Genomic DNA, 57671 nt, shown 5'->3' with positions numbered 1-57671 from the left:
GGATTGAGTTCAGCCACCCCCTCAACCGCTCGCGGACATCGGCGGGGCTTTCGCCGTTGGGGGGGCGGAAGTCCCAGCCCCACTGTTCGAGGTCGCGGTAGCCGCTGGCGGGGTCGGCGCGCAGGTCGCGGCCATGCATGCCCTCCCAGGCGCCCCAGTCCATCTCGATCAGGCGCGGGTCGGTGTGGACGGGGCGGCTCTTGCCGAGGATGGTGGCGGTCTCCATGGCGCGGGAGAGCGGGCTGGCGTGCAGGGCGGCGTCGCGCCAGTCCGGCGGAAGGGTCAGGGCGGCGAGCTGTTCGCGGCTTTCCGGGGCCAGCGGGATGTCGGTGCGGCCCTGGATGCGGCCCTCGCGGTTCCAGGCGGTGATGCCGTGGCGCAGGAAAGCGAGGCGGATCATGGCATCCGTCCAAGGGGCAGTCCGGTCAGCAGGCCGCGCAGGCGGTCGGCGGCCGCGGTCAGGGCGTGGTGGGCCTCGACATGGGCGCGGGCGCCGCGGCCAAGCGCGCGCAGGGCCGGCGGATCGGCCAGCAGGGCGGCGAGCGCGGCGGCGAACTCCTCCGGGGCCGGGCCGGTCAGCCGGCCGCCGATGCCGTCGCGGATGACGGTGCCGGTGCCGGCATTGTCGATGGCGAGCACCGGCAAGCCCTGGGCCTGCGCCTCCAGATAGACCATGCCGAAGGCCTCGTTCAGGCCGGGCCAGACCAGCAGGTCGGCGGCGCGGTAATGGGCGGCGAGTTCCGCGGGGGCGCAGGCGCCCAGGAGCCGCACGCGCGGGCCGAAGGGGGTGAACAGGGCCGACACTTCCGCCGCCGCAGGACCGTCGCCGACGATGTCGAGCGTCCAGGGCCGGGCGGCGAGGAGGCCAAGGGATTCGGCCAGCAGGCGGTAGGAGGCCAGCTTGTCGCCCGGCCGCATCATGGCGACGGTCAGAAGCCGGGGCGGCGTGGTCGGCTTTCGGGCCTCCGGGGCCGGCGGCAGGTCGAGGAAGGGGGGCAGCATCGCCACCCGCTGGCCGGGCGGGCCGTAGGCCTCCACCGCCTGACGGTCGCGGGCGCTGACGCAGAGGACAAGGGCGGCGGCCTCGATGGCGGTCTCGGCGGCGGCGGCGAAGCCGGCCCACGGGCCGGTCAGCCGCTTGCGGGCGCGGGTCGCCTCCACCACGACGTAGGGGATGCCGAGCGTGCGTGCGATGTGCGGCCCGATCAGGTCGGGGGCCTTGTAATAGACATGGTAGCTCAGCCACAGCGACGGGCGCCGCTCCGGTTCGGTGGCGTAGAGGGACAGCAGGCGCTCGCATTCGGCGCCGGCGGCGGCCCGGAGATGCGTCTGGACCGCGGCATCGCCAGCGCCGTCATAGACACGCAGGCTGCTCGCCACCTCCGCCGGGCCGGTCGCCTCCAGCGCGCGCAGGATCAGCCGCGCCATCTGGCGGTCGCCGGAGGGAACCGGGTGGTCGACCGGCTTCAGTGGAGCGTAGAAGGCGATGCACGGCTGGGATGGGCGCGGCAGGGATGGGGCGCTCACGCCGCGGCCTCCTCCAGCCGGCGGACGAGGCGGTCGATGCCGGCGGTCATGCCGAACTCGGCGCGCAGGCGGTCATGGGCGGCCCCGCCCAGCCGCAGGCGCAGCGCCGGGTCGCTGGCCAGCCGTTCCAGCGCGGCGGCGATGGCGGGCGGGGTGCCGTCGGTCAGCAGGCCATGGGTGCCGTCGGCGATGAATTCGGGAATCGCCGACACCGCGGTCGACAGGATGGCGAGGCGCTGGCTCGCCGCCTCCATCAGCACGTTGGGCAGGCCGTCGCGGTCGCCGTCGCCCGCCACCACGCTGGTCAGCACGAACAGGTCGGCATGGCGCAGCGCCTCGATCACCGCCGCCTGGTCCTGCGCGCCGCGCCAGTCGATGCGGTCCGACAGGCCGAGCCGCTCGGCCTGGGCGCGCAGGGCCTGCTTCAGCTCGCCGGAGCCGATATGGACCAGCCGCCAATGCAGGCCGTCCGGCAGCATCGCCAGGGCGTCGAGCAGCCGGTCGTAGCCCTTCTTCTCCACCAGCCGGCCGACCGACAGGATCTTCACCGCGCGCTCGGGGGTTGAGCCGTCGCGCGGCGGGGTGGTCGCCTCGCGGTCCGGCGGGGCGGGGAAGCGGGAAAGGTCGAGGCCGTGATAGACGAGGTCGATGCGCGCGGGATCCGCGGCCAGCCCGCGCAGATGCGCCGCCCCCACCGCGGTGCAGGTGACGCCGAAGCGGGCGTCGGCCAGCTTCTCGCGCTTCTCCCACTCCGGCGTGGTCCAGATGTCCTTGGCGTGGGCGGAAAAGCCCCAGCCGATGCCGCGGATCGCCGCGGCATAGCGCCCGACCGAGGCCGGGGTGTGCAGGAAATGGACGTAGACGAAGGGGACATCCGCCGGCAGCTCCGCCGCCAGCACCAGCGCCTGACCGAAGCGGCGGCCCCGGTTGGCGGTGCGGTCGCGCATCAGGTCGCGCAGCCAGCCCAGCGCCGTGCGGGCCAGCCCGGCCGGATGGCGGACCAGCAGCCGGCCGAGTGCGCGCAGCACCCGCCGCGGCTCGTCACGCAGATATTCCGGCAGGTAATGGACCGGCGCGGCGATGCGGTCGTGCAGGGCGTGGCGTCGGCCGTCGGTGGGGTGGCGCAGCGACCAGATCGCCAGATCGACGCCGCGCTCCTGCAGGGCCAGGATCTCCTGCGCGATGAAGGTTTCCGACAGGCGGGGGTATCCCTTCACCACCACCGCAACTTTGATCGGCACGCCAGACAGCACAGGGCCGTCCTTCACCAAGTCAGACGTCATGCGCGCTTGCCCATCGCCGCGCGGGACAGACGTTGCGCCGCGCGCCGGATCGGGGTGACAGGGGTGGCGCAGGCGACCGCCGACTCCGTTTCCAGCACCTCGAGCGTCAACTCGACGATGCGGTCCAGCCCGCCGAGCAGGCCGGGCAGCGGGCTTGCCGAGGGCGGCGGCTGGGCGGGCAGCGCCCGGATGGCGTCGGCCATCGCCCGCGGGTCGCTGCCGTCGCGGTCGCTGTCGAGCGTGCGCAGCAGGCCCAACGCCTCCGCCGCCTCCGCCCGGATGCGCTGTTCCAGCCGCGGGCGGGTGCGCGGTGCCAGCACCGACGGCTTGTCGAAGGACAGGATCTCGCAGAAGGTGTTGTAGCCGCCCATCGCCACCACGCCGATGGCGCCGGCATAGAGGTCTTCCATGCGGGAATGGAAGTTGATGGTCTCCACCCTGCCCTTCAGCCGGCGGATGCGGGCGGCGAATTCCTGGCGGCGGGCATCCTCCAGGAAGGGGCCGTAGACGATCAGGGCGTTGGGGGCGAGATCCGGATCGCTCTCATAGGCGGCGATGGTCCAGTCGACCAGGGCCGCCCCGTCGCCGCCGCCGCCGGGCGTCACCAGCACATAGGGCGCCGCAATCAGCGGATCCCCGGCCTGGGCGGCGCTGCCGCCATCCGTCGGTTCCCGCCGCAGATAGCCGGTGTAGCGCACCCGCGCCGCCACCTCCGGCGGCAGCTCCAGGCCGTCGAGCGGCCGGTAGACCTCCGGCAGGCCGTAGATCCAGAGCTGGTCGTAATAGCGCTCGATGGCGGCGACCGCCTCCTTGCGCTCCCATTCCGGTTGCAGCGCCTCGGGCGCGTCCAGCACGTCGCGCAGGCCCAGCACCACGCGGGTGTTGCCGCCGGCCCGCATCTCCTCCAGCGCCGGCAGGAATTCGCCGTGCAGGCCGGTCGGCTCCTTGTCGACGATGGCGAGCGTCGGGCGGAAGGCGCGGGCGGTGGCGCGGATGATCTCCGCCCGGATGGCGGCTGTCTCCTCGATCGGCAGGCCGAGGTTGCGGGCGGTGTAGCCGCCGTCCGGCTGCTTCACCACGCCCGGCAGGCGCACATGGTCGACCCGCTCCGGAAAATCGAAGCGGCCGGCGACGGGCGAGCCGGTGAGGATCAGCGCCGAGGCGTCGGGAAAGGCCGACACCAGGGCCTGGGCGATGGTCCGCGACCGCCGCAGATGGCCCAGGCCGAAGGTGTCGTGGCTGTAGAGCAGGATGCGCGGCGGCGTCCGGTCGGGATGGAGGGACCGAAGGGATGGCTGTGGCTGGTGCATACTCGGACACTCCGCTTCAGCAATGCTTCGGAACCGAAAATCCGTTGCGGGACAGATCGTCGTTCTGGTCAGGGAACCGGTTCGGCCGCCGGCGGTTGCGGTTTTGTCCAGGCGCCAGCGGCAACGCTCCAGCCTGGATTAAACCCCTCACATGGATTGTGCTGCGCATCAATATGGCTTCCGACCGGTGGCGACAACCTGCCTACACCGTGTGATATATGAGCAACGGTCGTGCCGGGCGGGCATGGCGCCAGCCATGATGCCGGCATGTCGGACGGCTCAATCGCCATGATAGGGATCCAGGGCGTCACGCAGTCCATCACCGAAGAAGTTGAAGGACAAGACTACCAGGATCACCGGCAGCATCGGCAATGACACCCATGGATAGGTTTCCACGGCCATCAGGTTCTGGGCGTCGTTCAGCATCACCCCCCAGCTGGTCGCCGGCGGGCGCAGGCCGAGCCCCAGAAAGGACAGTGCCGTCTCGCCCAGGATCATCGCCGGGATCGACAGGGTGGCGCTGGCCAGCAGATGGCTGGCGAAGTTGGGCAGCAGGTGGCGGCGGATGATCCGCGCCGGGCTGGCGCCCATCAGCTCCGCCGCCATGACGAAATCCTCCTCGCGCAACGCCAGGAAGCGGGAGCGAACGGCGCGGGCCAGCGACGGCCAGTCCAGCAGGCCGAGGATGACGGAGATGCAGAGGAACACCGTCACCGGGCTCCATTGCGCCGGCACCGCGGCGGACAGCGCCAGCCACAGCGGCAGTTCCGGCAGGGATTTCAGGATCTCAGACAGGCGCTGCACCCCGGCGTCGATCCAGCCGCCGAAATAGCCGGCCATGCCGCCCAGCGTGACGCCGATGGCGAAGGATACGGCGATGCCCAGCAGCCCGACGGTCAGCGACAGCTGCGCCCCGATGGCCAGCCGCGACAACATGTCCCGCCCCAGCCGGTCGGTGCCGAGCAGATGCAGCGTCGCCCCCGGCGGCGGGCAGACCAGCCGCATCCGCATCTCCACCAGCCCGAGGAAGCGGTAGGGCGCGCCGGGGCAGAAGAACTCCAGCGGCATCGGCCGGCTTTCGTCGGCCTCGTAGCGCCAGCGATAGTCCTTCAGGTCGGGCCGTCCGGCGGTCGGGTAGACGAAGGGGCCGATGAACCGCCCCTCGTGGAACAGGTGGATGCCCTGCGGCGGGGCGTAGAGATGCTCCACGTCGCGTTCGTTGGCGCCGTAGGGAACCAGGAAATCGACGAAGGGCAGGCTGAGATAGGACAGCCCGAGGAACAGCGCCCCCAGCACCGCCAGCCGGTGGCGCAGGAAGCGCCGCAGCATCAGCCGCGCGGTCGAGGCGCCCGGATCGAAGCGGGTCGCCGGACCGTCCGGCGCCGCCGGATCGGGATAGGGCCGGCTGTCGACGTAATGGTCCCAGCCGCCTTTCACGTCTCCGCCTTCCATGCTCCGGTCCTTCATGACTGGGCCTTCCTTCCCTTGCCCAGCCGGATGCGGGGATCGAGCAGCGCCAGCGCGATGTCGGAGATCAGCATGCCGACCAGCACCAGCAGCGAGATGAACATCAGGATGAAGCCGGACAGGAAGATGTCCTGCGCCCGAAGCGCCCCCAGCAGGGCCGGCCCGATGGTGGGCAGGCTGAGCACGACCGAGATCAGCACCGAGCCCGACACCAGCGACGGCAGCAGCGACCCGATGTCGGAGACGAAGGGGTTCAGCGCCATGCGCAGCGGATAGCGGGTCAGCCGGCGCAGCGGCGGCACGCCCTTGGCCTTGGCGGTGACGACATAGGGCTTGCCCAGCTCGTCCAGCAGGTTGGCGCGCAGGCGCCGCACCATGGCGGCGGTGCCCGACAGGCCGATGACGATGGTGGGGACGATCAGGTGCTCCAGCACCGAGCCGATCTTGCCCCAGCTCATCGGCTGGTTCTCGTACTCGGCGTCCAGCAGACCGCCGATCGGCAGGCCCAGCCATTTCTGGCCGTAATAGAGCAGGATCAGCGCCAGCAGGAAGTTGGGCGTCGCCAGCCCGATATAGCCGACGGTGGCGGCGAGATAATCGACCCAGCTGTTGGCGCGGATCGCCGCCAGCGCCCCCAGCGGGAAGGAGACCAGATAGACGAACAGCACGGCGGCGAGGTTGAGGATGACGGTGAACCACAGGGTTTCGCCCACCACCTCCGCCACCGGCTTGTTGAACTCGAACGACCAGCCGAGGTCGCCCTGCAGCAGGCCGTTGAAGCCGTTCGGCCCCGGCCAGACGCCGATCCAGACCAGATATTGTTCGGGCAGCGGGCGGTCCAGCGCGTATTCGCGGCGCAGGAATTCGGCCTTGGCGAGGCCGGCCTCCTGGCCGGTGGCCCGCAGTTCCGCGATCTGGTTGGACAGGTAATCGCCGGGCGGCAGGTTGATGACGATGAAGATCAGCATCGACACCGCGATCAGGGTCGGGATCATCACCAGCAGCCGGCGCAGGATGAAACGCAGCATGGCGGTCAATCCTCCCTGCGGTGGAGGCCGGCCGGCTCCGGGTCGGCCGGGCGGGCGTCGGCGAAATAGAACTCGTCGGGCCGGTAGATGCCGAGATAGGCGCCGGGATCCCACAGCCACAGCCCCTTGTCAGGCACGTTGCGCAGGCGGTTGGCGACGGCGATCGGCTGGGGCGTCTTCGACACCACGCCGATGGCGAAGATCTGGTCGGCATGGATGTCGAGCATCGCCGACCACAGGGCGCGCCGTTCGGTCTCGTCGGTGGTGTGGCGCCAGCGGCGGGCGAAGTCCATCAGCTCCTGCGGGATGGGCATGTCGATGGGCTCGCCCGCACTGCCGGAGGTCTGGTAATATTGCCCCCATTTCGGCCAGCTGAAATTCTCCTGGGTCATCGGCGCCAGCTCCTCCGGGCTGCTGTCGGGATCGGGGACGCCGTTGTCCCAGCCGCCCCACACCGCCATCATGGTCTGGCCGGCATAGACGCGGTTGCGCAGCACGTCGCGGTCCACCGTGCGCACCAGCAGCCGGACGCCGATGTCGCGCCAGGTCTCCGCGATGATCTGCAGCGCGTCGGCCACCTCCGGCTTCTCGCCCGAGGATTCGACGATCACCTCCAGCGGGCGGCCGTCGGGCAGGTCGCGGTACGCCTCGCCGCGCTTGCGCTTCAGCCCGATCTCGTCCAGCAGCGCCGCCGCCCGTTTGGGGTCGTAGCCGGTCCACACGCCGGTGCGTTCCGGCTTGTAGAGCGGGCTTCCCGGCAGCACGTCCACGCCGCTTTCCCGCGCCAGCCCGAAGAAGAGCGAGCGGTTGACGATCCGCCGGTCGATCCCCATCGACAGGGCGCGGCGGAAGCGGGCGTCGCGCAGCAGGCCGCGCCAGACCGGGTCGTTGTAGTTCAGGTTGGGGTAGAGCGCGATCTCCGCCGCCTTGCCCTCCGGCCACAGCAGGGTGCGGTAGTTGCCGGCCGCCTCCCCCGCCACCAGCACCGGCACCTGGGAGAAGGTCAGCCCCTCCGCCTGGAGGTCGGCCTTGCCGGTGGCGACCTGCGCCGGGATCAGCCCGGCCGCCATCACCGTCACGTCCAGCCCGTCGGCGTAGGGCAGCTGCATGCCGCGGGTGTCGAAGCGGTGGTAATAGGGGTTGCGCTGGAACAGCAGATGGCTGCCGGTGCCCTTCGACATCGCCATCCAGGGCTGGAGGGTCGGTTCGTCCGGATTCTCCATGCGGAACATGTCGTCGCGGGCATTGTGCAGGGCCGCCCAGTTGCGGACCTTGTACTTGGCGATCAGCGGCGCCAGCTCCGCCTCGCCGGTGTAGCGGGCGTGGAAGCGCTTCAGGTAATGGGCCGGCCGGTAGATGAAGGGCGGCCGGGCGGCGGCGAGCGCGGGCAGGAAATAGGGGTTCGGCTCCTCCCAGCGGAAGCGGGCGGTGACCGCGTCGGGAAAGCTGACCTGGGGCGGCTTGCCGTCCACCAGCATGAAGCGCGGCGGGCCGGAGGGCGAGAGCATGGGGTTGTTGGCGATGTCCTCCCACCAATAGCGGATGTCGTCGCTGGTGAAGGGGGCGCCGTCGGACCAGCGGTGGCCGGCGCGCAAGCTCAGGGTGAAGTCGCGGCCGTCGACGACGGTCACGTCCTTCAGGATGTCGGGGACCAGCTCGCGCTTCTCGTTGTAGCCGACCAGCCGGGCATAGCCGTAGAGCACGGCGATGCGGCTGTTGCGCCGCTGGGTGATGAAGCTGCGGATCCAGCCGCCGGAACGGCCGAGGTCGCGGCCCTTCGCCGTCGGATCGACGATGAGCGGCTCCTCCGGCATGCGCTGGCTGACGGGGGGGATGAGGCCGTAGACGACCTGATCGCGCAGCAGCGCCGGCTCCTGCGGGGTGAAGGCGGCGGCGGGGCTGGCGAGGAGGAGGGTGAGGAGGANAAGGGGCCCATGCGAAGCATGGGAAGGGTGAGGGGGTAGGCACGAAGCCATGCGGTTCAGGAGTCTTGGGATACCCCTCACCCACCCCGCCGCAAAGCGGCGGGGCCCCCCCCTCTCCCGGGGCGGGAGAGGGCGCTTATCGTGCAGGACGCCTGGAACCGTCTTCATGCCGCCCGCCTCGCGAAATGGCCCCTGACGAAATGGCCGGGGGCGGCTTCCACCAGGGGCGGCGGGGCGCCGTCGGGGGTGGGGCGGAAGGCTTCCGGCCACAGGTCGGGGGCGCCGGCGCCGAGCGCCACGGTGGCGACGTCGATCGGGCGGCTGACGTCCGGTTCGGGCGAGGCGGCGATCAGCGCGCGGGTGTAGGGATGCAGCGGGGCGGAGAACAGGACGGCCGGCGGCGCCTGCTCCATCACCCGGCCGGCGCGCATCACCGCCACCCGGTCGGCCAGCCGCGCCACCACCGCCAGATCGTGCGAGATGAACATCAGGCTGAGGCCGAGCCGCCGCTTGATCGATTCCAGCAGGTCGAGAACCTGCGCCTGAACCGACACGTCGAGCGCCGAGGTCGGCTCGTCGCAGATCAGCAGCTGCGGATCGAGGGCGAGCGCGCGGGCGATGCCGATGCGCTGGCGCTGGCCGCCCGAGAAGGCATGCGGATAGCGGTTGGCCCAGGCGGGATCGAGCCCGACCTGCGCCATCAGCGCCCGCACCCGCTCGCGCCGTTCGCCGCGGTCGCAGACGCCATGGATCGCCAGCGGCTCCGCGATGATCTCGCCGACGCTCATGCGGGGACTGAGGGAGGCATAGGGGTCCTGGAACACCATCTGGGCACGGCGGCGGTAGGCGGTCAGCTCCGGCCCCGCGGCGGACAGGAGGTCGAGCGGCTGTTCCCCGGCTGACGGGCGGAACAGCAGGCGGCCGCCGGGGTCCGGCCGTTCCGCCAGCATCGCAAGCCGCGCCATCGTCGTCTTGCCCGATCCTGACTCGCCGACGATGGCCAGCGTCTCCCCGCGGCGCACCGACAGGTCGATGCCATCCAGCGCCCGCACGCGGGCGGAGCCGCGCTCATAGGTCTTGCCGACGCCGTGGAACTCCAGGATGGCGTCCTCCGCGCCCGTGGCGGGAAGGGCGCAGGTCATCTCGGGAATCGAGGGGGCGGCGGCCATCAGCTTCCGGGTATAGCCGTGCAGCGGCCGGCCCAGCACATCGGCGCAGCAGCCGGATTCCATCACCCGGCCGGCGCGCATCACCACCACGGCATCGGCCATGTTGGCGACCACCCCCAGATCGTGGGTGACCAGCAGCACCGCCATGCCGGTCTCGGCCTGCAGCTCCTTGATCAGCGCCAGCACCTGGGCCTGCAGGGTGACGTCCAGCGCCGTGGTCGGCTCGTCGGCGATCAGCAGCTGCGGGCGCGCCACCATCGCCATGGCGATCATCGCCCGCTGGCGCAGGCCGCCCGACAGCTGGAACGGGTAGGAGTGGAAGGCGCGCAGCGGATCGGGGAAGCCGACCCGCTCGAACATGGCGAGGCACTGGTCGCGGGCGCTCCGGCGGTTGCAGTGGCCATGCAGTTGCAGAACCTCCATCGTCTGGTCGCCGATGCTGTGGAGCGGCGACAGCGCGCTCATCGGTTCCTGGAAGATCATCGAGATGCGGCTGCCGCGGATGTCGCGCAGGCCGGAGCGCGAGACCCGCAGCAGGTCGACCGCCTCCGGCCCATGGCCGAACAGGATGGAGCCGCCGGCCACCTCCGCGCCGCGCGGCAGGATGTGCAGGATGCTGCGGCAGGTCAGCGTCTTGCCGGACCCCGATTCGCCGACCAGCGCCACGCTCTGCCCCGCCCCGACCGAGAAGCCGACGCCGTCGACGACCGGACGGTCGACCGGCGCAGTGCGGAAACGGATCGTCAGACCCTCCACCTTCAGCATCGTCGCGTCTCCAGGAGGAATGCCCTCTCCCGCCCCGGGAGAGGGGNTCCGCATTGGTCCCTTCCCTCTCCCGGGGCGGGAGAGGGACTTGAGCATCCGAGGGCGTCGGGGTGGGCCCCGAGCCGGCCGGTCCCTCGCTGGTCAGGCGCTTGCCGATCTGCTGGATCACCCGCATCGGCAGGTCCGGCACCGACGGCAGAAGCCGCAGCATCGCCGCGCCGTCGAGCCGCAGCAGACGCAGGTCGGTGCGCGCCCGGATGGTGGAGAAGCGGCGGACGCCGGCCAGAAGCTCCACCTCACCCATCACTTCCGGCGGCTTGATGTCGGCGATGTGCAGCGGCGGCTGGTTGTCGGGCATCAGCCGCACCATCTCCGCCTCGCCGTCCGCCAGGACGAAGACGAACTCCGACGGCTCGCCGCTGCGGAAGATGAAGTCGCCGGCCGACACCGTCCGCCATTCCGACATCGTGAGCATCCTGCGCAGCACCGTTTCCGGCAGGTCGGAAAAGACGGGGGAGCGCGACAGCAGCCGCAGGGCGGGCTCGTCGGTGCCCTCCCCGTCGCCGGGCATGCTGTCCTCCTGCTGGTCGCCGCCGTTCTGGCCGCGCCGGACCAGCCGGCCATCCTCCAGGTCGTAGAGCGCGTCGAAGGCCGGATTGTCGGCGATCCGCTCCTCCAGCACGATCAGCGTCATCTCCGGCAGCAGCTCCTTCATGCGCAGGAAGATGCGCATCCGTTCGTCCGGGTCGTAGCTGTTCAGCGCCTGATAGATCACGAAGATGTCGGGCTTCTTCATCAGCCCCCGCGTCAACTGGATCCGCTGCCGCACGCTGATCGGCAGCAGCGAACCGCCGATGCCGACCTCGCCCAGGACCACCAGGATCAGCACGAAGGCGCGCGCGTCGGTCCGCTCCAGCGCCTCGTCCACCAAGGACCGCAACTGGGTGATCGCGCGGGGATCCTCGGTGGTGATGCGGCCGAACAGCAGATTGTCCATCACGTTCAGACGCGGGTGATAGAGATCCTGGTCGAAGACGGCGACCTTGTCGCGCAGCTCCTGCGGCATGTCGTCCAGCAGGCGGCGGCGGATCGCCATGATCGCCTCGCGTTCCGGCGGCGGGGCGAAGTCCATGCCGTCGCGCTTGGGCACGATCATCAGGAACATGGTGGCGAACAGCAGCGTGTCGGCCTCCTGGTGGCGGCGCTGGGGCCGCTCGGACCGGCGCTTCAGGCGGGTGACCGCCTCCACCAGCTCCTCGAACAGGGCGTCGTCGATGTGCGGGTAGCGCATGATCATGACGTCGCCGTCGGCGCTGTCGCGATAGACGCCGACCACCCGCATGGCGAAGCGGCGGCCGATGCGCACGGCGGAGTCCCACAGCCCATGAGCCTCCATCAGGGCGCGGATGGCAGGGTCGCAGACCATGCGGGCGACGGTCAGCCGCTTGCCGTCCGGCAGGCCGAACAGCAGGTTCTCGGCAAGGCTGCCATAGGGGTTGAAGCGGTCGCGCTCGAAGCGGGCCAGCAGCGTGTCCATGCCGCGTTCGGTGATGGCGTCGCGCAGCCAGTGGCGGGCGCGCAGCAGCGGCTCGGCGACGAAGGGATAGTCGTCGGGGTCGAACACCTCGCGCAGGCCGCGCTGGTAGACGGCGTTCTCGCCGCCGGTGGCCGCCAGACACTGCATGAACCAGGGCCGCAGGCTGGCCCAGTCGGTCGCGCCGATCATGGCGAAGTCGGTCCAGATGCCTTCCATGCTGTCGGTGGAGTTGCCGGACGCCTCGGCCTCCACGATCTCGCGCCGGCGGGCCGGGCTCATCGTCTCATGATCGTCGGGCGGCGGGCGGTGGCGCAGCCCATAGGTGATGTTCTGCATCATGCTGCCGGTGAACATGCGCGGTTCCGGGCTGGCATAGGCCATGCGGCGCCCCAGCAGGTCGAGCGGCAGCTGGTCCAGCGTCTGGTCGCCGATGGTGATCCGGCCGGAGGTCGGCGGCGACAGCCGCACCAGCACCTCGGCCAGACGGCGCAGCGCCAGCGCGTTGGTGCCGGCGATGCCGACCAGTGCGCCCGGCGGCACCTCCAGCGACAGCCGTTGCAGCATGCGGTCGCCGTATTCGTTGGCCCAGGTCACCGCTTCCAGCCGCATCGGGGCCTTCAGGTCGGTGGGCGTGGCGGGCGTCGTCGGGGCCCATTCGAACAGGAAGGGCGGGGAGAACTGGTCGGCGATCTGCTCGTACTTGATCTGGGCGTCGATCATGTTCTGGTAATAGTCGAGCAGCTCCTTCCAGGGGGCGGTCAGATCCTTGAAGGCCGACAGCGCCGCCACCAGCGCGCCGATGGTCAGGTCGCCCTGCAGGACCAGATAGCCGCCGATGGAGAACAGGAAGAAGGGCGTGATCTGGTTGATGAAGTTGTTCAGGAACTTGACGAAATACTTTCGCTTGTAGATTTCAAGCCTGATCCAGTAGATGCTGCCGAGATACTGCGAGAATTGGGCCAGTACGTAGCGGATGGTGCCGTTGACGCGGATCTCGCGGACATTTTCCACGCTTTCGCCGATGCGTTCGGACAGTTGCCGGACCTTGCGCACCCGCTCCTTCCCCAGCATCTTCACTTTGATCTGCAATTTGGGGATGATGTAGGCCTGCACCGGGATCAGCGCGATCGACACCAGCCCGATGGTCGGCTGCTGGATGAACAGGAACAGCAGGATCGTCAGCATCGTGCCGCCCTGGTAGAGCGGCTGGGCGAAGGAATCGCCGATGAAGCCGGCCAGCGGTTCGGTTTCCGACGTGACGGTGGAGATCAGCTCTCCCTGGCTGACCTTGGAGAAATGCGGCAGCGGGAAGCGCAGCATGCGGTCGAGCAGCATGAAGCGCAGGCGCCGCACCTGCCGTTCGCCGACCACCCCCTTGAAGGTGTTGATGCGCATCTTGAAGGCGCCGTTGGCGAGCACCAGCGCCAGGAAGGCGAAGCACAGCACCAGCAGGTAGGTCACCGGCCCCATGGCGACGCCCAGGATCTCGCGCACCGGCTGGGGATCGGACAGGGCCCGGTTGATGATGATCTTCGGCAGTTCCAGCGATGCGTAGAGCACCGGGAAGGATGCGATGGTCAACAGGGCGAGCAGGATCTGCTGTCGGCCGCTGTGCTTCCAAATGAACTGAAAAATATTGCGGTCCATCAATGGCCTTCAGCGTCGCAACCGTCGTCCGCCCGAAGGGAGCCCGGCATCGGTGCCGGGTTCCCTTGGGGCGGAAGGGTCTGAAGATTGGCGTCGGGCGAGCCGTTTTCCACTGCCGGAACTGCGCCTTTCCCCCGCATGCCTGCCCCCTGCATGGGCGCCGCGCCGCTCAGCCTTCCACCCGCCAGGCATGATAGGGCCAGCGCTCGTCCGCCGGCAGGGGAAGCGGGGTCCAGTCGGGGCGCTCCAGCGGACGGTCGGACAGCACGACGCCGCCCGGCAGCATCAGCCCGTCGATCAGCGGGGCCAGCCAGGCCGCCTGTGCGGCGTCATGGTTGCGGTCGGTGCTGCCGAAATCGGCATGGGCCAGCCGGGCGCAGCGGCCGAACCGGTCCGCCGCCGCCGGCATCGTCTCTTTGAAATCGCCGATGAACAGGCGGTCCTCATCCGGCGTCAGCTCCGGCGGCACGCGGACCCACATGTCGAAGACCAGGATGTCGCGCGGCGGGAACAGGTGGCGCAGATGGTCGAAGGTACGGCCCTTGCCGAGCCCCACCTCCAGCACCATGCCGTCGCGGCCGGCGACGGCATGCTCGGCCCAGGCCAGCGCGTTGCGCTGCACGGTCAGCCGGTCGATCATGCGGTCGAGCAGCGACCGGGATTCCATCTCTTTGCCCATAGCGGCCCCCATCGGCCCCTCCCCTGCGCTCCACGGATCGGCACGGGCGCAGTGTGAAAGGCCGCGCGCACGCCGTCGAGACAAATTGTCTCTTGGTCGGAGCCGGCGGTGGCTTCCACCCTGCCCGCCTATGGATGGTTCGGGTCGAAGTGCTTCGCCAGCCCCTGCCAGCAGCGGTAATAATCCTGCTGAAGCTCGGCAGTTTCCAGTGCATGCCGTGTCGGACGGATCACGGCGCGCGTTTCGACCATGAAGGCCATGGTGTCGCCGACCCGCTGCGGCCGGCTGGTGTCGGCGGCGGTGGCCTTGGCGAAGGTCTCCGCATCCGGGCCGTGGCCGCTCATGCAGTTGTGCAAGCTCGCCCCGCCGGGCAGGAATCCTTCCTCCTTGGCGTCGTAGACGCCATGGATCAGGCCCATGAATTCGCTGGCGACGTTGCGGTGGAACCAGGGCGGACGGAAGCTGTCCTCCTGCACCAGCCAGCGCGGCGGGAAGATGACGAAGTCGATGCTGTCGACGCCGGGGGTGTCGCTGGGCGATTGCAGCACCAGGAAGATCGACGGGTCCGGGTGGTCGAAGCTGATCGAGCCGATGGTGTTGAAGCGGCGCAGGTCGTATTTGCAGGGCGCATGGTTGCCGTGCCAGGCCACCACGTCCAGCGGCGAGTGGCCGATGGGGGCGCTCCACAGATGGCCGTCGAACTTCGCCACCAGCTCGAAGGCGCCCTCGACATCCTCATACCAGGCGTCGGGTGTCAGGAAGTCGCGCGGGTTGGCCAGCCCGTTGGAGCCGATGGGGCCGAGGTCCGGCAGGCGGAAGGGCGCGCCGAAATTCTCGCAGACATAGCCGCGCGCCGTGCCGTCCGGCAGCTCGACGCGGAAGCGCAGGCCGCGGGGGATCAGCGCGATCTCCTGCGGTTCGACCTCCAGCGCGCCCAGCTCGGTGAACAGGCGCAGGCGTCCCTGCTGCGGCACGATCAGCAGCTCGCCGTCGGCATCGTAGAAGAAGCGCCCTTCCATCGACCGGTTGGCGGCATAGAGATGGATGCCGCAGCCGGCCTGCGCCTGGGGGCCGCCGTTGCCGCCCATGGTGGTCAGCCCGGCGACGAAGTCGGTGGCCATGTCCGGCATCGGCGGCGGGTTCCAGCGCAGCTGCGTCGGCGGAGCCGGCACCTCGTCGAAGCGGCTGGTCAGCCGGCCGGACTCCATCGGCCGGAACGGCTCGTGCACCACCGCCGGACGGATGCGGTAGAGCCAGGAGCGGCGGTTGTGGGCGCGGGGCGCGGTGAAGGCGGTTCCGCTGATCTGTTCGGCATAGAGGCCATAGGGCGGGCGCTGCGGCGAGTTGCGGCCGACGGGCAGCGCGCCCGGCAGCGCTTCCGTCGCGAACTCGTTGCCGAAGCCGGACTGATAGGTGAAGGCGGAGGGCGTCATGCGGGCTGCTCCCTTATCCGGGGGATGCGGCCGGCAACAGGGCCGGGCGCGACCATTTGTCGCTCATATAGTTTCTTTTGAAACTATGCGCNCCACCGAAGGTGGGGGAGGGATGGGGAGGGGGCATCCGCAGCAACACCTCCCCTCCCCCGCCTCAATTCATCCGGCGATCCGGCAGGTCCAGCAGGAAGTCGCCGCCCTCGTCATAGCCGGCGGTGCGGATCACGCCGTATTGCGGGGTCTGCGGCGCCTCGCTGGTCACATCCTGGCGGACTTCCTGGTAGAGCGCATAGCCGTTGCTGTCCTTCGGCAGCGCCAGAACCCGCTTTTTCAGCGCGGTGGCGAAGGGGGAGTTCACCTCGCCGTCGGCCACCGGCTCGTCGCCGCCCGACGACAGCGCCATCACCGAGCGGCGCTGGCGGATCTCCTGCTCGTTGGCGATGCGGCTGGCGTCGACCTTCTGTTCCTTGGTGAAGGCGCCGGAATAGCAGCTGTCCGACACCAGCATCACATGCTTGGCCGGCATGCGGCTGAGGAAACGGCCGATGTCGTTGTTCGACACCCAGTTGCGGGCGCTGGTCGTCTCCGCATCGGCCGGCAGCCAATAGCCGGCGCCGGTTTCCGCCAGTTCATAGCCATGGCCGGCATAATAGACCATCACCTGATCCTGTTCGCCGACCTCACGGCCGAGCCTGCGCAGCGCCTCGCCGATCTGGGCCTTGGTCGGGTTGCGCAGCACCCGCGTTTCGAAGCCGAGATGGTCGTTCAGCGCCTGCCCCACCGCCTTGATGTCGGCGTCCGGCGTGGCCAGCGCGGGAATGCCGGTGTCGCGGTAGCTGTCGACCGCGATCATCAGCGCGATCTTGCGCGGCTTCGGCGGGGCTGCCGGATCGGGCGCGGCGGCAGCGGCGGCATCGATGGCGATGCGCTGCTCGGTCGTCTTGCCCGTCTCGTCGGTCATGGTCAGCGTGGCTTCGGTCTGCCCCGGCTCCACCGGGATGCTGGTGCGGAACTGTCCCTGTTCGTCGATGAAGACCCAGCGGCCGTTCACCCGAGCCTCGGCCAGATTGGCGCTGTCGGCGACGACGCCGCGCAGGGTCATGGTGCCGCCGCGGGTGCGGCCGCCGCGCGCCTGCTGCAGGCTGGGCGGTGCCGCGGAGGCGTTCGGCCGGCCGAACATGTCCGCCGCCGCCGGGTTCGCCACCAGCTGGCGCAGCGCGCCGGAGAAGGCCTGGGTGCGCTGTTCGCGCTCCACCCGCTGCACCATGGCGAGGTAGGTGCGGGCAACCTGCGGCGGCAGGTTGGCCTGGGTCACCGCGGCGCGCACCTGGGCATAGCCGCCCGGCTGGCCCGCCGCGCTGGTCTGCAGGATGCCGCCGACGCGCACCGCCACCGGATCGCTGCTGGAGGTCAGGCCGCCGATCAGGGTGGCGACCGGAACGCTGGCCAGCACGGCGCGCTGTTCCGGCAGCGACAGGCCGCCGGTCGAAAGATCCGTCACCGCCTGCACCATGCCGCCGCTCCCGGCCGCCTGAATCAGCGTGCCTGCCGCCGCCTGGACCTGGGGCGAGGAGAGCAGCTGCGGACCGGGCTGTGACAGGGTGGCGCCGGAGGCATAGGCCTGGGTCGCTTCCGCCGTGAAGGAAACCGACCGGCCCGAGGCCAGAACCACCGTCGCCGGACCGGCCGGTGGCGGTGGCGGCGGAGACGTCGGGCCGTTGCCGGACGACGAACTGCCTCCCGCCGCCTGGGTGCCCTGCCCTTCCCCGCTTTGGGTGGCCGTGTTCCCTGTGGCCGGGGCCTGCTCCAGAGACGACAGGAAGGTCTGCGGCGTGGCTGCGCCGGTCGCCGGAGCCGTCACGACGGACGTCGTGGTGCCGGCGACGGTGGTGGTCGCGGAGGATGTTGCGGCGGCCGTCGCGGTTGTCGGCGTCGCCGCGATCTGCGCCACCGTCTGCAGAACCGTCTGGACGGAACTGTTGCTGACCGCGGCGGTCTGGCTGCCGGAGGACGAACCGTCGGAAGCAGCGGTTCCCGTCGATCCGGTTCCGCTGCCCGACGTATCGGTGCCGGACGTTCCCGTTCCCCCCGTCCCTGTTCCCGAGCTGTCCGTTCCCGTGGACGGCGTGTCGGTTCCGCTTCCGTTTCCGCTGTCGGTTCCGCTGTCGGTTCCGGGTGTGGTCGGCGTGGTCGGGACTTCCGGCACGGTTGGCGTCACCGGCGTCACCGGCGGCGGCGGCGGCGGAGGAGGAGGTGGTGGTGGTGGTGGTGGTGGTNGCGGTGGCGGTGGCGGTGGTGGCGGCGGCGGAGGCGGCGGAGGAGGAGGCGGCGGAGGCGGCGGGGCCGGCGTGCTGCTGATCGTCACATTGCCGTTTTCGTAGCGGTCCAATGCCATCTCGCCGGTGCCGGCGGTGCCCTGCAGCAGTGCGTCGCCGGCGCTGGCCGTGATGCTGATGGTGTCATTGGCTCCCGCATCCAGCCCGATCCCGGCAACCTCGGACAGGGAGGCCGATGCGCCGGCTTTGCCGGTGATGGAGAGTCCACCGGACGAGGCGATCTCCACCGACCCCCTGATTGCGACTCCCCAGGCTTCGTTGGCATCGACCTCGCTGGCGTCGCCGTCGATCGTGATGGCATTGGCGGCGGATGACGTCGATCGGATGACCGCACCGGTCAGGCCGCTGCTCTCTGGAGTGATCGCCACCCCGGCATTCCAGCCTTCGTAGGAAACGGCTTTGCCGCGGATGGCAATGGTTCCCGCACCGGAGTCGATGGTCGAAGCGCCGATGATCGACACGCCGTGCCCTTCGCCCGCACTGTCGGCGCCCTCGCCACGGATGGAAATGTTGCCGCCGTTGGACTCCATCCTGCTGCCGAGGATCGTCACGCCGGCAGGATTTTGCGAATTGCCTTTGGCGGCCTCCTGGGTGGGATCGCTGCCGCCGCCCAGGGTGATGGCGCCGCCGGACGTCGAGATGGTGCTGGAGGTCAGGCTGATCGCTCCCCGCGAAGCACCGGAGCTTCTGCTGGCGATGGTGACGGCCGACCCGTGCGTTTCGATGCTGCTGTCGGTCAGGGAGGTTCTGCCTGCCGATCTGAGCGTCACCGCGCCGCCGGCGGCAAGCTCCGCGTCCTCGCTCAGAAGCAGGTTTCCGCCGGATTCGACGGTGATGGCGCCGGCATCGGTGGAAAGTTCCGCACCGCTCAGGACGATGTCCCCGTCGGACGTGTCCCCGGCCACGATGCGGATCGCCCCGTTGCCGGCAGTGGCGACGCGGGCGGTGCCTTCGATGCGCACGGCGTCGCTGCCGAGGGAGCTTTCGCCGCCGCCTTCGGTGCCGGTGATGGCGATGGCGCCGCCGCCCGTCACCACCGCGGAGTCGGACAGCAGGACGCCGACGTTGTCGCCGCTGAGGATGCCGTTGCCGCCCTTGCCGGTCAGCGTGATCGAGCCGGCCGTGCTTTCCAGGCGGCTGTTGTAGAGCGCGATGCCGTGGTTCTCTCCCCCGTTGTTTTCGCCGCCGGCCCCGTTGATGAGGATCGAGCCGGTCCCGGTGGTGACGGTTGCATAGCGCAAGCGCACGCCAATCCGCTCGGACTCCGGAGTGTAGCCGCCGGACAGGCCGGTGGCTGGCTTCGTCGTCGGGTCGGAGCCGCCGCCGACGATGAAGCTGCCGCCATTGGTCGAGATGGTTAAGGGCTTCCCCGAGTTCTCCCCGGTCACCCTCACGACACCGTTCCCGTCGCCGGTCGCGGCATTCAGCGTCACGTTCAGGGCGCCGCCGATGGAGGTGATGCTGTCGGTGATGAAGATGTTGCGGTGGGCCACCAGCGTCAGGGACGCGTCGCCGCCGGACGATTTGGCGATGGCTTGGGAAATGGTGATGTCGCCGTCCTCGCTGCCGCTGCTCTCGGTCTGTAGGGTGACGTTGGTGCCGGCATTCAGCGATGTCTGAATGGTTTCGGCGGTGATGGTCCCGCCGCTCGCCGCCACCGTGATGTTGGTCGGGTCGAGCAGCCAGGACCCGCCCTTCCCCGCCGCCGCCCCGGCATCGACCCGGCCGCGCACCTGCAGCGACAGCTTGCCGGACGTCTCGACGAAGCCGCCGTCGCCGCCCGCCGCCCCGCCGCGGGCGGAGATGGCGCCGTCGAAGCGGGTGGTCCCGTCCGCCCACACCACGACCTTGCCGCCCTTGCCGCTGCCGGTGGCATCGGCGGCGATGGTCGCCCCCTGCGCCACCACGGTTTCGGTGGACGGCGGCACCGGCTTGCGCGCCGGGCGGATGGTGTAGCCGGCCAGCGTGGCGGCGGATGCCTTGCCGCCCTGCACGTCGCCGCCGACCAGAACCTCCCCGCCCCCGGCGGCGCCCGACGCATCGATGCGCGCCGTGGCCGCCAGCACCGTGCGGTTGCCCGACACGGCGACGGAGCCGCCAATCTGGCCGGCACCGCTGCCGCTGGCGTCCAGCGTGCCCGACACCTCAACCTCGCCGCCGTCGCCGAGCAGGACGATGTCGCCGCCCTGCTGTTCCACCCGCCGGGCCTGGACGGTGCCGGACATGTTGACGACGCGGTCGACCAGCCCCTTGGCGGCCGATGCCGTCATCTGCACCCGGCCGCCGTCGGCGAAGATCCGGCCGCTGTTGCTGACCAGCGCCTCGACCGGCTTGCCGTCGGCGCCGACGGGGCGCGCGTCGGTTTTGGCGTCGGATTGGGAGTCGAGGGCGATGTTGATCTTCTGGTCGCCGAACAGGTCGACGACGAAGCGCCGGCCGGACGCCAGCGTCACTTCGCCCAGCCGGGCCTGGATGGTGCCGCGGTTGGCGACGCCGGGCGCGACCAGCGCCGCCAGCCCGGCCTCAGCGACGGTGATGGTGCCGTCATTCTCCACGGTGGCGGTGGAGCCGGCCCGCCCCTCGAAGCTGTGGCGGCCGGCCATGAAGTCTTCGTTGCGGATGTCGTGGGTGGTGGCGAGCAGCCCGCCGACATCGACGCGGGCGTTCGGCCCGAACAGGATGCCGTTGGGGTTGACGAGCCAGACCTGTCCGTTGGCGGTCAGCCGCCCCATGATGGCGGACGGGTCGGGGCCGGTGACGCGGTTGAGCGTGATGGAGTTGGCGTCTGGCTGTCGGAAGTCGGTGTGCTCGCCCTCCCGGATGCCGAAGCGCTGCCAGTCGATCACCGCCTTCGAGGTGGATTGGATGACGTCGAGCCGGCCGGGGGCTGTGGATTGGATGATGGCGCTGCCATCGACGACCACGCCGCCTTCGGGGTTGGCGAGCGCGGGCAGGGTGGACAGGCCGAGAGCGGCCACGGCGGCGATGACCGCCGGACGCGCGGTCCCCGCCAATGCGGTGGTGCGGCAAAGGGTTTGCCTCAGTCCGGCTCCGACATGGCCCTTCCGGGCGCTTGCGGCTTGTCCCAACGATCCGTCCTTCACACCCGATCCCCGCATCACCGATCCGTTCCCCAGCCCGCTCTCCGCCCTACCCCGCTGAGTGCGGGACGGCGATACCCTGTCCGGTTTCGTGGAACGCCGGACATTTTAGCGATACCGGACCGATGGGAAAATGCCCAAAGTGGTGACAGGATGTTTCGTTGCCGCAATGCGATTGGGGGCCTGTGTCGCAGCGGAAGCGTTACCGGTAACGGAATTGGACTGGAAAGCCTTACCGGTAATGGATTTTCGGTACAGAAAACCCCTATTCCCATGGTCCAGGTGCCGCCTTTGCCCTTTCGAGCCGCTGGCCGATCCGCTAATAAGAAGGCCATCCAGAAGACGGGCACGCGATGCAGGGGGAAGAGATGGCCGATCCGACCGCCGTCGCCACACGGAAAACTGCGGGCAAGCCGGCAGGTAAATCGACCGGCAGGCAGGCAGGCCAGAGCGCCGCCGATCCGGTACAGAAGGCTGTGCGGAAGCCCGCCCGCTGGGTGGTCTACAGCGCGCCGAAGGGGGGCACCGGAAAGACCACCAGCTGCAAGAACACCGCGGTGGCCGCGGCCAAGGACGGCATGCGGGTGGCGACGCTGGATTTCGATCCGCAGCGCACGCTGGGCCAATGGCATGAGCTGCGCCGCCCGCACGACGTCGCCGCCATCGATCATTACGAAGGCACGCTGGAGGAGATCGACGCGGCGCTGTCCCAGATCGACCCTGCCCGCTACGACGTGATCTTCATCGACACGCCGCCGTCGGTGGAGCTCTATCCCGAGGCGACCAAGATCCTGCTGCGCCGTGCCGACCTCGTTCTGGTGCCGACCGGGGTGGGACGGTTCGACAAGATGAGCGTCATTCCCTGGATGGAGTTCCTGCGCGACTATGGCCGCCCCGCCGCCTTCCTGCTGAACCGGGTCAAGCGACGGTCGGTCAGCCTGCGCGAAGCGAAGCTGGAGCTGGGCCGGGTCGGCCGGCTGGTGCCGCACGAGGTGCCGGACATCGAGGACATGCACCGGGTCGACGACATCGGCTGCTCCATCGTCGATGTCGGCGCGGTGAACGGCGCCGACGAATGCCTGGGCGCCTGGTACTTCATCCGGCACGAGCTGGGGATCTGAACCCGAGGGATTTGAATATGGCCAATGTGAAATCCTTCATGAAGAAGGTGGCGGAGCAGGGCAAGGCCGCTCCCCAGCCGGCTGCCCAGCCCACTGCGCCGGCTCGGACCACGGCGGTGGCGCCGTCGAAGGCCGACCGCCGGGCGTCGGACATCAGCGACGCCATCGTGCCCTGCCACACCCGGCAGGAATTCGCGCAGGAAATCCGGTATCACTGGAACCGCAGCCGCAAGGAATTCCTGTCGATCGGCCGCTATCTGAACCGCGCCAAGGAGATCCTGCCGCACGGCGAGTTCGAGGCGATGATCGAGAGCGACATGCCGTTTTCGGTCGAGACCGCCTTCCGCTTCCGCGCGGTGGCGGAGGCGGTGGACACCGGGCGTCTGTCGCTGGACGTGCTGCCGGGGGCGGAAAGCGTCGCCTACCAGATCGTCACCATGACGCCGGACGAGCTGGAGCGCGCGAAGGCCCAGGGGCTGATCCGTCCCGACGTGACCCGCCGCCAGCTGATCGACTTCAAGCGCTCGCTGCGGCCGCCGAAGGACGTGACGCCGAACGACCGGCGCCGCCAGCTTCTGGCCGAATATGCCCGGCTGCGCACCCGCATGGCGGAGGTCCGCGATGAGCTGCGCCGCGACCACGGCATCGACCCGGAGCATGACCATGGCCGGCCGGGGCGCACCGGCGTCACCATCGACGTGGAAGCGGAGGATGTCGGCACCGAAGCGGACGAGGCGTCGTAAGGCGGCCTCAGTTCCGGTGCGAGCTGTGGGAACCGGGCGCACCGCCGCCGTCGCCCCGGCGCGGTGAGGTTCCGCCGCCCAGCAGGTCGGTCAGCGCGCGGAAATCGCGCTGGAAGTTGCTGAAGAAGTCGCCGCCCCCGCCGCCGGTGCGGGAAAGCCGCGCGGCCGACGTGCCCATCGCGTGGCTTTCGCTGTGGCTGGAATTGCGGCTGGATGTGCGGCTGCGCCGTTCCGGAATCTTCGGCTTGCGCGGCGGTGTCAGGGCAGGCAGGGGAGGGGAGTCGGGCAGGGAGGCGATTTCCGGCGCGCGGGCGAAGGCATCGCCGCACAGGCCATGGTCGGCCGCTTGCTCCAGCCGGTCCGGATCCAGAAGCCAGCAATCGAAGGCGTCGGTCTGGGGCTTTGCCGGCGCCTGAACCGTTGCCGGGAGTGGCGCCGGAGCGGGGGAGGGCAGGGGGGCGTCGGCCTCCGGCGCGGACAGCAGCGGTTCCGCGGCGGCCGGCAGCGCCGCAGCCGCGACAAGGACGGCGAGTGCCGCCGCCACGGTCCTTGCCATCGCCGATCCGCTGCAGTTCTTCGTCCGGCCCTCGCCCGGCATCGCCCGTCCTTTCGGTCTTCGCAGTCGTCAGGAACGCTGCGTTCCTCACCAGATAAACGCAACAGGCGGGCGCTTCGTCCACGCGAAATGGGGGCGTTAGCCGGAAGATGCGGTACTCCTTCGGGGCAGGCTCTTTCGGTGCGCCCAACCCAGCCGGGTGCGGCGTTGTCGCAGCGGCGGGTTGGCGCTCTTGTCAGGGGGGCGGGTTGATGGGACAGTTCGGCCCCTGAGTCACCAGAGAGAACGGACGGCGGCGCCGGCGGACATGGCCGATTTCAACTGGAACGACCTGCGATTCTTCCTGGCGGTGGCCCGCGCCGGCACGCTGACCACGGCGGCCCAGCGCCTGCGGGCCGACCACACCACGGTCAGCCGCCGCATTTCGGCGCTGGAGGATGCGCTGCGCGTCACCCTGTTCGAACGGCGGCCCAGCGGATTCACGCTGACGCCGCAGGGCGAGCGGCTGAAGCAGACTGCCGAGGTGATGGAGAGTGCCGCCTTCCTCGCCCAGGGCATGGTGGCCGACGGCGATCTGGCGCTTGCCGGCGCGGTGCGCATCGGGGCGCCCGACGGATTCGGCAGCTGTTTCCTGGCGCCGCGCATCGGTGCCTTGTGCGAACGCCACCCGGAGCTGGAGGTGCAGCTGGTCGCCATGCCGCGCGTCTTCAGCCTGTCGAAGCGCGAGGCCGACATTGCCATCAGCCTGTCGCGTCCGCAGGAAGGGCGGCTCTATGCGCGGAAGCTGACCGATTACCGGCTGGGGCTGTACGGCACCGCCGCCTATCTGGACAGCCGGCCAGCGATCAGCAGCCGCGCCGACCTGCGCGGCCAGTCCTTCATCGGCTACATCGACGACCTGATCTTCGCCCCCGAGTTGGACTATGTCGAAACGATCGGGGAGGTGGTGCCGCGGATCAAGAGCAGCAGCCTCGTCGCCCAGCTGAAGGCGACGCTGGCGGGGGCGGGGCTGTGCATGCTGCCGGCCTTCATCGCCCAGAGCGAACCGGACCTCGTGCCGGTGTTGCCTGATGAGCTGACGATCACCCGCTCCTTCTGGCTGATCGTCCACGAGGATCTGCGGTCGCTGGCGCGGATATCCATGACCGCGGACTACATCGCCGATCTGGTCCGGCGGGAGCAGGCGCTGTTCCTGCCCCCGTCGGCCATTTGATTTTCCGGGGTCTGACTTACCCTTCGCCGCGCAGCATGCGGATGATGCCGGAGAAGTCGGTGCCGCCCTCTCCTTGCGCGTTCATCATGGCGTAGAGCTGCGCCGCCGCCGCACCCAGCGGGGTGGGGGCGCCGGCGCCCTGCGCCGCTTCCTGGGCCAGCTTCAGGTCCTTCAGCATCAGCGCCGCCGCGAAACCGGGCTGGTAATCGCGGTTGGCCGGGCTGGCGGGGACCGGGCCGGGGACCGGGCAATAGCTGGTCAGAGACCAGCACTGGCCCGACGAGGTGGAGGACACGTCGAACAGCGCCTGATGCGACAGGCCGAGCTTCTCCGCGAGCACGAAGGCCTCGCAGACGCCGATCATCGAGATGCCGAGGATCATGTTGTTGCAGATCTTCGCCGCCTGACCGGCGCCGGCGCCGCCGCAATGGACGATCTTCTTGCCCATCGCTTCCAGGATCGGACGGGCGCGCTCGAAGGCGTCCGCCTCGCCGCCGGCCATGAAGGTCAGCGTGCCGGCCGCAGCCCCGCCGACGCCGCCCGACACCGGCGCGTCGAGCGAGGCGGCGCCATGCTCCGCCGCCTGGGCATGCGCCTTGCGGGCGGACTCCACGTCGATGGTCGAACAGTCGATCAGCAGGGCGCCGGGGCGGGCGACCGGCGCGATGTCGCCATAGACGCCCAGCACATGTTTGCCGCCCGGCAGCATGGTGACGACCACCTCCGCCGCCGCGGCGATGGCGGCGGGGGACTCGCCGATGGTGACGCCGGCCGCCTTGGCCGCCTCGATGGCGGCGGGCACGAGGTCGTAGCCCACCACCTGATGCCCCGCCTTCACGAGGTTCGCGGCCATCGGGCCGCCCATGTTGCCCAATCCGATGAAACCGATCACCGCCATCGTCGCGTCTCCCGTTGCTTTGGTTTTTTGGGTTTGGTTTTTATGGTTCGCTTTACGCCATCCGCCCGATCTCGCTGCGCGAGACGATCAGGCGCATGATCTCGTTGGTGCCTTCCAGGATCTGGTGGACCCGCAGGTCGCGGACGATCTTCTCCACGCCGTAGTCCGCCAGATAGCCGTAGCCGCCGAACAGCTGGAGCGCGTTGTTCGCCACCTCGAAGCCGGTGTCGGTGGCGAAGCGCTTCGCCATGGCGCACAGCCGCGTCGCATCTTTGCTCTTCGCATCCAGCGCCGAGGCGGCGCGGTGGACGAAGGTGCGGGCGGCCTCAAGCTCCGTCGCCATGTCGGCGATGCGGAATTGCAGCGCCTGGAAGCGGTCGAGCGTCTGGCCGAAGGCCTTGCGCTCCGACATGTAGGTCAGCGCCTTGTCCAGCGCCGCCTGGGCGCCGCCGATCGAGCAGGCGGCGATGTTGATGCGGCCGCCGTCAAGACCCTTCATGGCGAACTTGAAGCCCATCCCTTCCTGCCCCAAGAGGGCGGAGGCGGGGATGCGGGCATCCTCCAGGATGACGGCGCGGGTCGGCTGGGCGTTCCAGCCCATCTTGTGCTCGTTGGCGCCGAAGGACAGGCCGGGGGTGTCCTTGGGCACCAGGAAGGCGCTGATGCCGCCGGGGCCGTCCTCGCCGGTGCGGGCCATGACGAGGTAGAGGTCGGAGCTGCCGGCGCCGGAAATGAACTGCTTGGCGCCGTTGAGGACGTAAGAGTCGCCGTCGCGCACCGCCCTGGTCCGCAGCGCCGCGGCGTCGGAACCGGCGTTGGCCTCGGTCAGGCAATAGCTGGCGAGCCAGTCCATGGTGCAGAGCTTCGGCAGCCACTGGGCCTTCTGTTCGGCGTTGCCGAAATTGTCCACCATCCCCGCCACCATGTTGTGGATGGAGATGTAGGAGGCGATGGTCGGGCAGCCCTGGCTCAACGCTTCGAAGATCACCACGGCGTCGAAGCGGCTGAGCGCCGAGCCGCCATGGTCTTCGGACACATAGATGCCGCCCATGCCGAGCGCGCCGGCGGCGCGCAGCGTGTCGATGGGGAAATGCTTCTTCTGGTCCCACTCGACGGCGTTGGGCGCCAGCTCGTCGCGGGCGAAGGACAGCGCCATGTCGCGGATGGCGACCTGGTCTTCGGTCAGTTCAAAGGACATGCGTCACCTCCCTCCAAATCACCCCCACCCCGTGGGCGAGCTTCGCTCGCCCACGGGGTGGGGAGATACTTTACCTCATCACTCCATGGTCGGAATGACGAAGCTGGCGCCTTCCTTGACGCCCGAGGGCCAGCGGGAGGTGACGGTCTTGGTCTTGGTGTAGAAGCGCACCGCGTCGGGGCCGTGCTGGTTCAGGTCGCCGAAGCCCGAGCGCTTCCAGCCGCCGAAGGTGTAGTAGGCGAGCGGAACCGGGATCGGCACGTTGATGCCGACCATGCCGACATCGACACGGCTCGCGAAGTCGCGGGCGGCATCGCCGTCGCGGGTGAAGATGGCGACGCCGTTGCCGTATTCGTGATCATTCGGCAGGGCCAGCGCCTCTTCGTAAGAGTCGGCACGGACGACGGAGAGGACCGGGCCGAAGATCTCCTCCTTGTAGATGCGCATGTCCGGCTTCACCTCGTCGAACAGGCAGCCGCCCATGTAGAAGCCGTTCTCATAGCCCTGCATCGTGAAGCCGCGGCCGTCGACCGCCAGCTTGGCGCCTTCCTTGACGCCGAGATCGACGTAGGACTTCACCCGCGCCAGATGCTCGGCCGTCACCAGCGGGCCGAAATCGGCGCTGCTGTCGGTGGACGGGCCGACCTTCAGGCTCTCAACCCGCGGGATCAGGCGGTCCATCAGGGCGTCGGCGGTCTTCTTGCCGACCGGCACGACGACGGAGATCGCCATGCAGCGCTCGCCCGCCGCACCGAAGCCGGCGCCGATCAGCGCGTCGGTCGCCTGGTCGAGGTCGGCGTCCGGCATCACCAGCGCGTGGTTCTTGGCGCCGCCGAAGCACTGGACGCGCTTACCGGCAGCACAGCCGCGGTTGTAGATGTATTCGGCGATCGGGGTGGAGCCGACGAAGCCCACCGCCTTGATGTCGCGGTCGTCGAGGATGGCGTCCACCGCCACCTTGTCGCCATGGACGACATTCAGGATGCCCGCAGGCAGGCCGGCTTCCAACATCAGTTCGGCCAGCTTGACCGGCACACCCGGCGTGCGCTCCGACGGCTTCAGGATGAAGGCGTTGCCGCAGGCGATGGCCGGGGCGAACTTCCACATCGGTATCATGGCGGGGAAGTTGAACGGCGTGATGCCGGCGACGACGCCCAGCGGCTGGCGCATCGAATAGATGTCGATGCCGGGGCCGGCGCCGTCGGTGAACTCACCCTTCAGCAGGTGCGGGATGCCGCAGGCGAACTCCACCACCTCAAGACCGCGCTGGATGTCGCCCTTGGCGTCGACGATGGTCTTGCCATGCTCCAGCGACAGCAGCAGCGCCAGCTCGTCATAGTCGCGCTGGACCAGATCGAGGAAGCGCATCAGCACGCGGGCGCGGCGCTGCGGGTTGGTGGCGGCCCAGCCGCGCTGCGCCTCCTTGGCGTTCTCCACCGCGGCGCGCATCTCCTCCACGCTCGCCAGCGGCACGCGGGCGCGCACCTCGCCGGTCATCGGGGAGTAGACGTCGGCGAACCGCCCCGACGTTCCGGCAACCAGCTTGCCGCCGATCAGGTGCTGAAGTTCGGTGGTCATCCTATTGTCCTCCCATGGGATTGTTTGTCACCATGTGGACCTGAGCGGCCTCGCGGATCGACCCGAAACTTTGCGCAACCGTTGTGCAGGAATGCGGCAAGGGTCCCGGCGGCGGGCCGGGACCGCTGCGGCATGGGATCAGTCCTGCTTCTCCCCGCTCGCCTTCTCCCCGCTCATGGCCGCGGCGGCGAGGGCCTGCGCCTCCGTCTCGGCCTTCATCCCGGCCTCGCGGCGTTCGCTGTAGCGGCTGGTCAGATACGCGTCGCGGTCGCGCACCAGCAGGGTGAACTTGACCAGCTCCTCCATCACGTCCACCACGCGGTCGTAATAGGGCGACGGCTTCATCCGCCCGGCCTCGTCGAACTCCTGATAGGCCTTGGCGACGGAGGACTGGTTGGGAATGGTCACCATCCGCATCCAGCGCCCCAGCACCCGCATGGCGTTGACCGCGTTGAAGGATTGCGAGCCGCCGGACACCTGCATCACCGCCAGCGTCCGCCCCTGCGTCGGCCGGATGGCGCCGCTTTCCAGCGGCAGCCAGTCGATCTGGCACTTCAGGATGCCGGTGAGGGTGCCGTGCCGTTCCGGGCTGACCCACACCTGGCCTTCCGACCATTGCGACAGGGCGCGCAGCTCCGCCACCTTGGGGTGGTCGGCCGGCACGCTGTCGGGCAGCGGCAGGCCGGTGGGGTCGAAGATACGGGTTTCCGCCCCCATGCGGCGGAGCAGCCGGGCGGCTTCCTCGGCCAGGAAGCGGCTGTAGGAGCGCTCCCGCAGCGAGCCGTAGAGCAGCAGGATGCGCGGCGGGTGGGTCGAAAGCTGGGCGGGCGTCAGCTTCGCGAGGTCGGGCGCATCCAGATAGGGCTCGTCCAGGCTCGGGAAGGAGTCCTGTTCGCCGTGTTGGATATCATGCATGGGGGCGTCCCTCGTACCAGGGCTTGGTCGCCTTGACGATCTTCACCACCGACAGCATCACCGGCACCTCGACCAGCACGCCGACCACGGTGGCGAGCGCCGCGCCGGAGCCGAGCCCGAACAGGCTGATGGCGGCGGCGACCGCCAGCTCGAAGAAGTTGGAGGCGCCGATCAGCGCCGCCGGCGCCGCCACGCACCACGCCACCCCGAAGCGGCGCGACAGCCAATAGGCCAGCCCGGCGTTGAAATAGACCTGGATCAGGATCGGCACCGCCAGCAGCAGGATGACCAGCGGCTGGGCCAGGATCTGCTCGCCCTGGAAGCCGAACAGCAGCACCAGCGTGGTCAGCAGCGCCACCAGCGACACCGGCTGGATCAGGTCGAGAACGCGCTTCAACGCGGCCTCCCCGCCGGTGGCCAGCAGGCTGCGGCGCCAGAGCTGGGCGGCGACAACGGGGATGACGATGTAGAGCAGCACCGACAGCAGAAGCGTGTCCCACGGCACGGTGATCGACGCCACGCCCAGCAGCAGCCCGACCAGCGGCGCGAAGGCGAAGACCATGATGATGTCGTTCAGCGCCACCTGGCTCAGGGTGTAGTGCGGCTCGCCCTCGCACAGGTTCGACCAGACGAAGACCATGGCGGTGCAGGGGGCGGCGGCCAGCAGGATCAGCCCGGCGATGTAGGAGGAAATCTGGTCCTGCGGCAGCAGCGGGGCGAACAGGTTGCCGATGAACAGCGTGCCCAGCAGAGCCATCGAGAAGGGCTTGACCGCCCAGTTGATGAACAGCGTCACGCCGACGCCGCGCCAATGCTCGCTGACCCGCCCCAGCGCGCCGAGGTCGATCTTCAGCAGCATCGGCACGATCATCAGCCAGATCAGCACCGCCACCGGCAGGTTGACCTTGGCGACCTCCGCCGCGGCGATGGCCTGGAAGACGCCGGGCACCAGATGGCCGAGCGCGATGCCGGCGACGATGCACAGGGCGACCCAGACGCTGAGATAGCGCTCGAAGAGCCCCATGACGGGGCGGGCCGCCGGGGCGGCGTGGATGTCGGTTGTCATGATCGGTCGTCCGTCAGGGGGCTTTGCCGACGCGCTGGCCGGCGGCATCGACGACCTGCTCGCCGTCTTCCTTGGCGAAGGCGCCGCGCTGGGCATCGGGGAGGATGTCGAGAACCGCCTCGGACGGGCGGCACAGCCGCACGCCCTGCGGCGTCACCACGATCGGCCGGTTGATCAGGATCGGGTGGGCCATCATCGCGTCGAGCAGCCGGTCGTCGCCGAGCGCCGGGTCGCCGAGTCCGAGTTCGGCAAAGGGCGTGCCCTTCTCGCGCAGCACGGCGCGCACCGGAACGCCCATGCGGCGGATCAGCTCGGCCAGCTCGTCGCGGGTCGGCGGCGTCTTCAGATATTCGATCACCGTCGGCTCGACGCCGCTGTTGCGGATCAGCGCCAGCGTGTTGCGCGAGGTGCCGCAGGCCGGGTTGTGGTAGATGGTGACGGGAGTCATCGCGCCGCCTCCGTGGCGGCGGACGCCGTCCCCATGTCGTCCAGCCTGCGCTTCAGCGCCAGACGGTCGAGCGAGGCGATGGGCAGGCTGACGAAGGCCTGGATGCGGCGCTGAATCTGTCCGAACACCGTGGCGGTGAAGGCGGCCTTCTCCGCGTCGGTGCCCTGGGCGCTGGACGGGTCGGGGAAGCCCCAATGGGCGGTCATCGGCTGGCCGGGCCAGACCGGGCAGACCTCGCCGGCGGCATTGTCGCAGACGGTGAAGACGAAATCCATGTGCGGGGCGTCCGCCGCCGCGAACTCGTCCCAGGTCTTGGAGCGGAGCTCCGCGGTCGGGAAGCCCAGCCGCACCAGCAGGTCATGGACATGGGGGTTGATGCGGCCGGAGGGCTGGCTGCCGGCGCTGAAGCCGCGGAAGCGGCCGCTTCCGCCCTTTTGGCCATCCCGGTTCAGCAGGCATTCCGCCATGACGCTGCGGGCGCTGTTGTGGGTGCACAGGAACAGGACATTGTAGACGCGGTCGGTCATCGCAGGGTCGCCTTGTCCATGCCGCGGCGCGCGCGGCGGTTGGGGTCGGGGGCTCAGGCCTCGTGGTCGCATCCGTCGGGACCGCAAGGGACGGCCAGGGTCAGGTCGGTGGAGCAGAGTTCCGGGCGGCCCTGGCAGCAATCCTCCATCAGGAAGGCGATCAGCCGGCGGGTGCCCTCGTAATCGGACGCGTAGAAGATCTGCCGCTGCACCCGCCGGGAGCGGAGCAGGCCGGCGCGTTCCAGCGTCGCCAGATGATGGGACAGGGTGGAGGCGGGAACCCCCACCTGCTGGGCGAGGTCGCCGGCCGTCAGCCCGTTCGGCCCCACCGTGATCAGCAGGCGGAACACGGCAAGGCGGGTTTCCTGGGCGAGGGCGGCGAAGGCGTTGGTGGCTGCTTTCATTTCCATGATTCGACGATAGTCGAATTATATGGGCCGCGCAAGTGACGGTCGTGTGAAAGCCGTGGCCGTGCTCGGGGGGGGGGGCCGCTTGGGGAACACCCGAACGTGCGGGAAGACTTGCGGCGCTGCGGCGCTTATAGTGCGCCCTCGCTTTCGGGCCGGACAAACCGGTCCGGGAGATGGGGATTGCCGCAGAACGGCGAAGCGGAAAAAACATGACCAGTCACGAAGATGTCTTCGACACGCCGCAGGCTCGGCAGCCGACCATTCTGTCGGTCTACAACCAGAAGGGCGGCGTCGGCAAAACGACCACCTCGGTCAATCTGGCTTTGACGCTGGCCGCCCTGGGCAAGAGCGTCGTCCTGATCGATTTCGACCCGCAGAGCAGCGCCACCAGCAATTTCCTGCTGCGCGACAAGGCGAAGGTCGGCATCAACGACCTGCTGCGGCAGGAGACCTTCGTCGAGGACGCCATCACCCCGACCGCCTTCGACGGGCTGTCGATGATCGTCGGCGCGCGCAAGCTCTATTCGCTGGAGCATGCGCTGGACAGCCGCGGCGGGTCGCAGCGCGGCCTGCGCAAGGCTCTGCATTTCTCGCGCAATCCGCCGGATTACGTCGTCATCGACTGTCCGCCGGCTCTCGGCCATCTGGCCGCAGGCGCGCTGGCGGCGTCGGACCGGCTGGTGGTTCCGGTGTTCCCCGGCCGTTATGCGCTGGACGGGCTGCGGCGCACCCTGCAGGTGGTGGAGCATATCCAGAACGGGCTGAACCCCAACCTGTCGCTGGCCGGCATCCTGATGATGTCGATCACCAACGACGAGGTGGGGCGCGAGTCGATGACCCAGCTGCGCACCGAATTCCCCGACCTGATGTTCCGCACCGCCTTCCCCTATGACGTGGATGTGGTGAAGGCGACATACCGCCGCATGCCGGCGGCGATCTTCACGCCGGAGGGGCGGACCACCGCCCGCTTCGCGGCGCTGGCCTGGGAGATCGTCCATGGCCGCGGCAGCACGCCCGACGACGCCCAGCTGAAGCCGGCGCTGGAGCGCATCCAGGCGTGGCACGAGGCGACCGACACCTCCTACAGCGCGCGGCGCGCCTCCTCCATCGACGAGGCGGACGAGCCGTCGGGCGGGGGCAGCGGCGCCCGGCAGGCCGAGCGCGCCCGGTCCGGCCGCGGCGGGATGGGTGCGGGGCTTGTCGGGCTGGTCATCGGGCTGATCGCCGGCTTTGCGCTCGGCGCGGTCGTCGGGCAGCCGGTTCTCGGCAAGCTGCTGGCGGGTCTGGGGGGGTAGGATTTCCCCTCTCCCAGGGCGGGAGAGGGCGCTCGCGCGTCTTGCCTGAGCGACCGGCCGTCCCAGACTCCGCATCAAGCATTCCGGGTCCTGGCAGACCCCACATTCAAGAAGAGGCCGTCATGCTTCCTGTCGATGCCGTGCTGCGCAAGGTGGACGAGTCCTTCGAGGAGTCGGTCGGCCGGCTCTGCGAGCTTCTGCGCATTCCCTCGGTCAGCACCGACCCCGCCTATGCCGGCGAGGTCCGCCGTGCCGCCCGATGGTGCGCCGACAGGCTGAAGGCGATGGGCTTCAGCGTCACCCTCCACGATACTCCCGGCCACCCCATCCTGGTCGCCCATCATCCTGGGCCAGGGCCGGGACCGGCGGGGGCGGAGACGCCGCATGTGCTCTATTACGGCCATTACGACGTCCAGCCCGCCGACCCGATGGAGCTGTGGACCAGCCCGCCCTTCGAGCCGGCGATCGTCGAGGCCGAGCGCGGACGCCGCGTCGTCGCGCGCGGCGCCGCCGACGACAAGGGCCAGACCATGACCTTCATGGAAGCCTTCGAGGCCTGGCACGCCGTCCACGGCTCCATCCCCATCCGCGCCACCGTTCTGCTGGAGGGCGAGGAGGAGACCGGCAGCCCGTCGCTGCCGCGCTTCCTGAAGGAGCATGCGGCGGAGCTGCAGGCCGATTTCTGCCTCGTCACCGACACCAACGCCTGGGACGTGGACACCCCGGCGATCACCACCCGGCTGCGCGGGCTGCTCTATCTGGAGGCCACCGTCACCGGGCCGAGCCACGACCTGCATTCCGGCCTGTTCGGCGGGGCGGTGCCCAACCCGCTGAATGTGCTGACCGGCATCCTCGGCCAGATCCACGATGCCGACGGGCGGGTGCGCTTCGACGGCTTCTATGAGGGCGTGCGCGAGCTGCCGGATGACCTGCTGGCCCAGATCCGCGGGCTTCCGCTGGACGAGGCGCAGTTCCTGGGCGCGCTCGGCCTGACCCGCAGCCATGGCGAGGCGGGGCGGACCCTGCTGGAGCGCATCTGGACCCGGCCGACCTGCGACATCAACGGTGTCTGGGGCGGCTATACCGGCGAGGGATCGAAGACGGTCATCCCGGCCAAGGCGTCCTGCAAGCTGAGCTGCCGTCTGGTGCCCGGCCAGGACCCGGCGGCCGTCGAGGCGTCGGTCCGGCGCTTCTTCGAGGAGCGGCTGCCGGCCGACTGCACGGTCGGCTTCCGCAGCTTCAGCTCCTCCCCCGGCATCGAGGTGCCGACCGATACGCCCTGGATGCAGGCGGTGCGCGGCGGGCTGAAGGAAGCGACGGGACGCGACGGCGTGCTGATCGGCGGTGGCGGCTCGATTCCCATCGTCGGCTGGTTCCGCGAGCATCTGGGGCTCGACACCATCCTGGTCGGCTTCGGGCTGGACGACGACCGCATCCATTCGCCGAACGAGAAGTTCGAGCTGAAATGCCTGCGCAACGGCATCCGCAGCCATGCGGCCATTTTGGGGCGTCTGGCGGCCGGGCAGGCTGGCCGGGGCTGAGCCGCCCCCGCGAACGCCGGCACGGGGCGGCCTAACGGCCGCCGCGCGCCTTGATGTTGGTGGCGTTCATCTCGTCCAGGATCAGGCCGCGCGACGGCGCCGATCCGGTTTCGCCATAGCGCTGCACCTGGACCGACGGGCCGAGCTGCCTGGCGATGGCGTCGGCGATGGTGTCGCGGCGCCGGGCATCGGTCATGCCGGAGGTGCGGTCCTGCAGCGAGGTCCAGTCGACGCCCGTGGCGATGCCGTTGGTCATCAGGGTCTGGCCGTCCCGCCACACCGCGGCGACCACCCGCCCGCCCTCGCGAAACACCGTGTGCGCCTGGACCGCGCGGTTTCTGCGGGTGATCTCCGGATCGACCGCATCCGGGTCGCTGGACGTCTTCATCTGCTGTTGGAAGGCGGTGTCGTTGGCGCGGACCTGCGCCGTCAGGTCGGCGGACGCCCTGACGGCGCCGACCGGGGCGAAGACTGTTCCGCCGGTCAGCCGATAGGCATTCACCGGCGAGGGGCCGGAGGCGGCGATGCTGGTCATGGTGAGCTCCTTCCGGTTGCGGGCAACCTGGGATCAGCAATCTCCATGCCATCGCTCACGGTGACGGGACAGGCGCATCCCCCCGGAATCGCGGTGGATGGGGGGTGCATCCGGGCACGAAGCGCCCACCCGGCGCGGTCGGAGATTCCCCATGAAAAATATGCCGATGGAGGCGAAGTATCCGGCCGGCTTCGGGCCGGGCGGTGGCCGAACGGGTACGGCGCAAGGTGGAGCCGCTGGAAACGGCCTGCGATATCCCGGCAGGCCGTTTCCAGTCTGGACTCAGCCCGCCTCGGCGGCGGAGGAGGCGCTCCACAGGTTGATGCCGGCGTCGGCGACGGCGTGGGTGTCGATCTCCGCCAGCTCCTCCGGCGAGAAGGACAGGTTTTTCAGCGCATCCAGCGAGTTGTCGAGCTGCTCCACATTGCGGGCGCCGATCAGGGCGGAGGTCACGCGCGGGTCACGCAGCACCCAGGCGACGGCCATCTGCGCCAGCGTCTGGCCGCGCCGCTGGGCAATGGCGTCCAGCGCCCGGATGCGCTCCAGATTCTCCGGCGACAGGAAATGCGCCCGCAGCGTCCCGCCCTTGGCGGCGCGGGCATCGGACGGCATTTCACCTTGCGACTGGCCGCCCAGATACTTGTTGGTCAGCATGCCCTGGGCCATCGGCGAGAAGGCGATGCAGCCCATGCCGAGATCGTCCAGCGTGTCGAGCAACCCGCCTTCAACCCAGCGGTTCAGCATGGAGTAGGAGGGCTGGTGGATCAGGCAGGGAGTGCCGAGGTCCTTCAGGATCGCGGCCGCCCGCCGCGTCATCTCCGGCGAGTAGGAGGAGATGCCGACATAGAGCGCCTTGCCCTGGCGGACGATGTGGTCGAGCGCGCTCATCGTCTCCTCCAGCGGCGTGCGGGGATCGACGCGGTGCGAATAGAAGATGTCGACATAGTCGAGGCCCATCCGCGTCAGGCTCTGGTCCAGGCTGGAGACCAGATATTTGCGGGAGCCCCAGTTGCCGTAGGGGCCGGGCCACATCTCATAGCCGGCCTTGGTCGAGATCACCATCTGGTCGCGGTAGGGGCGGAAATCGGTGGCGAGGATGCGGCCGAAATTCTCCTCCGCCGAGCCCGGCGGCGGGCCGTAATTGTTGGCGAGGTCGAAATGGGTGACGCCGCGGTCGAAGGCCCGGCGCAGCACGGCGCGCCCGGTGGCGAACACGTCGGTGCCGCCGAAATTCTGCCACAGCCCCAGCGAGATGGCCGGCAGGTCGAGCCCGCTGCGGCCGGTGCGGCGATAGCTCATCCCCTCGTATCGCTGCTCGGCGGCAAGGTAGGGCGGCTGCATGGCGTTCTCCCGATGTGAGTCAAAGTGATATATCAGAATAGGGCTCCGGTGGGACGCCGCGCAATGGCCCTGCCGGTCATATCACTTCGGGTCATGCCGCTCCGGGTCAAATCGCTTCGGGAAAGCCGGCCGGCGACGCGCAGATCTCCCGGACGCAGCCGCGCAGCCAGCGATGGGCCGGGTCGGCGTCCAGCCGGGGGTGCCACAGCAGGGAAACGGTGACTTCCGGGGCGGGGAAGGGCAGGGCGAAACTGTGGAGGCCGCTGCGCAGGCCGGCGGTGTGGCGCTCGGGCACGCTGACGATCAGGTCGGTGCCGCGCACCAGCGCCAGCGCCGCGGCGAATCCGCCGACGGTCGCGACGACGCTGCGCCGCAGTCCCAGCCGCTCCAGCGCCTCGTCCACCAGCCCGCGGTCGTCGCCGCGCCGCGACACCAGCACATGGCGGCCGGCGGCGAAGCGGGCGGCGGTGATCCCGCCTTTGCACAACGGGTGTCCGGGGCGGACGACGCCGATGAAGCGGTCGTGGAACAGCGCCTGGACCCGCAGCTCCGGTCCGCTGTCCTGGACGACGACCCCGGTTTCCAGATCGACCGAGCCGTCGCGCAAGGGGCCGGCGTCCTTGTCCGGTTTCGACAGGAAGCGGATGCGGACGCCGGGCGCCTCGCCCGCGACGCGGGTGAGCAGGGCGGCGCCGTAGCTCTCCACGAAGCCGTCGCTGGTCCGCAGGGTGAAGGTCCGGGTGAGCCGGCCGAGGTCGAGGTTCTCGGCCGGGCGCAGTGCCGCCTCCGCCTCCTGCACCAGCAGGCGCACGCGGTCGCGCAGGTCGAGTGCGCGCGGCGTGGGGACGAGGCCTCGCCCGGCCCGGACCAGCAGCGGGTCGCCGGTCGCCGCGCGCAGCCGGGCCAGAGCCCGGCTCATCGCCGACGGGCTGAGCCGCAGCCGCCGCGCCGCGCCGACGACGCTGCCCTCCGCCAGCAGGGCGTCGAGGGTGATGAGCATGTTCAGGTCGGGTGCGGTCATGCGCCGGATCGTACCATGATCTGCCCCGATGGCGGCTGCCCGGACATGGCGTTCCATGCACGAATACAGTGCGGATGCTGCGCGTTCCGCCATGCCGCTCCGCGTCCTAGCCTTGGCGCCTGACCTGGAGATGGAGGAGTGTCATGAGGCAAGCGGTTGCGCAGGGCGATGCGGGCGCGGAGGAGGCGGGTGGGACGGTGCGGTGGGGCCTGGCTGGGCTGGCGCTGGCGATGCTGCTGTCCTCGCTCGGCATCAGCATCGCCAATGTCGGCCTGCCGGCGCTGGCGGCGGCGTTCGAGGTGCCGTTCCGCGAGGTGCAGTGGGTGGTGCTGGCCTATCTGCTGGCGATCACCACGCTGATCGTCGGTGTCGGGCGGCTGGGGGACATCGTCGGGCGGCGGCGCCTGCTGCTGGCGGGAATCGCGCTGTTCACCGCGGCGTCGGCGGTGGCCGCCGCGGCGTCCGGCCTGTGGATGCTGGTCGCGGCAAGGGCGGTGCAGGGGCTGGGGGCGGCGGCGATGATGGCGCTCGCCACCGCCTTCGTCGGCGATACGGTGCCCAAGGCGCGGATCGGCCGGGCGATGGGGCTGATGGGGACCATGTCGGCGATCGGCACCGCGCTCGGCCCGACGCTGGGCGGCACGCTGATCGCAGCGTTCGGCTGGCCGGCGATCTTCCTCGCCACCGTGCCGCCGGGCGTGGCGGCCTTCCTGCTGGTGCGGCATGGCCTGCCGGCCGACCGGGGGGCGGCGGACGGACAGCGCGGGCGCTTCGACGGTCCGGGCACGCTGATCCTCGCCCTGACGCTGGCGGCCTATGCGCTGGCGATGACCGGCGGGTTCGGTTTGCCCGCGCCGGTCCTGTTGCTGGCGGCGGCGGGCGGCGCGGGGCTGTTCCTGGCGGTGGAGGCGCGGACGGAATCGCCGTTGCTGCGGCTGGAGTTGCTGCGCGACCGGGCGCTGTGCGGGCGGCTGGCGATGACCATGCTGGTGGCGACGGTGATGATGGCAACGCTGGTGGTTGGGCCTTTCCACCTCTCCCGCGCCCTGGGGCTGGAGGCGGCGATGGTCGGTCTGGTCATGTCGGCCGGACCGGTGGTGTCGGCCCTGACCGGGGTTCCGGCGGGCCGGCTGGTCGACCGGTTCGGGTCCGCGGGCATGACGGGCCTGGGGCTGACCCTGGTGACGGCCGGATGCCTGCTGTTGGCGCTGCTGTCGGCGACGCCGGGCGTGGCCGGCTATGTCGGTCCGCTTGTCATGGTCACGACCGGCTATGCGCAGTTCCAGGCCGCCAACAACACCGCGGTGATGTCGAAGCTGGAGGCGGACCGGCGCGGCCTGATTTCGGGGCTGCTCAACCTCTCGCGCAATCTGGGGCTCGTCACCGGCGCGTCGGCGATGGGGATGGTGTTCGCGCTGGGGGTGGGGACGGACGCCGCCGCCGCCGTGCCGGACGCCGTCGCGGCGGGCACCCGCATGACCTTCGCCGTCGGGGCCGCGCTGGCTGCCGTGGCGCTTGCCATCGCCTGGGGAACGGCTCGGCAAGCGCCCCCTGCAGCGCCTCCTGCAACGCCCCTTGCCGCGCCTCATGGCGAGACAATGCAGCCATGACAATCCTGCCATTGCAGTGACGCTTGTCCCACAAACCATCGGGGCGGGGGAGCCATTCCAGGCGGATCGTTGAAATTCCTTATATCACAAGGATTTTCTCCGGTCTGTCGGTGGCGGAATCGCCCCTGTGGCGGAAAAGATACATCCGATATCGGAAATGTAATGGTGACAATGTTCCGTTTGACCCCGGCGATTACGTCTTCATAATCCTGATTGTCTCGATTGTTCGAGCGATGTGCGCCAGATTATGGAGGCTCCGATGCGCCACACCGACGTGACCCGCAGTTCCGGCATTTACACGGCAGTCCCGGCCGCCGACCGCGTCACCCGTGTCGCCTCGCGGACCTTCCAGCGGATGCTCGACCTGTTGTTTTCCGCGCTGGAGCGGCGCAAACAACGCTATACGCTGATGCACCTCGACGACCATCAGCTGAAGGACATCGGTCTCAGCCGGTCCCAGGTGGAACAGGAAGTGACGAAGCCGTTCTGGCGGGGATGAGACGATGGCCGACAAATCCGTTCACGGCGACGCCATGCGGATCGACTACGCGGTCGAACCGGAGTTGAGCGCGGATGCGTTCATCGACGTTCTGGAACGCTCCGGGCTGGCGGAACGCCGGCCCGTGGGCGACCGCCCGCGGGTGGAGGCGATGCTGCGCAACGCCGGCCTGATCGTCACCGCAAGGGACCAGGGCCGGCTGGTCGGCGTCGCCCGCTCGATCACCGACTTCGTCTTTTGCTGCTACCTGTCCGATCTCGCCGTCGACCGCGCCCTGCAGGGGCGCGGCATCGGCAAGGAGCTGATGCGCCGCACCCGCGACGCGATGGGGCCGGGCACGATGTGCCTGCTGCTGTCCGCACCCAAGGCCGTCAGCTTCTATGAGCAGGCCGGGCTGACACGGCACGAGCAGGCCTTCCTGTTCACCGATCTGGAATAAGCCTCCGGAACAAGATACCGGGGAGGGGGAGCACCGCCGCCATGCCCGACATCATGAGCAACAGCCTGGCCGACAGCCGCGGACTCGACACCACGGGCCTCGCCATTTCCTACGCCGACGTGGTGGGGGCGGCGGAGCGGATCGTCGGAGTCGCCCACCGCACGCCGGTGCTGACCAGCCGTACCGCCGACACGCTGACCGGCGGTGAACTGCTGTTCAAGTGCGAGAATTTCCAGCGCACCGGCGCCTTCAAGATCCGGGGCGCCTACAATGCCGTATCGCGCTTCACCCCGCTCCAGCGTGCGCTGGGCGTCGTCGCCTATTCGTCGGGCAACCATGCCCAGGCGTTGGCGTTGGCCGCGTCGATGCTGCGGGTGAGGTCCACCATCGTCATGCCGCAGGACGCCCCGGCGGCCAAGCTGGCGGCGACGCGCGGCTATGGTGCCGACGTGGTTCTGTACGACCGCTATGCCGAGCCGCCCGACGCCGCCGTCGCCCGTGTGCTGGAGGAGCGGGGCGGCGTTCTGATCCCGCCCTTCGACCATCCCCATGTGATGGCCGGCCAGGGCACCGTTGCCAGGGAACTGATCGAGCAGGCCGGAGAGATCGGAGGGCCGCTCGACCTGCTGGTCGTGCCGACCGGCGGCGGCGGGCTGCTGTCCGGCTGCGTCGTTGCCGCCAAGACCCTCAATCCCGGCTGCCGCGTGATCGGCATCGAGCCGGAGGCCGGCAACGACGCCCAGCAGAGCCTGCGCAGCGGCGAAATCGTCCGCATCGACGCGCCCAAGACCATCGCCGACGGCGCCCAGAGCCGCGCGGTCGGCCAGCTGACCTTCCCGGTGATTCAGCGGCTGGTCGACGACATCGACACCGTCACCGACGACCAGCTGGTCGACGCCATGCGCTTCTTCGCCAGCCGGATGAAGATGCTGGTGGAGCCGACCGGCTGTCTCGCCGCCGCCGCGGTGCTGTCCGGCAAGCTGGACGTGCGCGGCAAGCGCGTCGGCATCGTCGTCACCGGCGGCAACGTCGATCTTTCCCGCTTCGCCTCGCTGGTTCAGGCGGCCTGACCGCCCTTTTCCGCGACCGACACTCCCCCAAGACGTAAGGGATCCCCACCATGACCGGGAAAGCCATGCGCCTGCCCATCTATCAGGTCGATGCCTTCACCGACCGCGTTTTCGCCGGCAACCCGGCGGCGGTCGTGCCGCTGGACTCCTGGCTGCCCGATTCGCAGCTGCAGGCCATTGCGGCGGAGAACAATCTGGCGGAGACCGCCTTCTTCATCCGCAGCGGCGCAGAGTTCGAACTGCGCTGGTTCACCCCGGCGGTGGAGGTCGAGCTGTGCGGCCATGCCACGCTGGCGACCGCCTTCGTCATCTCCACCATCCTGGAGCCCGGTCGCGCCCACATGGATTTCGCCACCCGGCAGGCCGGCACGCTGACCGTCACCCGCGACGGCGACCGCTACACGCTGGATTTTCCCAACCGCCCGCCCCAGCCGGCGGAGACCCCCGACCCGACCCTGCTGGCGGCGCTGGGCGGGCCGGCGCCGGTCGCGATCCTGAGCGGGCGCGACTATCTGGTGGTCTACGAGTCGGCCGACGCGGTGCGGGCGCTGGCGCCGGACATGGCGCTGCTGTCGAAGCTGGACAAGTGGGCGGTCTGCGTCACCGCGCCCGGCGATGCCTCGGGAGAGGGCGGGGTCGATTTCGTGTCGCGCCTGTTCGCCCCGGCCCAGGGCATCCCGGAGGATCCGGTCACCGGCTCCACCCACTGCATGCTGACCCCCTATTGGGCGGAACGGCTGGGCAAGACGGTGCTGACGGCCCGTCAGGTCTCGGCCCGCGGCGGCGAGCTGCTGTGCGAGCTGGCCGGCGACCGGGTGAAGATCGGCGGGCAGGCGGTGCTGTATCTCGAAGGCTCGATCCTGGTGTGATGCGGGGGAGGATCATCCATGTCCGACAATTCCGTGCGCCTCTTCTCCTACGGCACCCTGCAGCAGGAGACTGTGCAACTGGCGTCCTTCGGCCGGCTGCTGGCCGGGCGGGCGGATGCCATGCCGGGCTATCGCTGTGACATGCTGGAGATCACCGACCCGGAGGTGATCCGCACCAGCGGCAAGCGCTTCCACCCCGTGGTCAGCGAAAGCGGCGATCCGGCCGACGAGGTCGCCGGGACCCTGTTCGAGATTACTCCGGAAGAACTGGCCGCCGCCGATTCCTATGAGGTCGCCGATTACCGGCGCGTCATGGTCCGCCTGAAATCGGGGGCCGAGGCCTGGGTGTATGTGAAGGCGTAGAGCGTTCAGCCGCCTTGGACAAAGGCACGGCATCTATTGGGAGCCAGCCATGACTCAAGAACTTTTCGTCATTGCAACAGCTCTCGGGCTGTACACGGCGGTGGTCGTGAGCCCGGGACCGAATTTCGCGCTCATTTCCCGGCTCGCCATTTCGGGAGCGCGTCCAGCCGCACTGGGCGCGACCTTGGGCTTTGCGGTCGCCTCCTTCGTTTACGCCGTCCTGACCATGACGGGGCTGGCTCTGGTGCTGACGCGGATCGGTTGGTTCGCCAGCCTCGTCCAGATCGTCGGCGGCTGTTATCTGGTCTATCTCGGGGTGATGGCCTGGTTCGCCTCCCGGCCGGCTGCCGCGGCGCAGCAGGGCGCGGTCGCGTCCGTCGGCGCCTGGCGCGGCATGCGGATGGGGGCGGTGGTCAATCTGGCCAACCCGAAGGGCATCACCTTCTTCATCGGACTCTATGCCGTCGCCATTCCGCCGGAGACGGCGCTGTGGGCCAAGCTCGTCATCCTCGGCGGCGGGTTCGCCGTGGAGCTCGTCTGGTACGGCGCGGTGATCTTCCTGCTGTCGTCGCGTCCGGCGCGGGCGGCGTTCGAGCGGTTCGGCCAGTGGATCGAGCGCGCCATCGGTTCGGTCCTGGCGGCCTTCGGCCTCCGGCTGATCGCGGAGAAGCTGTAGGCCGGGAGGGGGCCTACATGATCTTTTCGAAGCGGAACATCTCGCCGCCGCCGGGCAGGCCGGACGGGCCGGGGTGGTGCGGATCCGGGTGGCGGTCGCTGAAGAACTCGACGATCCTGAAGCCGCACTTGTTCACATAGAAGTGGATGTTGCGCTTCTCGAAATAGGGCGTGTGGGTCTGCCAGACCCGCGTTGCCGGATACATCCGCTCGATGGCCGTCCAGGCCTTGAGGCCCAGCCCCCGGCCATGCTGTGCCGGCGACAGGAAGAAGAGGTCCAGGGAATTGCGCTGCGTCGCCTCGTCGATCACGACGACGGCGCCGCCGACCCTTTGGCCGTCGCAAAGGATATGCAGAAGCTCGGTGCCCGGCGCCGTCATGGAGTCGTCGAGATCGCTGCCGGAGGGAATCGAGCCTTCCTGAAGGGAGCCGAACTCCTCGATGACGGCGACCGCGAAGGACGCCTCCATATCCGCCTTGAAGGCCGGCAGATCGCCGGGAGCGACGGTCGCGAGGGTAACCTCGCCGTCCTGCCTGGTCCTGGTCATAGCGCGCTGTCGGCGGTCGGGTTTGCCCCTTACGCCTCCGTCTCCATCTTCTGTTCCACCGCGGCGGCCTTGATCGCCTTCTGCAGCTTTTCGAAGGCGCGGACCTCGATCTGGCGGACGCGCTCGCGGCTGATGCCGTATTTCTGCGACAGATCCTCCAGCGTCGTCGGCGTCTCGCGCAGGCGGCGTTCGGTCAGGATGTCGCGTTCGCGCTCGTTCAGCGCGGTCATGGCGTTCGCCAGCAGCTTGCGGCGCTTGCCCAGCTCTTCGCGGTCGGCCAGGGTGATTTCCTGGCTGGCGGTCTCGTCGACCAGGAAATCCTGCCATTCGCCCTCGCTCTCCGCCCGCAGGGGCGCATTCAGCGAATGGTCGGGGCTGGCGAGGCGCCGGTTCATGTTGACGACGTCCTGCTCCGGCACGTCCAGCTTGGTGGCGATGGCGTGGACCTGCTCGGGCGACNGACCAGCTGTGCAGGATGTATTCCTGGATCGCCGCGCGAATCCACCACATGGCGTAGGTCGCCAGCCGGAAGCCGCGGTCGGGGTCGAAGCGCTTGACCGCCTGCATCATGCCGACATTGCCTTCGGAGATCAGTTCCGACAGCGGCAGGCCGTAGCCGCGGTATCCCATGGCGATCTTGGCCACCAGCCGCAGATGGCTGGTGACGAGCTGGTGGGCGGCGCCGGAATCCTCATGCTGCTGCCACCGCTTGGCCAGCATGTATTCCCGCTCCGGTTCCAGCATCGGGAACTTGCGGATCTCCTGGAGATAGCGGGACAGATTGCTTTCGGCCCCGATCGCCGGAAGAGTTGATGCCGTCGCCATGGTTCTGAAACCCCCTTTATGACGGCCGGTGGACGCAGGCATGAATTCATGCGCACACTGCCGTTCTTCGGTGCGGGTTCCACAAACCCCTCTCAATGAGAGGGCGGCGGAACCACGCCATTGACCGGAAGTCTATCCAAGAAAGATTTCCCGGTGTACCGTTTTAAACCGTCTCCAAGGTGACAATTAGTTCATGAATATCCGCCGGGATTGGCGAGCGGAATGTCACGATCTCGCTATTGACCGGATGGCGGAAGGTCAGCGCCGCGGCATGCAGCGCCTGACGCGGAAACCCGACAAGACCACCCCGCACCGGCTCCGGCAGCAGCGAGGCGAATTTGCCGCCGGGCCGTCCCGACCGTCCGCGGCCATAGAGCGGATCGCCGACCAGCGGATGGCCGATATGGGTCAGGTGGACGCGGATCTGGTGGGTGCGTCCGGTTTCCAGCACGCATTCGACCAGCGAGGCCGCCATGCCGAAGCTCTTCACCACGCGGTACTTGGTGGCGGCGTGTTTTCCGCCGCCGGTCACCACCGCCATCTTCTTGCGGTCGGCGCTGCTGCGGCCGATGTTGCCCTCGATCCGGCCCTGCGTCGGGTTGGGCACGCCCCAGACCAGCGCCAGATAGGTGCGGCTGAGCGTACGGTCGGAGAATTGCTCCGACAGGCCGTGGTGGGCGCGGTCGTTCTTGGCGACCACCATCAGGCCGCTGGTGTCCTTGTCCAGCCGGTGGACGATGCCCGGCCGCCGCACCCCGCCGATCCCGGACAGGCTGTCGCCGCAATGGGCGAGCAGGGCGTTGACCAGCGTGCCGTCCGGGTTGCCGGCGGCGGGATGCACGACGAGGCCGGCCGGCTTGTCGATCACCAGCACGTCGGCATCCTCGAACACCACGTCGATCGGGATGTCCTGCGCCACCGGCTCGGCGGCCTCCGCCCCAGGCACCTGCACCTCGAAGGTCTGGCCGGGTTTGACCCTCAGGGACGCGTCCGTTATCGTCCGCCCGTCGCCGCGCACGCAGCCCTGGTCAAGCAGGGCCTGAACGCGCGACCGCGACAGGTCCGGCAGGCCCGCCGCCAACGCCTTGTCCAGCCGCTGGCCCGCCGCCTCGTCGGGAACCGTGTAGGCGAGGGCACGGGCAGGCGAGCCGGCGTCGTCGTCCGGATCGAGGAAATCGTCGGACAGGTCGTCCGGGGTGGTGTCGTCCGGCATGTTGGCGGCCATCGGCTTTGCGTATCGCGTCCTGTTTCAATCGTCCGGGAGTGGACCCCAAACCGTGCAGATCCTCAAGGCACTCGTCGTCATCATGGGCGTTCTGATCGTCGCCGGCTTCACCTTTCTGGGGGTGGAGCTGTACAAGCGGATGTCGGACCCCAACCGCGCCTCCCTGACCGCCATCGCGCCTGCGCCCGCTCCGGCCGAGACCGCCGCCGAGGTGACGCTGGACGTCCCGGCCGGTTCCCGCATCGGCGAGATCGTGGTGGTGGGCAACCGCGTCCTGTTCAAGGTGAGCCTGCCGCAGGGGCCGGACCGCCTGTATCTGATGGACCCGCGCACCGGCGCCGTCACCGCCACCATCACCGCCGGCAAGGCCGCCCCCTGAAGAACAAGGGTCCCGATCATGCATGACTTCCGCAGCGACAATGTCGCCGGCGCCGCCCCGCAGGTGATGACGGCGCTGACGGCATCGTCCTCCGGCACCGCGTCGCCCTATGGCAACGATCCCTGGACCGCGCGGGTGACGGAGCGGCTCTGCGCGATCTTCGAGACCGGGGTCGCGGTCTTCCCCGTCGCCACCGGCACGGCCGCCAACTCGCTGGCGCTGTCGGCGCTGGTGCCGCCTTATGGCGCCGTGCTGTGCCATGACGAGGCCCACATCGCCATCGACGAGTGCGGCGCGCCGGAATTCTTCACCGGCGGCGCCAAGCTGGTCCCGCTGGCCGGCGAGCATGGCAAGCTGACGCTCGACTCGGTGTCGCGCCATATCGCCAGGGCCGGCGTCGGCGTCGTCCACCGCGTCCAGCCCGCCGCCCTCAGCCTGACCCAGGCGACGGAGGCCGGCACCGTCTACACGCCTGCGGAGGTCGAGGCGCTGGTCGAGACCGCCCATTCCAACGGCATGGCCGTGCATATGGACGGCGCCCGCTTCGCCAACGCCATCGCCCGGCTGGGCTGCGCCCCGGCCGACGTGACGTGGCGCGCCGGGGTCGACGTGCTGACGCTGGGCGGCACCAAGGGCGGCTGCCTCGCCGCCGAGGCGGTGGTGTTCTTCAACCCGGCGATGGCCGAGGATTTCGGCTTCGGCCGCAAGCGCGGCGGCCATCTGGTGTCGAAGATGCGCTTCCTGTCGGCGCAGCTCGACGCCTGGCTGGAGGACGGGTTGTGGCTGCGTCTGGCCGCCCACGCCAACGCCATGGCCGACCGCCTGGCCGCCGGTCTGACGGCGCTTCCCGGCGTCGAGCTGGCCCACCCGGTGGAGGCCAACGAGCTGTTCGTCCGCCTGCCGGCCGCTTATGCCGAGGCGCTGGAGGGGGCCGGCTACGGCTTCTACCGCTGGGATGACGGCACTGCGCGCTTCGTGACGGCGTTCGACACCCCGGCGGCGGCGGTCGATGGGTTGCTGGGTATTTTGCGCCGACTCCAAGAAAAGGCTTGATCGTCGGGGCGGGCTNTTCGACTCCCGTCGGGGACGCCACTTCCTCAGTCTTTCGGCTGGATTGTACGTTCCCACATAATAAATCCAGATACATTCTATTGGCATGGAATGATCGATAGGATCGTCAGTCTTCGACCTCAGAGAACAAGAACTTGAAGCTGTATTGGCGAAGGGTGAGTGTTGGAATAACTCTTGCTGCGGCTTTAGTCTTGGCGTCGAAACCGGATGCGACAAGAATACCCCGGACTTCGCCGCCTTCCTCAACAAGCACGTCACCCATGTAGCTCGCAATCTGAGCCACGGCTTGATGTCGGGCCGTGCCTGCCTTCAGTTCAATGATAACCGTCCGACCTTGTACGTCCCGAGCGGTGATATCGATGAAGCCTGACTGAACCGAGCGTTCGGCCCCATCATCAATGATGGTAAGGCCCTGCTCAAGCTGTTCGATCCCGGATCGAAGCGCGGCTTGCATGTCTCTTTCAAGGCCGAATGACCGGCCAACATCCTCCATGACCGTCACGGCGGCGGCTTCTTCCAGCTTGAGCGTCTCCATGTCGTCATAACCAGTGTCGCGGAAACGCCGGTATCTCTCCACGGCCCCCCTGTACGCCGCCAACCCTGTTTGAAGATCGCCGTCGATGGGGAGTTTGCTAGGATTCGGGTGGTTGCGACGTTTATCGTCCTTCGAGTAGCGCAACGTGGAGAGCAGGGACTCCATACGGTCCTTGGCGTAATGCTCGTCCAGGTTGCCGTGGTGATCTTCGACACGCTCAGCACGGTAAAGTTGAGCGTTCACGGTGTTTGGAGCGTATTTCTCCAGCTCCAACCATGCTTTGTATTCTGGTTTCATCTGAGATTCTAATGCCTGCTAAAAGCCAAGAAAAAAACGAATATCATAACTGCTACGAATATAATTCGATTTTTTGTCCTTCTATATTTATCTATTTTCTGGGCGCATTGTTCGCATACGGTGCGAACGCCAGTTTTCTTGCTGCTTGAGGAGGATATTGTCTTTCCAAAATAGACGCCTTTACTCGATCCGGTGTGGACCTCACGCCGGTATCCGCTTCCAGGAATGGGAGTATCACAGGTGTAGCAATATCTCATCCGCTCTCTCTTTGATCTGTATCGGAGCGTGCCAATCTCACCATAATACAGATTATAGGGCGATGAGGCAACTGAGAGACCGCAGGCTTCATGTCGTGCTTAAGGTTTCTACGCATCTGACTGCGTATGTGGTGAAGCACGGAGCAGCGAATTGCTGAGGTAATGATAAGAGAGGGCGAGTTGTTCTCTCAATATCGAACTGTCCCTACCCCAAAACCCCCGTCCGATACAGCGTCACCCGGATCCCCCCGTTCGACACCGACACCCCATCCTCCCCGAACGGCAGCTCCGTCGCCTTCGCCAGGGCTGCTTCGTTGGTGACGATGCCCACCCGCCAGCCGCCAAAGCGGCTTTTCAGCGTCTGGCCCATGGCGTGGTAGAGCGGGATCAGGGACTTGCCCTCGCCGATGCGGGCGCCGTAGGGCGGGTTGACGATGACGAGGCCGGGCGGACCCTCCGGCGGGGTCAGGTCGCTGATGGCGTGGTGGGCGAAGTCGGTCCAGGCGGAGATGCCGGCCCGCTCGGCGTTGGCGCGGCTCATGGCGACGGCGCCGGCGTCGCGGTCGCTGCCGTAGAAGCGGACGGCGGGCGCGGTGGCCGTGGCGTCGCCGCGCAGGCTCCGCCAGACGGCGGGGTCGAAGTTGGCCAGCTGTTCGAATGCGAAGGAACGCGAACGGCCGGGCTTCAGGCCGGCGGCGATCTCGGCCGCCTCGATCACGAAGGTGCCGGAGCCGCACATCGGATCGACCACCGGAACCGGCTCGCGCCCGTCATAGCCGCATTGGCGCAGGAACAGGGCGGCCAGCGTCTCGCGCATCGGCGCCTTGTTGACCGCCTCCTTGTGGCCGCGCTTGTGCAGCGACTCGCCGGAGCTGTCGACGCTGATGGTGCAGAGGTCGTCGTCGATCCGTGCCTTGATCTGGACGGCGCGGGTGTCTTCGTCCGGCGCATCCCTGTCGGCGGACTTTCCGGTCTTCTTGGGCGCGGCCTTGACGATGGGGGCGCCGAGCTCCTCGGCGATGGCGCGTTCGATGCGCTGGGCGGCGGCGCCGGCATGGTAGATGCGCGAGGCCTTGCAGGAGGCCTCGACCCGCACCGGCACGTCGGCGCGCAGGATTTGCGCCCAGGGGACGCGGCGGGCGCGCTTGTCCAACTGCGCCAAATGCAGGGCGCGGAAGCTCGCAATGCGCGCCAGCACGCGGGTGGCGCCGCGCAGCTCCAGGTTGGCCCGCCAGACCTCCGGCCAGCCGCCGCTGACCGTCACGCCGCCCTTCACCGCGGTGGGGTTCGCGAAGCCGCGGTCGGCGGCCTCCGCGCACAGCACGGCTTCCAGGCCAGGGGCGGCCACCAGGAAAATCTCGAAATTCTGGTCGGTATGGTCGGGGTCGGTGTTCATCCCGCCTACATAGCCCGAAGGCCGGCCGTCTTCGACAGGTTTCTCGCGAAACGGCGGGAAGGCAGGAACCGGTCCCGGTCGCCGCGCGGCGCCGCCGCACAGGGGTGTCGGCGGACGTCCGCGGCAGGATCGGGACTGTCCGGTACGCGTTACCGGTAAAGCTCAGCGGTAGGAGCTGTGCGAGGCGATGGCGTCGGTGCGGGCGGCGGCGTCGCCCGAGGCGGACAGGCCGACGAGGCTGTCCTGAACCGTGCTGCCGAGGCCGAGCTTGGCGCGGGCATAGGCCAGATAGGCGCTGGCGCCCTTGGTATCGCCCTGGGCGGCGAGCGAGCGGGCAACCGACAGTGCGGTGCGGGCGGCGTCGCGCTCGCTGCGCTCGGCGGTGGGGGAATCGGCCTGGACGGCGGCGGTGGAGGCCAGCAGGCTGTCGAACCCGGCATCCTGCGCGGCATTGGCGCTGCCGGCTGCAAAGGTCAGGGCCGACAGCGACAGGGTGGCGGCAACGGCGACGGTGGCGAACTTCTGCGTGACCATGACGATGTCCTTATGCGAAGACTGCCCTGCCGGGGGATGCGCCCGGCGACGGGGGATTCGTCACCGGGCGCGGGGCGGGGCTGGAGGGTGATGTCCGGTCGGCGCCGGGGAGCGTCGGCCGTGAACACAGAGTTAACCGTCCGCCGCCGCCGGATAAATCCAGCTGTTCCGACAACACTATTCGTTTGGGAACAACAATTGGCCGCTCGGCGTCGACCATGCCGGCCGACCTGCCGCCGGACCCTGGATTGACGGGGGGAAGCGCCGCCCCCTATGATCGGATTGGAACACGAACAATCAGGCAGCCTTTCGATTCCGAACATGGGACGGGGCGGCCTGCCATCAGGGGAGCACGCGTTCATGACCGCGACCGAATTTGCCGATTGGCCCGCCGACCTGCTGGCGCAGGAGTTCCGCGGCAAGCGGGTTCTGGTGACCGGCAGCAGCCGCGGCATCGGCGCCGCGGTGGCGGCGGCCTTCGCCCGGCTCGGCGCCCAGGTCGCCATTCACGGCCGCGACGCGGCGGCGCTGGAGGCCGCGGCCGTGGGGATCGGGGCAGGTGTGGTCCCGCTGGCCGGCGACTTCGCCGACAAGGCGGAGGTCCGCCGGGTGGTGGACAGCGCCGTGGACCGGCTGGGTGGGCTCGATGTGCTGGTCAACAATGCCGGCACCATGTTGGGCCGGGTGGCGCTGGGCGACATCGACGACGAGTTCCTGCAGCGGCAGTTCGACCTCAACGCCGCCTCCACCGTCGTCGCCAGCCGGACGGCGCTGCCGGCGCTGATCGCGTCGAAGGGCGCCATCGTCAACACCGGTTCCATCTCCGGCCGGACCGGGGGCAGTGCGGGGTCGTCGCTCTACAGTGCCGCCAAGGCCTTCCAGGCCAGCCTCGCCCGTTCGCTGGCGACGGAACTGGCGCCGCACGGCATCCGCGTCAACGCCGTGTCCCCCGGCACCATCGACACCGATTTCCACCAGCGCTATTCGACTCCGGATAAATTGTCGCAGACAGCAGCGCGCATCCCGCTGAAGCGGCTGGGCACGGCGCAGGATTGTGTCGGCGCCTACCTGTTCCTCGCCTCCGGTCGGCTGGCCGGCTACATCACCGGGCAGGTGATCGAGGTGAATGGAGGACAGTTCTATAACTAACGGCTAGGTTTCGCAGTTTCGGAGCGGGAAAGCTGGCAAATTGCAAAGCATTCCCAAGAGTATTGGCAATTTGCGAGATGCCGCCGGCGTGCTTGCAGGCAACCGGCGGCATTTTCGCAGGGTAGAAAAGCAACTGGGCCGTTAATGGTCCCTTGGCATCGTTCTTGTAGAGTGACCAACCAATCGGCGGTCTGATCAAAGACCGCTCCGTTGCCAGTGGAAGCCGGGGTCACCATGATGAACGCCACCAGTCAGAGCCAGCCCGCCAAAGCCGGAGCCTTTGCCAACCTGCGGACGGCGACCAAGATCTACACCGGCTTCGGCGTCACCCTGGCGCTGCTGGTCGGGCTCGGGGCGGTATCCTGGACGGGCTTGCGGTCCAGCGACGACGCGCTCCGCCAATATGCGGCGCAGTCGCACGTCGCCATGGCGGTGGCGGAGGCGGACACCAACATGGCCGACGCCTTGGGCTCGGCGGAGGAGTTCGTGTCCAGCGGCTCCCCCGCGGTGGCCGACCGCTTCCGCAGTGACGTCGAGAAGTTCCGCCAGAAGCTGGATTCCGCCACCGCGCGGATGACCCGTGCGGCCGACCTTCAGGCGGCGCAGGAGATCGCCGCGCTGCGCCAGACGCTGACCGGCGGTTTCGACCGTCTCGTCGCCGCGCGGACGGAGCGCGACCAGATCATCGCCTCGGTGGTGAACACGCTGGGCGCCGACATCCGCCGCACCCTGAGCGATACCGTCAAGGCGGAGAAGGACGGCGGCAACCTGGACCGCACCGTGCGCGCCGCCGAGGTCAGCGAACAGTACCTGCTGGTCCGCGTGCTGGTCGCCCGCTTCGTGGCGGAAACCAAGGCGGAGGATCTGGAGCGCATCCGCAAGGATCTGACCGACGTGACCGCGAAGGCGGAGGCGCTGCGCGACGGGATGGCGGACGGTCCGGTCAAGACCAAGCTGGCCGCGGCCGTCGCCAAGCTGCCCGCCTACCGCACGGGCATCGAGCGCATCGCGGTGCTGAGCGGCGATCTGAAGTCGCTGAACACCGAGACGCTGGGCAAGGCCGGCAAGGAGATCGGCGACAAGATCGGCGTGATCCGCACCCAGTCCGCAGACATCCTGGCGCAGCTGGAGCGCACCGCCGCCACCGAGGTCGCCACGGCCGAATCGCGCGGCACGGCGGTGACCGTGGTCGCCCTGCTGGCCGGACTGCTGCTGGCCTGGGCGATCTCGCGCGCCATCACCCGGCCGCTCGGCACCATCACCGGGGCGATGGGGCGTCTGGCCCAGGGCGACCTGAGTGTGGCCGTCACCGACGGCGAGCGCCGCGACGAGATCGGCGCGCTCGCCCGCTCGCTCCTGGTCTTCAAGACCAATGCGCTGGAGATGGAGCGCCTGCGCAGGGCGCAGGAGGAAAACGAGCGCAAGGCCGCCGAGCATCGCCGCGAGACCATGATGCAGATGGCCGACACCTTCGAAAGCACGGTGAAGGGCATCGTCGACACCGTCGCCAACGCCGCCACCGGCATGCGCGATGCCGCCACCGCGCTGACCGCCACCGCCCATGAGGCGAGCGAGCGCTCGCTGCTGGTNCAAGGCGCTGATCGCCTCTCGCATGGGGGGGGCGGACCGCCCATTTCATGCCCACTGCGCTGGTCGACAGCCAGTTCGCCGACCTCGAGATGCCCGCCGCCGACGGCGGTGCGGAGATCCTGAAGGAGATCCAGGCCGCCATCGCTGCCGCCCGCAACTGAGGAGCTGTCGGCCTCCATCGCCGAGATCGGCCAGCAGGTGGAGAACTCGACCCGGATCGCCACCCAGGCGGTGGCCGACGCCGACGGCGCCGACCGCACCATGCGCGAGCTGGTGACCGCCGCCGAGCAGATCGGCGCCGTGGTGGAGCTGATCAGCGGCATCGCGGCGCAGACCAACCTGCTGGCAGCTGACGCTCGACTCGGTGTCGCGCCATATCGCCAGGGCCGGCGTCGGCGTCGTCCACCGCGTCCAGCCCGCCGCCCTCAGCCTGACCCAGGCGACGGAGGCCGGCANGCACCACCGCCATCGCCGCCGCCATCGAGGAACAGGCCGCCGCCACGCGGGAGATCGCCAGCAGCGTCACCCAGGCCGCCCAAGGCACCGAAGAGGTGTCGAGCAACATCGCCGGCGTCAGCTCCGCCGTTCATGAGACCGGCGACGCCGCCGGCCGCGTCCACGGCACCTCGCACGAGCTGGCCGCCGAGGCCGAGCGGCTGCGCCGGGAGGTCGGGACCTTCATTGCGACGGTGCGGGCCGCGTGAGGCGCAGCGGCGGGAACGTCCCGGGCAGTCGGTCCGGGGCGTTCCCGCTCAGGTGCTCTCCCGCGCGATGAAGGTCAGCCCCAGGTCGAGGCGGCGCCGCGGCGGCTCCTTGCCCTCCATCAGGTCGAGCAGCATGGCCGCGGCGTGGCGGCCGATGGCATAGCGCGGCGTGGCGACGGTCGTCAGGGTGGGGGTGGTCCAGGCCGATGCCGGCAGGTCGTTGAAGCCGGCGATCGCCAGCTGCTCCGGCACGCGGATGCCGCGGCGCTGGCATTGGAACAGCGCCCCCTGCGCCAGATCGTCGTTGCAGAAGAAGATGGCGTCGCAATCGGTGTTCTCGGCCATCAGCCGGTCGATCATCGCGGCGCCCAGATGGATGGAGGATGGGTCGGGCAGGCGCCACACCCGAGTCTCGTCATACAGCCCGGCCTCCTCCAGCGCATGGCGGTAGCCGTCCAGGCGGGACAGCGTGCGGGGGTCGAGCTGCACGGCGACGAAGCCGATGCGGCGGTAGCCGCGCTCCAGCAGATGGGTGGTCATCAGCCGCCCGCCTTCCTCCTGCGAACAGCCGACGCTGAGGCTTTCGGGATCGTCCAGCAACTCCATCATATGGACGGTCGGGCTGCTCAATGCCGACAGGTAGGTGCGGGTGACGTCGGTGTGGTCGATGCCGGTCAGCAGGATGCCGTCGGGCTGGAACTGCAGGTAGGTGCGGATCAGCCGCTCCTCCTCCTCCGGGGAATAATGGGTGACGCCGATCAGGGCGCGGTAGCCGCGCGGCAGCAGCATGTCGTGGATGCCGGCCAGCGTCTCGACGAAGACCATGTTGGTCATCGACGGGATCAGCACGGCGACCGTCATCGACCGCGCCGACGCCAGCGCGCTGGCCGCCTGGTTCGGCACGTAGCCCATCGACTGTGCGGTGTCGAGGATGCGCTGGCGAAGCTCCGGCCCGACCAGCTCCGGCCGCTTGAAGGCGCGCGACACGGTGATGGCGCTGACGCCGACCCGCTCCGCCACGTCCGCCATCGTCGCCCGGCCGGTGCGCGAGGAGCGCGGCTTGCGCGTCTTGACCGTCGGGGATGCAGGCCGATCACCGCCACGCGTCGTCACAGGGGTCCGTCCTTCCGATACCGGCCGAAATTCCGGCCTGTGGGCGCCGGCGCGACGTATGGCCGCGCAGGATCGCTGATTACTGTTGTGCAGCATGGCGGGCAAGAGCCGCCTGCAACCTGCGGCCAACCCGTCACCCTGGCCAACCTGTTCGTGCGCAACTCAAACAAAACTCTTTACGCTCGTCAAGGTTAGCGCTAACAATATCGTCATCTCGTCCCGGCGTCATCCATGCATTCGGGCCATAAGGTCGCGGATGTGTTCTTGGTCGGGAAATGATAGCGCTAACATATCTTTGTAGTGCGTTGCCGCCGTGACCTGAAGGGGCGCGGATGCCGCCCTGCACCGGGAATCGGGAACACCAGTCTCAAGAACGGTCCCTCAATCGCGCCGTCTCCCGCCACCGGCGCCCGCCCGCCGGACAGCCTGTCCGGGGCACCGCCGGTCGTCGTGGTGATGGGTGTCGCCGGCTGCGGCAAGTCCAGCGTCGGCCGGAGCCTTGCCGCGGCGCTGGGCCAGGCCTTCATCGAAGGCGATGCGCACCATCCGCCCGCCAACATCGCGAAGATGTCGTCGGGCATCCCGCTGACCGATGACGACCGCGACGGCTGGCTGGGCACGCTGGCCGGCTTCATCGCCGATGCGCATCGCGAAAAGCGCGGGCTGGTGGTCGCCTGTTCGGCGTTGAAGCGGCGTTACCGCGACCGGCTGCGCGGCGATTGCAAGCGGGTCGTCTTTCTGCATCTGCATGGCGACAAGGCGCTGATCGCCTCTCGCATGGGGGGGGCGGACCGCCCATTTCATGCCCACTGCGCTGGTCGACAGCCAGTTCGCCGACCTCGAGATGCCCGCCGCCGACGGCGGTGCGGAGATCCTGAAGGAGATCCAGGCCGCCATCGCTGCCGCCCGCAACTAATACCAGCGGCTCTTGATCCTGACAGCTCAGGATCAAGAGCTNATCCTCCCCCGACCAGCGGTCATCATCAATGACCGCCGGTATAAGCGCAGCGACAAAAAGCCCATGTGAGTCAGGGGGGGTGGAGCGGGAGACCGGTCCACCCCTTTTGCTTTCGCGCGCGGCGGGACGGTGGAGCTTACGGGTTACGGGGAGGGGGAAGGAGTGTGGTTTGAGAACCGGTCACACCTTGGTATAGGCTGGAAAGTTCAGTGTTCTAGTTATTATGATATATTATTACGTTTTCGAGGATTTTTTTGGAACTTAAGGGCCTTTTGCTGGACCTGTGCATCAGTCCTGGGCGATAGATATATTACCTATTCGATTGTATGCGGAGTCGGTGATGTTCAAGAAGTTGCCGTTGGTCAGCAAGCTGGTGCTGGCGATCGGTCTGGTTCTGGCTGTCGGGCTTGGGGTTGGAACGGTCGTGATCTCTTCCAAGAGCGGCGCCGATACCGATGCCTTGTCCTTCAAGGTTGGCGATGAGCTGGGCAAGTACCATGCCGAGGTCGTCGAACGCCGGCTGGAAGATGCCTTGGACGTCAGCCGACAGATGGGGATGACCCTGCTTAGCCTGAAGCGCAGCGGCATCGTCGACCGCGGCACGCTGAACAACTGGATGAAGGCGACGCTGGAGGCGAACGACGGCCTGCTCTCCGTCTGGATCGGGATGGAGCCGAACGCGCTGGACGGCAAGGACGCCGCCTTCGTCAACAGCCCCGGCTCCGACGCCACCGGCCGTTTCCTGTCCTATTGGAGCCGTGGCGGCGGCCAGATCCAGCTGGAGCCGTTGACCGATTACGACAATCCGGGACAGGCCGGCATTTACTACCAACAGGCCAAGCGGACCGGCAAAGAGGTGATCGTCGAGCCCTACACTTATGAGGTTGCGGGCAAGACGATTCTGATGATTTCGCTGGTGGTGCCCATCATCGAAAACGGCAAGGTGATCGGCGTCGCCGGTGTCGACATCGCCACCGATACGATCTGGAGCGAGTTGAAGACGGTCAGGCCCTTCGAGACGGGATCGGTCTTCCTGATCTCCAACGGCGGGCTGTGGGCGGGCTACAGCAACGCCGACCATCTGGGCAAGCCGATCCTGCAGACCAACCAGCGCCTGCAGGCGGCGATGCCGGCGATCCGCGAAGGTAAGCCTTATGCCCATTTCTCGATGTCGGCCAGCCTGAAGACCGAGGTGAAGCAGCTGTTCGTCCCGGTGGTCGTCGGCAACACCGGCACGCCCTGGTCGGTGCTGATCAATCTGCCGATCAACAAGATCGAAGTGCCGAAGCGGGAGTTGACGCGCTTCATCGCCATCGGCGCGGTGCTGCTGACCGTTGCGCTTCTGCTGGCGCTGTGGCTGACCAGCCGCCTGGTAATCGGCCAGCCGCTGCGGCGGATCATCGCAACGATCCAGGCGCTGACCGCCGGCCGGCGCGACGTGGAGGTGGCCGACCGCGACCGTGCCGACGAGATCGGCGCCATCAACACGGCGCTTCAGCTGTTCAAGGAGAATGCCGGCCGCGTCGCCGAGATGGAGGAGCAGCGCCGGCTGGACGAGCAGCGCGCCGTCGAACAGCGCAAGCAGGAGCTGGCCGGGCTGGCCGCAAGGTTCGAGGGCACCGTCGGCGGCGTGGTCGCCAACGTGGCCCAGCAGGCCGAACTGATCCGCACCGATTCGGAAGGGCTGTCGGCCATCGCCGAGCAGACCAACGCCCAGGCGGCGGCAGTCGCCAGTGCCGCCGACATCGCCAGCACCAACGTCCAGACGGTGGCCGCCGCGGCGGAGGAGCTTGCGCACTCCATCGAGGAGATCAACCAGCGCATCGCCGCCTCGTCCCGCATGGCGAACGACGCGGTGGGAGAGGTCGAGAAGACCAACGGCACCGTGGCCGGTCTGGCCGAAGCGGCGCAGAAGATCGGCGACGTGGTGAACCTGATCCAGTCCATCGCCG

The 57671-nt window shown here is 68.9% G+C and carries 47 protein-coding genes and 4 pseudogenes (1 of these 51 only partly in view); 18 read left to right on the top strand and 33 right to left on the bottom strand.

Annotated features, from left to right (window positions below; all coding sequences use genetic code 11):
* The 13 genes from A6A40_RS25840 to A6A40_RS32240 all read right to left on the bottom strand — a co-directional run.
* Positions 1-400, bottom strand: part of the annotated coding region (locus A6A40_RS25840; protein WP_236784039.1) for a histidine phosphatase family protein (this coding region is incomplete at its 3' end). The annotated region extends 33 nt beyond the left edge of the window; 400 of its 433 annotated nt are in view.
* A complete protein-coding gene (locus A6A40_RS25835) occupies positions 397-1527 on the bottom strand; it encodes a glycosyltransferase family 4 protein (RefSeq protein ID WP_236784038.1) in 1131 nt (376 codons plus the stop codon). The genes A6A40_RS25840 and A6A40_RS25835, both read right to left, overlap by 4 nt.
* Positions 1524-2810: a glycosyltransferase family 4 protein gene (locus tag A6A40_RS25830; RefSeq protein WP_108548716.1), complete on the bottom strand. Its 1287-nt coding sequence runs from the start codon at positions 2808-2810 to the stop codon at positions 1524-1526. The genes A6A40_RS25835 and A6A40_RS25830 overlap by 4 nt, the downstream gene beginning before the upstream one ends.
* The gene (locus A6A40_RS25825; protein WP_108548715.1) at positions 2807-4120 is read right to left on the bottom strand and encodes a glycosyltransferase family protein; all 1314 of its coding nucleotides are present in this window, start codon (positions 4118-4120) and stop codon (positions 2807-2809) included. The genes A6A40_RS25830 and A6A40_RS25825 overlap by 4 nt, the downstream gene beginning before the upstream one ends.
* A gap of 279 nt (positions 4121-4399) precedes the next feature.
* Entirely contained in the window at positions 4400-5587 is a 1188-nt protein-coding gene (locus tag A6A40_RS25820) for an ABC transporter permease (protein WP_108548714.1), read from the bottom strand.
* Positions 5584-6615 carry an ABC transporter permease gene (locus tag A6A40_RS25815; protein WP_108548713.1) on the bottom strand — a complete coding sequence of 344 codons (1032 nt, stop codon included), beginning with the start codon at positions 6613-6615 and terminating at the stop codon, positions 5584-5586. Before A6A40_RS25815 ends, A6A40_RS25820 begins: the two co-directional genes overlap by 4 nt.
* A 5-nt stretch (positions 6616-6620) precedes the next feature.
* Entirely contained in the window at positions 6621-8429 is a 1809-nt protein-coding gene (locus tag A6A40_RS25810; RefSeq protein WP_236784090.1) for an ABC transporter substrate-binding protein, read from the bottom strand.
* Between the two features lie 275 nt (positions 8430-8704).
* Positions 8705-10474: an ABC transporter ATP-binding protein gene (locus tag A6A40_RS25805; RefSeq protein WP_108548711.1), complete on the bottom strand. Its 1770-nt coding sequence runs from the start codon at positions 10472-10474 to the stop codon at positions 8705-8707.
* A 47-nt stretch (positions 10475-10521) separates the two neighbouring features.
* Positions 10522-13481: ABC transporter transmembrane domain-containing protein (locus A6A40_RS25800; RefSeq protein ID WP_257792310.1), on the bottom strand; the 2960-nt coding region annotated here is incomplete at its 3' end.
* Positions 13482-13827: 346 nt separating this feature from the next.
* A complete protein-coding gene (locus A6A40_RS25795) occupies positions 13828-14325 on the bottom strand; it encodes a class I SAM-dependent methyltransferase (protein ID WP_236784037.1) in 498 nt (165 codons plus the stop codon).
* Between the two features lie 140 nt (positions 14326-14465).
* Positions 14466-15770, bottom strand: coding sequence for a homogentisate 1,2-dioxygenase (gene hmgA, locus A6A40_RS25790; RefSeq protein ID WP_108548709.1), 1305 nt, complete (start codon positions 15768-15770; stop codon positions 14466-14468).
* 154 nt (positions 15771-15924) lie between these two features.
* The gene (locus A6A40_RS31820) at positions 15925-17631 is read right to left on the bottom strand and encodes a caspase family protein (protein ID WP_236784088.1); all 1707 of its coding nucleotides are present in this window, start codon (positions 17629-17631) and stop codon (positions 15925-15927) included.
* 416 nt (positions 17632-18047) lie between these two features.
* Positions 18048-21225, bottom strand: a 3178-nt coding sequence (locus A6A40_RS32240; RefSeq protein ID WP_261344802.1) for a two-partner secretion domain-containing protein, incomplete at its 3' end; no start/stop codon positions are given.
* A gap of 350 nt (positions 21226-21575) precedes the next feature.
* Between A6A40_RS32240 and A6A40_RS25780 the strand changes: the two genes are divergently transcribed.
* Positions 21576-22328, top strand: a complete 753-nt coding sequence (locus A6A40_RS25780; RefSeq protein WP_236784036.1) for a ParA family protein — start codon at positions 21576-21578, stop codon at positions 22326-22328.
* Between the two features lie 17 nt (positions 22329-22345).
* Entirely contained in the window at positions 22346-23071 is a 726-nt protein-coding gene (locus tag A6A40_RS25775; protein WP_108548706.1) for a DUF3102 domain-containing protein, read from the top strand.
* A gap of 7 nt (positions 23072-23078) precedes the next feature.
* On the opposite strand, the gene A6A40_RS25770 is transcribed toward A6A40_RS25775, so the two are convergent.
* Positions 23079-23627 (bottom strand): hypothetical protein, encoded by a 549-nt coding sequence (locus A6A40_RS25770; RefSeq protein ID WP_236784035.1) that lies wholly within the window; start codon positions 23625-23627, stop codon positions 23079-23081.
* A gap of 307 nt (positions 23628-23934) precedes the next feature.
* Between A6A40_RS25770 and A6A40_RS25765 the strand changes: the two genes are divergently transcribed.
* Entirely contained in the window at positions 23935-24840 is a 906-nt protein-coding gene (locus A6A40_RS25765) for a LysR family transcriptional regulator (RefSeq protein WP_108548704.1), read from the top strand.
* A 16-nt stretch (positions 24841-24856) separates the two neighbouring features.
* Here A6A40_RS25765 and mmsB read toward each other — a convergent pair.
* The 8 genes and pseudogenes from mmsB to A6A40_RS25725 form a co-directional block, all read right to left on the bottom strand.
* Positions 24857-25756 (bottom strand): annotated as a pseudogene (gene mmsB / locus A6A40_RS25760) (3-hydroxyisobutyrate dehydrogenase); the annotation flags it as partial.
* A gap of 34 nt (positions 25757-25790) precedes the next feature.
* Positions 25791-26936, bottom strand: a complete 1146-nt coding sequence (locus A6A40_RS25755) for an isobutyryl-CoA dehydrogenase (protein ID WP_108548702.1) — start codon at positions 26934-26936, stop codon at positions 25791-25793.
* 78 nt (positions 26937-27014) lie between these two features.
* Positions 27015-28514 carry a CoA-acylating methylmalonate-semialdehyde dehydrogenase gene (locus A6A40_RS25750; RefSeq protein ID WP_108548701.1) on the bottom strand — a complete coding sequence of 500 codons (1500 nt, stop codon included), beginning with the start codon at positions 28512-28514 and terminating at the stop codon, positions 27015-27017.
* A 138-nt stretch (positions 28515-28652) separates the two neighbouring features.
* Complete coding sequence (arsH, locus tag A6A40_RS25745) at positions 28653-29429, bottom strand: arsenical resistance protein ArsH (RefSeq protein WP_108548700.1); 777 nt, start codon at positions 29427-29429, stop codon at positions 28653-28655.
* Positions 29422-30495: an ACR3 family arsenite efflux transporter gene (gene arsB / locus A6A40_RS25740; protein WP_174718550.1), complete on the bottom strand. Its 1074-nt coding sequence runs from the start codon at positions 30493-30495 to the stop codon at positions 29422-29424. The genes arsH and arsB overlap by 8 nt, the downstream gene beginning before the upstream one ends.
* Positions 30496-30508: 13 nt before the next feature.
* Positions 30509-30943, bottom strand: a complete 435-nt coding sequence (gene arsC, locus A6A40_RS25735; RefSeq protein WP_108548699.1) for an arsenate reductase (glutaredoxin) — start codon at positions 30941-30943, stop codon at positions 30509-30511.
* Positions 30940-31470, bottom strand: a complete 531-nt coding sequence (locus A6A40_RS25730) for an arsenate reductase ArsC (protein ID WP_108548698.1) — start codon at positions 31468-31470, stop codon at positions 30940-30942. Before A6A40_RS25730 ends, arsC begins: the two co-directional genes overlap by 4 nt.
* A 53-nt stretch (positions 31471-31523) precedes the next feature.
* A complete protein-coding gene (locus A6A40_RS25725; protein WP_108548697.1) occupies positions 31524-31880 on the bottom strand; it encodes an ArsR/SmtB family transcription factor in 357 nt (118 codons plus the stop codon).
* A 209-nt stretch (positions 31881-32089) separates the two neighbouring features.
* On the opposite strand from A6A40_RS25725, the gene A6A40_RS25720 reads away from it, so the two are divergent.
* Positions 32090-33175, top strand: a complete 1086-nt coding sequence (locus tag A6A40_RS25720; RefSeq protein WP_108548696.1) for a ParA family protein — start codon at positions 32090-32092, stop codon at positions 33173-33175.
* Between the two features lie 122 nt (positions 33176-33297).
* Complete coding sequence (locus tag A6A40_RS25715; protein ID WP_108548695.1) at positions 33298-34716, top strand: M20/M25/M40 family metallo-hydrolase; 1419 nt, start codon at positions 33298-33300, stop codon at positions 34714-34716.
* A gap of 31 nt (positions 34717-34747) precedes the next feature.
* Here A6A40_RS25715 and A6A40_RS25710 read toward each other — a convergent pair whose 3' ends face one another.
* The 3 genes from A6A40_RS25710 to A6A40_RS25700 form a co-directional block, all read right to left on the bottom strand.
* A complete protein-coding gene (locus A6A40_RS25710) occupies positions 34748-35251 on the bottom strand; it encodes a hypothetical protein (protein WP_108548694.1) in 504 nt (167 codons plus the stop codon).
* Positions 35252-35533: 282 nt separating this feature from the next.
* Complete coding sequence (mgrA, locus tag A6A40_RS25705; RefSeq protein WP_108548693.1) at positions 35534-36592, bottom strand: L-glyceraldehyde 3-phosphate reductase; 1059 nt, start codon at positions 36590-36592, stop codon at positions 35534-35536.
* 106 nt (positions 36593-36698) lie between these two features.
* Positions 36699-37613, bottom strand: coding sequence for a LysR family transcriptional regulator (locus tag A6A40_RS25700; protein WP_108548976.1), 915 nt, complete (start codon positions 37611-37613; stop codon positions 36699-36701).
* A gap of 143 nt (positions 37614-37756) precedes the next feature.
* Between A6A40_RS25700 and A6A40_RS25695 the strand changes: the two genes are divergently transcribed.
* The 7 genes from A6A40_RS25695 to A6A40_RS25665 all read left to right on the top strand — a co-directional run bounded on the left by A6A40_RS25695 (position 37757) and on the right by A6A40_RS25665 (position 43139).
* Positions 37757-39223, top strand: coding sequence for an MFS transporter (locus tag A6A40_RS25695; protein ID WP_108548692.1), 1467 nt, complete (start codon positions 37757-37759; stop codon positions 39221-39223).
* A 259-nt stretch (positions 39224-39482) separates the two neighbouring features.
* Positions 39483-39722, top strand: a complete 240-nt coding sequence (locus A6A40_RS25690; RefSeq protein WP_236784034.1) for a DUF1127 domain-containing protein — start codon at positions 39483-39485, stop codon at positions 39720-39722.
* 4 nt (positions 39723-39726) lie between these two features.
* Positions 39727-40161 carry a GNAT family N-acetyltransferase gene (locus A6A40_RS25685; protein ID WP_108548690.1) on the top strand — a complete coding sequence of 145 codons (435 nt, stop codon included), beginning with the start codon at positions 39727-39729 and terminating at the stop codon, positions 40159-40161.
* A gap of 41 nt (positions 40162-40202) precedes the next feature.
* Entirely contained in the window at positions 40203-41231 is a 1029-nt protein-coding gene (locus A6A40_RS25680) for a threo-3-hydroxy-L-aspartate ammonia-lyase (RefSeq protein WP_108548689.1), read from the top strand.
* Between the two features lie 65 nt (positions 41232-41296).
* A complete protein-coding gene (locus A6A40_RS25675; RefSeq protein ID WP_108548688.1) occupies positions 41297-42100 on the top strand; it encodes a PhzF family phenazine biosynthesis protein in 804 nt (267 codons plus the stop codon).
* Between the two features lie 18 nt (positions 42101-42118).
* Positions 42119-42463, top strand: coding sequence for a gamma-glutamylcyclotransferase family protein (locus tag A6A40_RS25670; protein WP_108548687.1), 345 nt, complete (start codon positions 42119-42121; stop codon positions 42461-42463).
* 49 nt (positions 42464-42512) lie between these two features.
* Entirely contained in the window at positions 42513-43139 is a 627-nt protein-coding gene (locus A6A40_RS25665; RefSeq protein WP_108548686.1) for a LysE family translocator, read from the top strand.
* A gap of 13 nt (positions 43140-43152) precedes the next feature.
* Here A6A40_RS25665 and A6A40_RS25660 read toward each other — a convergent pair whose 3' ends face one another.
* The 4 genes and pseudogenes from A6A40_RS25660 to A6A40_RS25650 form a co-directional block, all read right to left on the bottom strand.
* A complete protein-coding gene (locus tag A6A40_RS25660; RefSeq protein WP_108548685.1) occupies positions 43153-43686 on the bottom strand; it encodes a GNAT family N-acetyltransferase in 534 nt (177 codons plus the stop codon).
* Positions 43687-43715: 29 nt separating this feature from the next.
* Positions 43716-44145, bottom strand: a pseudogene (locus A6A40_RS31805) (sigma factor-like helix-turn-helix DNA-binding protein); the annotation flags it as partial.
* A 1-nt stretch (position 44146) separates the two neighbouring features.
* Positions 44147-44511: sigma-70 family RNA polymerase sigma factor (locus A6A40_RS31800; RefSeq protein ID WP_236784033.1), on the bottom strand; the 365-nt coding region annotated here is incomplete at its 3' end.
* Between the two features lie 163 nt (positions 44512-44674).
* Positions 44675-45736, bottom strand: a complete 1062-nt coding sequence (locus A6A40_RS25650) for an RluA family pseudouridine synthase (RefSeq protein ID WP_108548684.1) — start codon at positions 45734-45736, stop codon at positions 44675-44677.
* Positions 45737-45788: 52 nt separating this feature from the next.
* Here A6A40_RS25650 and A6A40_RS25645 point away from each other — a divergent pair, with 52 nt between their 5' ends.
* Together A6A40_RS25645 and A6A40_RS25640 are read left to right on the top strand one after the other, a co-directional pair.
* A complete protein-coding gene (locus A6A40_RS25645; protein WP_108548683.1) occupies positions 45789-46115 on the top strand; it encodes a hypothetical protein in 327 nt (108 codons plus the stop codon).
* An 18-nt stretch (positions 46116-46133) separates the two neighbouring features.
* Positions 46134-47168 carry a threonine aldolase family protein gene (locus tag A6A40_RS25640; RefSeq protein WP_108548682.1) on the top strand — a complete coding sequence of 345 codons (1035 nt, stop codon included), beginning with the start codon at positions 46134-46136 and terminating at the stop codon, positions 47166-47168.
* Positions 47169-47292: 124 nt separating this feature from the next.
* Here A6A40_RS25640 and A6A40_RS25635 read toward each other — a convergent pair whose 3' ends face one another.
* From A6A40_RS25635 to A6A40_RS25625, 3 genes are all read right to left on the bottom strand, one after another.
* Positions 47293-48018: an endonuclease NucS domain-containing protein gene (locus A6A40_RS25635; RefSeq protein ID WP_108548681.1), complete on the bottom strand. Its 726-nt coding sequence runs from the start codon at positions 48016-48018 to the stop codon at positions 47293-47295.
* Positions 48019-48480: 462 nt separating this feature from the next.
* On the bottom strand, positions 48481-49671 hold the full coding sequence (locus A6A40_RS25630) for a THUMP domain-containing class I SAM-dependent RNA methyltransferase (RefSeq protein WP_108548680.1): 1191 nt from the start codon (positions 49669-49671) through the stop codon (positions 48481-48483).
* A 162-nt stretch (positions 49672-49833) separates the two neighbouring features.
* Positions 49834-50205 carry a hypothetical protein gene (locus A6A40_RS25625; RefSeq protein ID WP_108548679.1) on the bottom strand — a complete coding sequence of 124 codons (372 nt, stop codon included), beginning with the start codon at positions 50203-50205 and terminating at the stop codon, positions 49834-49836.
* A 360-nt stretch (positions 50206-50565) separates the two neighbouring features.
* Here A6A40_RS25625 and A6A40_RS25620 point away from each other — a divergent pair, with 360 nt between their 5' ends.
* Positions 50566-51354, top strand: coding sequence for an SDR family NAD(P)-dependent oxidoreductase (locus tag A6A40_RS25620; RefSeq protein WP_108548678.1), 789 nt, complete (start codon positions 50566-50568; stop codon positions 51352-51354).
* 234 nt (positions 51355-51588) lie between these two features.
* Positions 51589-52943 (top strand): annotated as a pseudogene (locus tag A6A40_RS32355) (HAMP domain-containing protein); the annotation flags it as partial.
* A gap of 753 nt (positions 52944-53696) precedes the next feature.
* Here A6A40_RS32355 and gntR read toward each other — a convergent pair.
* Complete coding sequence (gntR, locus tag A6A40_RS25595; protein ID WP_269467690.1) at positions 53697-54761, bottom strand: HTH-type transcriptional regulator GntR; 1065 nt, start codon at positions 54759-54761, stop codon at positions 53697-53699.
* A 456-nt stretch (positions 54762-55217) separates the two neighbouring features.
* On the opposite strand from gntR, the pseudogene A6A40_RS32350 reads away from it, so the two are divergent.
* Both A6A40_RS32350 and A6A40_RS25585 read left to right on the top strand, forming a co-directional pair.
* Positions 55218-55511 (top strand): annotated as a pseudogene (locus A6A40_RS32350) (gluconokinase); the annotation flags it as partial.
* Positions 55512-56059: 548 nt separating this feature from the next.
* A partial coding sequence (locus tag A6A40_RS25585; protein WP_236784032.1) for a methyl-accepting chemotaxis protein occupies positions 56060-57671 on the top strand: 1612 nt, incomplete at its 3' end.

Source organism: Azospirillum humicireducens (genome assembly GCF_001639105.2).
Taxonomy (GTDB): domain Bacteria; phylum Pseudomonadota; class Alphaproteobacteria; order Azospirillales; family Azospirillaceae; genus Azospirillum; species Azospirillum humicireducens.
Note: the sequence above shows the minus strand (reverse complement) of the source record. Positions and strands in the feature narration are given on the sequence as shown.

Excerpts from the sequence above, each read along its gene's own strand:
- A6A40_RS25830 (WP_108548716.1), bottom strand. The coding sequence starts at position 2,810 with ATGACGTCTGACTTGGTGAAGGACGGCCCTGTGCTGTCTGGCGTGCCG.
- A6A40_RS25825 (WP_108548715.1), bottom strand. The coding sequence starts at position 4,120 with ATGCACCAGCCACAGCCATCCCTTCGGTCCCTCCATCCCGACCGGACG.
- A6A40_RS25820 (WP_108548714.1), bottom strand. The coding sequence starts at position 5,587 with ATGAAGGACCGGAGCATGGAAGGCGGAGACGTGAAAGGCGGCTGGGAC.
- A6A40_RS25815 (WP_108548713.1), bottom strand. The coding sequence starts at position 6,615 with ATGCTGCGTTTCATCCTGCGCCGGCTGCTGGTGATGATCCCGACCCTG.
- A6A40_RS25810 (WP_236784090.1), bottom strand. The coding sequence starts at position 8,429 with ATGCCGGAGGAGCCGCTCATCGTCGATCCGACGGCGAAGGGCCGCGAC.
- A6A40_RS25805 (WP_108548711.1), bottom strand. The coding sequence starts at position 10,474 with ATGCTGAAGGTGGAGGGTCTGACGATCCGTTTCCGCACTGCGCCGGTC.
- A6A40_RS25795 (WP_236784037.1), bottom strand. The coding sequence starts at position 14,325 with ATGGAATCCCGGTCGCTGCTCGACCGCATGATCGACCGGCTGACCGTG.
- hmgA (WP_108548709.1), bottom strand. The coding sequence starts at position 15,770 with ATGACGCCCTCCGCCTTCACCTATCAGTCCGGCTTCGGCAACGAGTTC.
- A6A40_RS25780 (WP_236784036.1), top strand. The coding sequence starts at position 21,576 with ATGGCCGATCCGACCGCCGTCGCCACACGGAAAACTGCGGGCAAGCCG.
- A6A40_RS25775 (WP_108548706.1), top strand. The coding sequence starts at position 22,346 with ATGGCCAATGTGAAATCCTTCATGAAGAAGGTGGCGGAGCAGGGCAAG.
- A6A40_RS25770 (WP_236784035.1), bottom strand. The coding sequence starts at position 23,627 with ATGGCAAGGACCGTGGCGGCGGCACTCGCCGTCCTTGTCGCGGCTGCG.
- A6A40_RS25765 (WP_108548704.1), top strand. The coding sequence starts at position 23,935 with ATGGCCGATTTCAACTGGAACGACCTGCGATTCTTCCTGGCGGTGGCC.
- A6A40_RS25755 (WP_108548702.1), bottom strand. The coding sequence starts at position 26,936 with ATGTCCTTTGAACTGACCGAAGACCAGGTCGCCATCCGCGACATGGCG.
- A6A40_RS25750 (WP_108548701.1), bottom strand. The coding sequence starts at position 28,514 with ATGACCACCGAACTTCAGCACCTGATCGGCGGCAAGCTGGTTGCCGGA.
- arsH (WP_108548700.1), bottom strand. The coding sequence starts at position 29,429 with ATGCATGATATCCAACACGGCGAACAGGACTCCTTCCCGAGCCTGGAC.
- arsB (WP_174718550.1), bottom strand. The coding sequence starts at position 30,495 with ATGACAACCGACATCCACGCCGCCCCGGCGGCCCGCCCCGTCATGGGG.
- arsC (WP_108548699.1), bottom strand. The coding sequence starts at position 30,943 with ATGACTCCCGTCACCATCTACCACAACCCGGCCTGCGGCACCTCGCGC.
- A6A40_RS25730 (WP_108548698.1), bottom strand. The coding sequence starts at position 31,470 with ATGACCGACCGCGTCTACAATGTCCTGTTCCTGTGCACCCACAACAGC.
- A6A40_RS25725 (WP_108548697.1), bottom strand. The coding sequence starts at position 31,880 with ATGGAAATGAAAGCAGCCACCAACGCCTTCGCCGCCCTCGCCCAGGAA.
- A6A40_RS25720 (WP_108548696.1), top strand. The coding sequence starts at position 32,090 with ATGACCAGTCACGAAGATGTCTTCGACACGCCGCAGGCTCGGCAGCCG.
- A6A40_RS25715 (WP_108548695.1), top strand. The coding sequence starts at position 33,298 with ATGCTTCCTGTCGATGCCGTGCTGCGCAAGGTGGACGAGTCCTTCGAG.
- A6A40_RS25710 (WP_108548694.1), bottom strand. The coding sequence starts at position 35,251 with ATGACCAGCATCGCCGCCTCCGGCCCCTCGCCGGTGAATGCCTATCGG.
- mgrA (WP_108548693.1), bottom strand. The coding sequence starts at position 36,592 with ATGCAGCCGCCCTACCTTGCCGCCGAGCAGCGATACGAGGGGATGAGC.
- A6A40_RS25700 (WP_108548976.1), bottom strand. The coding sequence starts at position 37,613 with ATGACCGCACCCGACCTGAACATGCTCATCACCCTCGACGCCCTGCTG.
- A6A40_RS25695 (WP_108548692.1), top strand. The coding sequence starts at position 37,757 with ATGAGGCAAGCGGTTGCGCAGGGCGATGCGGGCGCGGAGGAGGCGGGT.
- A6A40_RS25690 (WP_236784034.1), top strand. The coding sequence starts at position 39,483 with ATGCGCCACACCGACGTGACCCGCAGTTCCGGCATTTACACGGCAGTC.
- A6A40_RS25685 (WP_108548690.1), top strand. The coding sequence starts at position 39,727 with ATGGCCGACAAATCCGTTCACGGCGACGCCATGCGGATCGACTACGCG.
- A6A40_RS25680 (WP_108548689.1), top strand. The coding sequence starts at position 40,203 with ATGCCCGACATCATGAGCAACAGCCTGGCCGACAGCCGCGGACTCGAC.
- A6A40_RS25675 (WP_108548688.1), top strand. The coding sequence starts at position 41,297 with ATGCGCCTGCCCATCTATCAGGTCGATGCCTTCACCGACCGCGTTTTC.
- A6A40_RS25670 (WP_108548687.1), top strand. The coding sequence starts at position 42,119 with ATGTCCGACAATTCCGTGCGCCTCTTCTCCTACGGCACCCTGCAGCAG.
- A6A40_RS25665 (WP_108548686.1), top strand. The coding sequence starts at position 42,513 with ATGACTCAAGAACTTTTCGTCATTGCAACAGCTCTCGGGCTGTACACG.
- A6A40_RS25660 (WP_108548685.1), bottom strand. The coding sequence starts at position 43,686 with ATGACCAGGACCAGGCAGGACGGCGAGGTTACCCTCGCGACCGTCGCT.
- A6A40_RS25650 (WP_108548684.1), bottom strand. The coding sequence starts at position 45,736 with ATGGCCGCCAACATGCCGGACGACACCACCCCGGACGACCTGTCCGAC.
- A6A40_RS25640 (WP_108548682.1), top strand. The coding sequence starts at position 46,134 with ATGCATGACTTCCGCAGCGACAATGTCGCCGGCGCCGCCCCGCAGGTG.
- A6A40_RS25635 (WP_108548681.1), bottom strand. The coding sequence starts at position 48,018 with ATGAAACCAGAATACAAAGCATGGTTGGAGCTGGAGAAATACGCTCCA.
- A6A40_RS25630 (WP_108548680.1), bottom strand. The coding sequence starts at position 49,671 with ATGAACACCGACCCCGACCATACCGACCAGAATTTCGAGATTTTCCTG.
- A6A40_RS25625 (WP_108548679.1), bottom strand. The coding sequence starts at position 50,205 with ATGGTCACGCAGAAGTTCGCCACCGTCGCCGTTGCCGCCACCCTGTCG.
- A6A40_RS25620 (WP_108548678.1), top strand. The coding sequence starts at position 50,566 with ATGACCGCGACCGAATTTGCCGATTGGCCCGCCGACCTGCTGGCGCAG.